At 39.8% G+C, this 55,198-nt stretch carries 68 protein-coding genes and 1 riboswitch (2 of these 69 only partly in view); of the genes, 41 read left to right on the forward strand and 27 right to left on the reverse strand.

Features of this window, described 5'->3' with window-relative positions; genetic code table 11:
* Nucleotides 1–802, forward strand: the 3' portion of a protein-coding gene (locus ACWATA_RS05305; RefSeq protein ID WP_473049615.1) for a patatin-like phospholipase family protein. Its footprint begins 131 nt before the window's first position; 802 of the gene's 933 nt are visible here — the last part of the coding sequence; the start codon falls outside the window, past its left edge; its stop codon occupies nt 800–802.
* Nucleotides 803–813: 11 nt separating this feature from the next.
* Here ACWATA_RS05305 and ACWATA_RS05310 read toward each other — a convergent pair whose 3' ends face one another.
* The gene (locus ACWATA_RS05310; protein WP_028414979.1) at nt 814–1,179 is read right to left on the reverse strand and encodes a DUF3221 domain-containing protein; all 366 of its coding nucleotides are present in this window, start codon (nt 1,177–1,179) and stop codon (nt 814–816) included.
* A gap of 173 nt (nt 1,180–1,352) precedes the next feature.
* On the opposite strand from ACWATA_RS05310, the gene ACWATA_RS05315 reads away from it, so the two are divergent.
* The 3 genes from ACWATA_RS05315 to ACWATA_RS05325 all read left to right on the forward strand — a co-directional run bounded on the left by ACWATA_RS05315 (nt 1,353) and on the right by ACWATA_RS05325 (nt 2,991).
* Nucleotides 1,353–1,961, forward strand: a complete 609-nt coding sequence (locus tag ACWATA_RS05315; RefSeq protein ID WP_473049616.1) for a hypothetical protein — start codon at nt 1,353–1,355, stop codon at nt 1,959–1,961.
* Nucleotides 1,962–2,097: 136 nt separating this feature from the next.
* Nucleotides 2,098–2,358, forward strand: coding sequence for a hypothetical protein (locus tag ACWATA_RS05320; protein ID WP_016765166.1), 261 nt, complete (start codon nt 2,098–2,100; stop codon nt 2,356–2,358).
* A 297-nt stretch (nt 2,359–2,655) separates the two neighbouring features.
* On the forward strand, nt 2,656–2,991 hold the full coding sequence (locus ACWATA_RS05325) for a hypothetical protein (protein WP_432231743.1): 336 nt from the start codon (nt 2,656–2,658) through the stop codon (nt 2,989–2,991).
* A gap of 43 nt (nt 2,992–3,034) precedes the next feature.
* Here the strand turns inward: ACWATA_RS05325 and ACWATA_RS05330 are convergent, their stop codons facing one another.
* Nucleotides 3,035–3,508, reverse strand: a complete 474-nt coding sequence (locus ACWATA_RS05330) for a YtxH domain-containing protein (protein WP_013058548.1) — start codon at nt 3,506–3,508, stop codon at nt 3,035–3,037.
* 327 nt (nt 3,509–3,835) lie between these two features.
* Between ACWATA_RS05330 and ACWATA_RS05335 the strand changes: the two genes are divergently transcribed.
* Entirely contained in the window at nt 3,836–5,314 is a 1,479-nt protein-coding gene (locus ACWATA_RS05335; RefSeq protein ID WP_221832148.1) for a glycoside hydrolase family 32 protein, read from the forward strand.
* Between the two features lie 346 nt (nt 5,315–5,660).
* Here ACWATA_RS05335 and ACWATA_RS05340 read toward each other — a convergent pair whose 3' ends face one another.
* From ACWATA_RS05340 to ACWATA_RS05350, 3 genes are all read right to left on the reverse strand, one after another.
* Nucleotides 5,661–5,942, reverse strand: coding sequence for a hypothetical protein (locus ACWATA_RS05340; protein ID WP_028414975.1), 282 nt, complete (start codon nt 5,940–5,942; stop codon nt 5,661–5,663).
* A gap of 199 nt (nt 5,943–6,141) precedes the next feature.
* Nucleotides 6,142–7,386: an MFS transporter gene (locus tag ACWATA_RS05345; protein ID WP_240962117.1), complete on the reverse strand. Its 1,245-nt coding sequence runs from the start codon at nt 7,384–7,386 to the stop codon at nt 6,142–6,144.
* Entirely contained in the window at nt 7,383–8,120 is a 738-nt protein-coding gene (locus tag ACWATA_RS05350) for a MerR family transcriptional regulator (protein WP_049166009.1), read from the reverse strand. The genes ACWATA_RS05345 and ACWATA_RS05350 overlap by 4 nt, the downstream gene beginning before the upstream one ends.
* 83 nt (nt 8,121–8,203) lie before the next feature.
* Here ACWATA_RS05350 and ACWATA_RS05355 point away from each other — a divergent pair, with 83 nt between their 5' ends.
* Together ACWATA_RS05355 and ACWATA_RS05360 are read left to right on the forward strand one after the other, a co-directional pair.
* Nucleotides 8,204–8,884 carry a CPBP family intramembrane glutamic endopeptidase gene (locus tag ACWATA_RS05355; RefSeq protein ID WP_048019974.1) on the forward strand — a complete coding sequence of 227 codons (681 nt, stop codon included), beginning with the start codon at nt 8,204–8,206 and terminating at the stop codon, nt 8,882–8,884.
* Nucleotides 8,885–9,110: 226 nt separating this feature from the next.
* Nucleotides 9,111–10,073, forward strand: a complete 963-nt coding sequence (locus tag ACWATA_RS05360; protein WP_049166008.1) for an aldo/keto reductase — start codon at nt 9,111–9,113, stop codon at nt 10,071–10,073.
* A gap of 36 nt (nt 10,074–10,109) precedes the next feature.
* On the opposite strand, the gene ACWATA_RS05365 is transcribed toward ACWATA_RS05360, so the two are convergent.
* Entirely contained in the window at nt 10,110–10,496 is a 387-nt protein-coding gene (locus ACWATA_RS05365) for a MerR family transcriptional regulator (RefSeq protein ID WP_033579956.1), read from the reverse strand.
* Between the two features lie 186 nt (nt 10,497–10,682).
* Here ACWATA_RS05365 and ACWATA_RS05370 point away from each other — a divergent pair, with 186 nt between their 5' ends.
* Both ACWATA_RS05370 and ACWATA_RS05375 read left to right on the forward strand, forming a co-directional pair.
* Nucleotides 10,683–10,853 carry a hypothetical protein gene (locus ACWATA_RS05370; RefSeq protein WP_165573631.1) on the forward strand — a complete coding sequence of 57 codons (171 nt, stop codon included), beginning with the start codon at nt 10,683–10,685 and terminating at the stop codon, nt 10,851–10,853.
* A 62-nt stretch (nt 10,854–10,915) separates the two neighbouring features.
* On the forward strand, nt 10,916–11,074 hold the full coding sequence (locus tag ACWATA_RS05375; protein WP_162200723.1) for a hypothetical protein: 159 nt from the start codon (nt 10,916–10,918) through the stop codon (nt 11,072–11,074).
* Nucleotides 11,075–11,092: 18 nt separating this feature from the next.
* Here ACWATA_RS05375 and ACWATA_RS05380 read toward each other — a convergent pair whose 3' ends face one another.
* Nucleotides 11,093–11,287, reverse strand: coding sequence for a hypothetical protein (locus tag ACWATA_RS05380; protein WP_048407606.1), 195 nt, complete (start codon nt 11,285–11,287; stop codon nt 11,093–11,095).
* 226 nt (nt 11,288–11,513) lie between these two features.
* Here ACWATA_RS05380 and ACWATA_RS05385 point away from each other — a divergent pair, with 226 nt between their 5' ends.
* From ACWATA_RS05385 to ACWATA_RS05400, 4 genes are all read left to right on the forward strand, one after another.
* Nucleotides 11,514–12,038 carry a hypothetical protein gene (locus ACWATA_RS05385; protein WP_473049617.1) on the forward strand — a complete coding sequence of 175 codons (525 nt, stop codon included), beginning with the start codon at nt 11,514–11,516 and terminating at the stop codon, nt 12,036–12,038.
* Nucleotides 12,039–12,099: 61 nt separating this feature from the next.
* Complete coding sequence (locus ACWATA_RS05390) at nt 12,100–12,618, forward strand: GNAT family N-acetyltransferase (protein ID WP_473049618.1); 519 nt, start codon at nt 12,100–12,102, stop codon at nt 12,616–12,618.
* 2 nt (nt 12,619–12,620) lie between these two features.
* On the forward strand, nt 12,621–13,103 hold the full coding sequence (locus ACWATA_RS05395) for a DinB family protein (protein WP_049166005.1): 483 nt from the start codon (nt 12,621–12,623) through the stop codon (nt 13,101–13,103).
* On the forward strand, nt 13,087–13,254 hold the full coding sequence (locus ACWATA_RS05400) for a hypothetical protein (protein WP_165636166.1): 168 nt from the start codon (nt 13,087–13,089) through the stop codon (nt 13,252–13,254). The genes ACWATA_RS05395 and ACWATA_RS05400 overlap by 17 nt, the downstream gene beginning before the upstream one ends.
* Before the next feature lie 11 nt (nt 13,255–13,265).
* Here the strand turns inward: ACWATA_RS05400 and ACWATA_RS05405 are convergent, their stop codons facing one another.
* Nucleotides 13,266–13,907, reverse strand: coding sequence for a pyridoxamine 5'-phosphate oxidase family protein (locus ACWATA_RS05405; RefSeq protein WP_432235669.1), 642 nt, complete (start codon nt 13,905–13,907; stop codon nt 13,266–13,268).
* Nucleotides 13,908–14,030: 123 nt separating this feature from the next.
* Nucleotides 14,031–14,276, reverse strand: a complete 246-nt coding sequence (locus ACWATA_RS05410; RefSeq protein WP_014458723.1) for a hypothetical protein — start codon at nt 14,274–14,276, stop codon at nt 14,031–14,033.
* A gap of 286 nt (nt 14,277–14,562) precedes the next feature.
* Between ACWATA_RS05410 and ACWATA_RS05415 the strand changes: the two genes are divergently transcribed.
* Nucleotides 14,563–15,573 (forward strand): aldo/keto reductase, encoded by a 1,011-nt coding sequence (locus ACWATA_RS05415; RefSeq protein ID WP_028414966.1) that lies wholly within the window; start codon nt 14,563–14,565, stop codon nt 15,571–15,573.
* Nucleotides 15,574–16,053: 480 nt separating this feature from the next.
* A riboswitch (purine riboswitch) is annotated at nt 16,054–16,157 on the forward strand.
* A 156-nt stretch (nt 16,158–16,313) separates the two neighbouring features.
* Nucleotides 16,314–17,192, forward strand: a complete 879-nt coding sequence (locus tag ACWATA_RS05420) for a 5'-methylthioadenosine/S-adenosylhomocysteine nucleosidase (RefSeq protein ID WP_049166003.1) — start codon at nt 16,314–16,316, stop codon at nt 17,190–17,192.
* Nucleotides 17,193–17,331: 139 nt separating this feature from the next.
* Here the strand turns inward: ACWATA_RS05420 and ACWATA_RS05425 are convergent, their stop codons facing one another.
* The 5 genes from ACWATA_RS05425 to ACWATA_RS05445 form a co-directional block, all read right to left on the reverse strand.
* The gene (locus ACWATA_RS05425) at nt 17,332–18,066 is read right to left on the reverse strand and encodes a class I SAM-dependent DNA methyltransferase (RefSeq protein ID WP_165636168.1); all 735 of its coding nucleotides are present in this window, start codon (nt 18,064–18,066) and stop codon (nt 17,332–17,334) included.
* A 249-nt stretch (nt 18,067–18,315) separates the two neighbouring features.
* Entirely contained in the window at nt 18,316–19,041 is a 726-nt protein-coding gene (locus ACWATA_RS05430) for an AbrB/MazE/SpoVT family DNA-binding domain-containing protein (RefSeq protein ID WP_165636169.1), read from the reverse strand.
* 475 nt (nt 19,042–19,516) lie between these two features.
* Entirely contained in the window at nt 19,517–19,672 is a 156-nt protein-coding gene (locus ACWATA_RS05435; RefSeq protein ID WP_014458731.1) for a hypothetical protein, read from the reverse strand.
* A gap of 142 nt (nt 19,673–19,814) precedes the next feature.
* Nucleotides 19,815–20,015, reverse strand: a complete 201-nt coding sequence (locus ACWATA_RS05440) for a hypothetical protein (protein WP_014458732.1) — start codon at nt 20,013–20,015, stop codon at nt 19,815–19,817.
* A 22-nt stretch (nt 20,016–20,037) separates the two neighbouring features.
* Nucleotides 20,038–20,559, reverse strand: coding sequence for a ferritin (locus ACWATA_RS05445; protein ID WP_014458733.1), 522 nt, complete (start codon nt 20,557–20,559; stop codon nt 20,038–20,040).
* Between the two features lie 293 nt (nt 20,560–20,852).
* Between ACWATA_RS05445 and pgaC the strand changes: the two genes are divergently transcribed.
* The 4 genes from pgaC to ACWATA_RS05465 all read left to right on the forward strand — a co-directional run bounded on the left by pgaC (nt 20,853) and on the right by ACWATA_RS05465 (nt 25,487).
* A complete protein-coding gene (pgaC, locus tag ACWATA_RS05450; RefSeq protein WP_033579968.1) occupies nt 20,853–22,109 on the forward strand; it encodes a poly-beta-1,6-N-acetyl-D-glucosamine synthase in 1,257 nt (418 codons plus the stop codon).
* Entirely contained in the window at nt 22,067–22,528 is a 462-nt protein-coding gene (gene pgaD, locus ACWATA_RS05455) for a poly-beta-1,6-N-acetyl-D-glucosamine biosynthesis protein PgaD (RefSeq protein ID WP_047750023.1), read from the forward strand. The genes pgaC and pgaD overlap by 43 nt, the downstream gene beginning before the upstream one ends.
* Nucleotides 22,525–23,391 (forward strand): intercellular adhesin biosynthesis polysaccharide N-deacetylase, encoded by an 867-nt coding sequence (gene icaB / locus ACWATA_RS05460; RefSeq protein WP_028414957.1) that lies wholly within the window; start codon nt 22,525–22,527, stop codon nt 23,389–23,391. Before pgaD ends, icaB begins: the two co-directional genes overlap by 4 nt.
* 380 nt (nt 23,392–23,771) lie before the next feature.
* Nucleotides 23,772–25,487, forward strand: coding sequence for a sensor domain-containing protein (locus ACWATA_RS05465; protein ID WP_473049619.1), 1,716 nt, complete (start codon nt 23,772–23,774; stop codon nt 25,485–25,487).
* Between the two features lie 256 nt (nt 25,488–25,743).
* On the opposite strand, the gene spoIIP is transcribed toward ACWATA_RS05465, so the two are convergent.
* Entirely contained in the window at nt 25,744–26,928 is a 1,185-nt protein-coding gene (gene spoIIP, locus ACWATA_RS05470; RefSeq protein WP_034271278.1) for a stage II sporulation protein P, read from the reverse strand.
* A 190-nt stretch (nt 26,929–27,118) separates the two neighbouring features.
* On the opposite strand from spoIIP, the gene ACWATA_RS05475 reads away from it, so the two are divergent.
* Entirely contained in the window at nt 27,119–27,265 is a 147-nt protein-coding gene (locus tag ACWATA_RS05475; RefSeq protein WP_176343531.1) for a hypothetical protein, read from the forward strand.
* 10 nt (nt 27,266–27,275) lie between these two features.
* Here the strand turns inward: ACWATA_RS05475 and ACWATA_RS05480 are convergent, their stop codons facing one another.
* A complete protein-coding gene (locus ACWATA_RS05480) occupies nt 27,276–27,455 on the reverse strand; it encodes a hypothetical protein (RefSeq protein ID WP_274862845.1) in 180 nt (59 codons plus the stop codon).
* 123 nt (nt 27,456–27,578) lie between these two features.
* Nucleotides 27,579–27,965 (reverse strand): VOC family protein, encoded by a 387-nt coding sequence (locus tag ACWATA_RS05485; RefSeq protein ID WP_274862844.1) that lies wholly within the window; start codon nt 27,963–27,965, stop codon nt 27,579–27,581.
* 172 nt (nt 27,966–28,137) lie between these two features.
* Here ACWATA_RS05485 and ACWATA_RS05490 point away from each other — a divergent pair, with 172 nt between their 5' ends.
* A complete protein-coding gene (locus ACWATA_RS05490) occupies nt 28,138–28,665 on the forward strand; it encodes a YcxB family protein (RefSeq protein WP_473049620.1) in 528 nt (175 codons plus the stop codon).
* Nucleotides 28,666–28,727: 62 nt separating this feature from the next.
* On the opposite strand, the gene ACWATA_RS05495 is transcribed toward ACWATA_RS05490, so the two are convergent.
* The 3 genes from ACWATA_RS05495 to pruA form a co-directional block, all read right to left on the reverse strand.
* Nucleotides 28,728–29,531: a YwqG family protein gene (locus ACWATA_RS05495; protein ID WP_049165992.1), complete on the reverse strand. Its 804-nt coding sequence runs from the start codon at nt 29,529–29,531 to the stop codon at nt 28,728–28,730.
* Nucleotides 29,532–29,704: 173 nt separating this feature from the next.
* A complete protein-coding gene (locus tag ACWATA_RS05500; RefSeq protein ID WP_033579975.1) occupies nt 29,705–30,619 on the reverse strand; it encodes a proline dehydrogenase family protein in 915 nt (304 codons plus the stop codon).
* A gap of 72 nt (nt 30,620–30,691) precedes the next feature.
* Nucleotides 30,692–32,260: an L-glutamate gamma-semialdehyde dehydrogenase gene (pruA, locus tag ACWATA_RS05505; protein WP_028414951.1), complete on the reverse strand. Its 1,569-nt coding sequence runs from the start codon at nt 32,258–32,260 to the stop codon at nt 30,692–30,694.
* Nucleotides 32,261–32,788: 528 nt separating this feature from the next.
* On the opposite strand from pruA, the gene ACWATA_RS05510 reads away from it, so the two are divergent.
* The 3 genes from ACWATA_RS05510 (at nt 32,789) to ACWATA_RS05520 (ending at nt 35,916) form a co-directional block, all read left to right on the forward strand.
* Nucleotides 32,789–34,183: an amino acid permease gene (locus ACWATA_RS05510; RefSeq protein ID WP_028414950.1), complete on the forward strand. Its 1,395-nt coding sequence runs from the start codon at nt 32,789–32,791 to the stop codon at nt 34,181–34,183.
* A 41-nt stretch (nt 34,184–34,224) separates the two neighbouring features.
* Entirely contained in the window at nt 34,225–35,613 is a 1,389-nt protein-coding gene (locus ACWATA_RS05515) for an amino acid permease (RefSeq protein WP_473049621.1), read from the forward strand.
* A 189-nt stretch (nt 35,614–35,802) separates the two neighbouring features.
* Nucleotides 35,803–35,916 (forward strand): YjcZ family sporulation protein, encoded by a 114-nt coding sequence (locus ACWATA_RS05520; protein WP_080754474.1) that lies wholly within the window; start codon nt 35,803–35,805, stop codon nt 35,914–35,916.
* A gap of 41 nt (nt 35,917–35,957) precedes the next feature.
* On the opposite strand, the gene ACWATA_RS05525 is transcribed toward ACWATA_RS05520, so the two are convergent.
* Entirely contained in the window at nt 35,958–36,632 is a 675-nt protein-coding gene (locus tag ACWATA_RS05525; RefSeq protein WP_165636177.1) for a hypothetical protein, read from the reverse strand.
* Nucleotides 36,633–36,729: 97 nt separating this feature from the next.
* On the opposite strand from ACWATA_RS05525, the gene ACWATA_RS05530 reads away from it, so the two are divergent.
* From ACWATA_RS05530 to ACWATA_RS05550, 5 genes are all read left to right on the forward strand, one after another.
* Complete coding sequence (locus ACWATA_RS05530; protein ID WP_034271290.1) at nt 36,730–37,290, forward strand: histidine phosphatase family protein; 561 nt, start codon at nt 36,730–36,732, stop codon at nt 37,288–37,290.
* Nucleotides 37,291–37,617: 327 nt separating this feature from the next.
* Entirely contained in the window at nt 37,618–37,818 is a 201-nt protein-coding gene (locus tag ACWATA_RS05535) for a cold-shock protein (protein WP_013058502.1), read from the forward strand.
* 77 nt (nt 37,819–37,895) lie between these two features.
* Nucleotides 37,896–38,051: a DUF3934 family protein gene (locus ACWATA_RS05540; protein ID WP_162837669.1), complete on the forward strand. Its 156-nt coding sequence runs from the start codon at nt 37,896–37,898 to the stop codon at nt 38,049–38,051.
* Between the two features lie 385 nt (nt 38,052–38,436).
* A complete protein-coding gene (gene sigH, locus ACWATA_RS05545; RefSeq protein WP_049165990.1) occupies nt 38,437–39,087 on the forward strand; it encodes an RNA polymerase sporulation sigma factor SigH in 651 nt (216 codons plus the stop codon).
* 149 nt (nt 39,088–39,236) lie between these two features.
* Nucleotides 39,237–39,614, forward strand: a complete 378-nt coding sequence (locus ACWATA_RS05550) for a hypothetical protein (protein ID WP_033579980.1) — start codon at nt 39,237–39,239, stop codon at nt 39,612–39,614.
* 14 nt (nt 39,615–39,628) lie between these two features.
* Here the strand turns inward: ACWATA_RS05550 and ACWATA_RS05555 are convergent, their stop codons facing one another.
* Entirely contained in the window at nt 39,629–40,057 is a 429-nt protein-coding gene (locus ACWATA_RS05555; RefSeq protein ID WP_028414946.1) for a hypothetical protein, read from the reverse strand.
* Between the two features lie 253 nt (nt 40,058–40,310).
* On the opposite strand from ACWATA_RS05555, the gene ACWATA_RS05560 reads away from it, so the two are divergent.
* The 3 genes from ACWATA_RS05560 (at nt 40,311) to ACWATA_RS05570 (ending at nt 43,361) form a co-directional block, all read left to right on the forward strand.
* Nucleotides 40,311–40,763, forward strand: coding sequence for a MarR family winged helix-turn-helix transcriptional regulator (locus ACWATA_RS05560; protein ID WP_013058498.1), 453 nt, complete (start codon nt 40,311–40,313; stop codon nt 40,761–40,763).
* On the forward strand, nt 40,732–41,931 hold the full coding sequence (locus ACWATA_RS05565; protein ID WP_376184321.1) for an MFS transporter: 1,200 nt from the start codon (nt 40,732–40,734) through the stop codon (nt 41,929–41,931). Before ACWATA_RS05560 ends, ACWATA_RS05565 begins: the two co-directional genes overlap by 32 nt.
* Nucleotides 41,932–42,110: 179 nt before the next feature.
* Nucleotides 42,111–43,361: a C40 family peptidase gene (locus ACWATA_RS05570; protein ID WP_473049623.1), complete on the forward strand. Its 1,251-nt coding sequence runs from the start codon at nt 42,111–42,113 to the stop codon at nt 43,359–43,361.
* A 39-nt stretch (nt 43,362–43,400) separates the two neighbouring features.
* On the opposite strand, the gene ACWATA_RS05575 is transcribed toward ACWATA_RS05570, so the two are convergent.
* Nucleotides 43,401–43,940 (reverse strand): DUF2199 domain-containing protein, encoded by a 540-nt coding sequence (locus tag ACWATA_RS05575; RefSeq protein ID WP_049165988.1) that lies wholly within the window; start codon nt 43,938–43,940, stop codon nt 43,401–43,403.
* 152 nt (nt 43,941–44,092) lie between these two features.
* On the opposite strand from ACWATA_RS05575, the gene ACWATA_RS05580 reads away from it, so the two are divergent.
* From ACWATA_RS05580 to ACWATA_RS05600, 5 genes are all read left to right on the forward strand, one after another.
* A complete protein-coding gene (locus tag ACWATA_RS05580) occupies nt 44,093–44,758 on the forward strand; it encodes a sigma-70 family RNA polymerase sigma factor (RefSeq protein WP_049165987.1) in 666 nt (221 codons plus the stop codon).
* A gap of 29 nt (nt 44,759–44,787) precedes the next feature.
* Nucleotides 44,788–45,369, forward strand: a complete 582-nt coding sequence (gene clpP, locus ACWATA_RS05585) for an ATP-dependent Clp endopeptidase proteolytic subunit ClpP (protein WP_473049625.1) — start codon at nt 44,788–44,790, stop codon at nt 45,367–45,369.
* Between the two features lie 145 nt (nt 45,370–45,514).
* Nucleotides 45,515–46,159: a Bax inhibitor-1/YccA family protein gene (locus ACWATA_RS05590; protein WP_028409806.1), complete on the forward strand. Its 645-nt coding sequence runs from the start codon at nt 45,515–45,517 to the stop codon at nt 46,157–46,159.
* Nucleotides 46,160–46,298: 139 nt separating this feature from the next.
* A complete protein-coding gene (locus ACWATA_RS05595) occupies nt 46,299–46,433 on the forward strand; it encodes a hypothetical protein (RefSeq protein ID WP_255256922.1) in 135 nt (44 codons plus the stop codon).
* A gap of 251 nt (nt 46,434–46,684) precedes the next feature.
* Nucleotides 46,685–47,362, forward strand: coding sequence for a hypothetical protein (locus ACWATA_RS05600; protein WP_473049626.1), 678 nt, complete (start codon nt 46,685–46,687; stop codon nt 47,360–47,362).
* 104 nt (nt 47,363–47,466) lie between these two features.
* On the opposite strand, the gene ACWATA_RS05605 is transcribed toward ACWATA_RS05600, so the two are convergent.
* The 3 genes from ACWATA_RS05605 to ACWATA_RS05615 all read right to left on the reverse strand — a co-directional run bounded on the left by ACWATA_RS05605 (nt 47,467) and on the right by ACWATA_RS05615 (nt 50,169).
* Nucleotides 47,467–47,628, reverse strand: coding sequence for a hypothetical protein (locus tag ACWATA_RS05605; RefSeq protein ID WP_165636182.1), 162 nt, complete (start codon nt 47,626–47,628; stop codon nt 47,467–47,469).
* 67 nt (nt 47,629–47,695) lie between these two features.
* Nucleotides 47,696–49,012 (reverse strand): CitMHS family transporter, encoded by a 1,317-nt coding sequence (locus ACWATA_RS05610; RefSeq protein ID WP_028414937.1) that lies wholly within the window; start codon nt 49,010–49,012, stop codon nt 47,696–47,698.
* Between the two features lie 296 nt (nt 49,013–49,308).
* Entirely contained in the window at nt 49,309–50,169 is an 861-nt protein-coding gene (locus ACWATA_RS05615) for a LysR family transcriptional regulator (RefSeq protein WP_033579989.1), read from the reverse strand.
* 184 nt (nt 50,170–50,353) lie between these two features.
* On the opposite strand from ACWATA_RS05615, the gene ACWATA_RS05620 reads away from it, so the two are divergent.
* The 3 genes from ACWATA_RS05620 to ACWATA_RS05630 all read left to right on the forward strand — a co-directional run bounded on the left by ACWATA_RS05620 (nt 50,354) and on the right by ACWATA_RS05630 (nt 53,081).
* On the forward strand, nt 50,354–51,481 hold the full coding sequence (locus ACWATA_RS05620) for a 2-methylaconitate cis-trans isomerase PrpF family protein (protein WP_376184697.1): 1,128 nt from the start codon (nt 50,354–50,356) through the stop codon (nt 51,479–51,481).
* A gap of 95 nt (nt 51,482–51,576) precedes the next feature.
* Entirely contained in the window at nt 51,577–52,242 is a 666-nt protein-coding gene (locus ACWATA_RS05625) for a cyclase family protein (RefSeq protein ID WP_376184313.1), read from the forward strand.
* Entirely contained in the window at nt 52,239–53,081 is an 843-nt protein-coding gene (locus ACWATA_RS05630) for a GNAT family N-acetyltransferase (protein ID WP_473049627.1), read from the forward strand. The genes ACWATA_RS05625 and ACWATA_RS05630 overlap by 4 nt, the downstream gene beginning before the upstream one ends.
* A 27-nt stretch (nt 53,082–53,108) precedes the next feature.
* On the opposite strand, the gene ACWATA_RS05635 is transcribed toward ACWATA_RS05630, so the two are convergent.
* Entirely contained in the window at nt 53,109–53,693 is a 585-nt protein-coding gene (locus ACWATA_RS05635) for a YjgB family protein (protein WP_049165979.1), read from the reverse strand.
* Nucleotides 53,694–54,025: 332 nt separating this feature from the next.
* Between ACWATA_RS05635 and ACWATA_RS05640 the strand changes: the two genes are divergently transcribed.
* Nucleotides 54,026–55,198, forward strand: partial view of a putative polysaccharide biosynthesis protein gene (locus tag ACWATA_RS05640; RefSeq protein ID WP_473049628.1) — the 5' portion only. It continues 438 nt past the right edge of the window; only the first 1,173 of its 1,611 coding nucleotides appear in the window; the start codon lies at nt 54,026–54,028; its stop codon lies beyond the right edge, outside the window.

The raw sequence follows: 55,198 nt of genomic DNA on the forward strand, positions 1-55,198 counted from the left end.
GGCACTTTTGGCGAGCGGCTATAAAAGCGGGGAAATTCGCAAGGCGCTTCAAAACATGGACTATGCCAAGTTTCGCGGAAAAACGATCATTAACCGAATTCCTCTCATTGGCAACTTGATTGAACTGATGGTTCATTTAGGTTTTTATAAAAATGATTATTTGGAAAAATGGGTGTACGGTCTGCTGCGTGAAAAAGGAATCGAAACGTTTGCAGATTTGCCTGCAGATAAGCTGAAAATTATTGCCTCAGATATTTCGAACGGACAGATGCTTGTGCTCCCTGACGATTTGCCCCGATACGGAATGCAGCCAAGCGATATGAAGATTTCACAAGCCGTGATGATGAGTGCGTCCATTCCTTTTTTCTTTCGTCCCGTCATTTGGAAATCCAAAGGGTTCAAGAGGTCATACATTGTCGATGGAGCGCTTTTAAGCAATTTTCCGATTTGGCTGTTTGATACGGAGCATCCGCGTTTCCCGACGTTTGGTTTTCGATTTGTAAAAGAAGAAATTGATACAGCTGCTATTATTCCAACACCTGTCCATTTATTTAAAAGCATGTTTACAACGATGCTGCAAGCTCACGATTTGCGGTATTTGAACGCGGAGACAAAAGAACGAACCGTACAAATTCCAACGGGTGTGATTACGGCAACGGATTTTGCCTTAAAGGAAGAGGAAATCGAGTTTTTATATGAATCTGGTTATATATCAGCCAAGCGCTTTTTAGAAAAGTGGGATTTTGAACAGCATAAAATGAATCGGACCGAACGTCCGCTGACGCGAAGGAAGCTCCTGTAACAGGAGCTTTTCTACGGCTGTTTTAAAATGTTGACTTCCACAGCCTCGCCTTTTGCGGGAACAGAATACTGAACGCTTTTGTCTTTTTTGAGCCATGCTTTAACGAGCTGTCCTTTTTTGTATGTTTGATCATCCGCAACTTTTACATAGATAGGCTGTACATCGCTTGAACCAAGTATTTCTTTTGTTGTATAGTCAAGCGCAGTATCTCGCGGAATGACGTTTGCAATAAGAATTTCATTCTGTTTCACTTGTAAAATGCGCCCTTGAACTAAATAGCCGGCTGGCTTTTTTGACTGCTCGGCGTTATCCGAACAGCCGCTTAAACAAATAAAAAAGAGAAGAAAAAGTGCAGCTGATTGAACGGTAAACTTCATAAAATCTCCTTTCCATTTTAACATGACTACCATTATAGCGCGTTTGACCATTTCTTTTCCAGTTTTCGGAGAAAGCAAGAGGTAATCATTGACGTTATTTCAGCGCGCGTGATATGTTTTAACTCATAAACGCTATATTACTAGAAGCTATGCTTAGTACGGGAGGTCCTTGTATGGATGTTACCTTTTTAACCAATGTTATTCGACATATATTAGAACGAGATAATTTTGTCATAGACTTTGAAGAATCAGACGAACAGAATATTCATTTTTGGCATCGAGACGAGCCGTTTCGCCTTTTTATTTCAGAACAAACGGAGGATTATTTAGTATGGACCGTGTTTGAAAATGAAAAAGAACAGTGGAGCGGCAAGACATTTCTTCAAGAAGTGACGAATACGTGTAAAGACTGCAGTGAGCCAATCGCACACTGGATTTATAAAGATGGAGGCAAAGCAGGTTATTGCGATCGTTGTCTTCAAACGTTTGGAAATGCGTATTTTACCAATGCTGATGATATCAAGCAAAATTTTCATTTAATTGACGGTTCTATTTGTTTTATTACCGATGAAACCGGAAGCGACTGGTGGATTGCATATGAAGGATTCAAACGAGTAATTGCAAGATTAGAAGAAAATCCCGATCAGAAAGTCGAAATGTACAAGCCTGAATATCCCGTCTTTAAATGGGAAATACATTTTCTAGAGGAAAACAATTCTGCTAGCTTTAAGTTCAAAGATGACTTTGCATCTGGAATTGTACCGAAGGGAAGAATACTCTAACATCCTTGTTATAAGGGTGTTTTTTCTTATAATGGGAAGTTTTTTTGAAAAAAATAATTAATTTAGGTTAAAAAGAAGGAATTAAAGGGTAAAGAGTAGAAGATATATCACTATAGGAAGAATGGGGGAAATAATTATGACAACTACAACAAATTTAACACTGGGGTACAAAATGTACACGATTGATTTTAGCCGTCCAACGCAGTCTAACGAGGCACTGCTTGATTTCTTTAAAGATGTGCAGCACAGACAGGGAAATAATGCAGAAAGCTTTTCTAAAACATTAATGGAAATTGAAGAAATCAAAACAAAATATGTAGATCATGAAATTGTCCTGCTGGCTAAATCGCTTGAACAGCAAATAAGCCGCTCAAATGCAGAAAAACTTGAGGTCTGATAATCACCAGAAATGGTCGATTTATCAGACCTTTTTTATTTTTTATTTTTATCGATGTAGCTCTGTCTCCGTGGCTAAAGAGCAGCCAAGGAGACAGAGCTAGACCTAAGCGGAAGTTGTCCTCCCTTGCGGCCTGCCAACTTCCGCATAGGTGGACCTTTTTGGGGGAATTCAAGGGGGCAGGGAATCTGGTAGCGTAGGTTTTTGGTCGACGATAAAATGCTGTACATTTCTCAGGACGTTTGATTTCATCAAAAGTTGTAGATGAATAGACTATTAAGTCGTTGGAGGCGTTATATGGTTGGAATTTGCAGCTGGAAGTGTGCAGTGAGTGGAATAAGTATTGCGAGTGTCTACAGTAAGCAGCCGTCGTGGCAGCGGGAGTGTTATTTGGTGACACCTGGTAAAGTTTATTATGAGTCGTGCTATCAAGGGTACGGAGAATTTGCGGGAATGGATATTTTTTGTTTGATGAGAGAACGCGGAGCGGAGCAAGAAGACAGTGAAGGGATAGCGGTTTTGAAGCCTAAGATTGTGCTGGCGAAGTATTACAGCGGACAGCGTTATGAAGAACTGCCGGAATCAGAGCCGTGTCCGTATGGAGGCTATTTTTTTGAAGGGTGGGAAGGATAGCGAATATACATAAAAGCTGTAGAGATATCTCTACAGCTCGTTATTAACGTCTTGTTTCATCGACAGATTGTTCTAAGTCACTTACTTCTTGCGTAATTGTATTTAATTCTTCTTGCACCGCTTCAGCTTCAAGAACAGGATCTTGAACGATTTCTGTCGTTTCAAGCTCTTCTGCTGCAGCCGTTTCTGCAAGCGGCTGTTCTTTAGCAGTGCGTAGAGATTTCACTTTGTTGACAACTTGCGAAGATTGTTCGGAGACTTTTTGTGAAAGACGAGCCGTGCGCTGTTTGAGATCTTGGCCTTTTGCATATACCGTTTCTTTCACTTGACCTGTTTTAGCAAGTGCTTGATTCGCTCCGTCTTGAATAGAAGCACGCAGCTCTTTTCCTGACTTTGGCGCTACTAGTAAAGCTGTTGTTACACCCACTACGCTGCCTACTAAAGTGCCGACTAATAACTCTTTGCTTCCACCTTTTGTTTCTTTACCCACTGTTTCTTTTACGTTTTCTTTTGTCATGACATTTCCTCCTTTTATAATATGTAATATGAAGGGTTTACCATTTTGTTGAATACTTCCTGCAAAACGCAAATGATTCGCTAAAAAAATCTGCAAGTGCCGTCGGACGCTCGTACAGGCTGGTGAAATTTGATTGTATATAGTATTCAACCACCTGACAGAAAAACCTTCTTTTCTGCTATAAAAACAGAAAAAAACTTATCTATAAAATCCGACACAAGAAAACGACAACATTCGTTCTTTGGTAGCATTTTCACTTGAAATTTTATATCATAGAGTGCAAGGAGAATACGTTCTCTTTTTTTAGATGCTGGAGGGATTGAAGAAATGGCTGAATCGAAGTACAGAACGATTTTAGAAGCAAAATCTGGAGAGTTAGAAGCATTAAAAGACAAAGCAATCAAAGACAGCTGGCAGCCGATTTATCATATTCATCCACAGTACGGGCTGATGAATGATCCAAACGGATTGATTCAATTAAACGGTGAATATCACGTGTTTTATCAGTGGTATCCGTACGGTGCGATGCATGGAATGAAGCACTGGGCTCATGTGAAATCTACGGATTTAGTAACGTGGGAACGCCTTCCGGTTGCCCTAACACCAACGGAAGAATATGAATCGCACGGCGCATACTCAGGCGGCGCTATCAAAAAAGATGGTCAAGGGCTGCTGTTTTATACGGGGAATGTAAAATACGAAGACGGCTCACGCTCAGCTAATCAATGTATCGCGATGCTAAAAAGGGATGGAAGTGTAGAAAAATACATGCACAATCCAGCGGTACGAGGCGTTCCTGATGGGTATACAGGACATGTGCGCGATCCGAAAGTATGGAAAGAAAATGATACATATTATATGCTGCTGGGCGCTCAGCGTGAAAACGAAACGGGCGCATTAATTGTGTATGAATCAAGCGATGCGCTTCAGTGGTCATTTAAAGGCGAAGTTCAAACATCGCTTCCTGACTTTGGATATATGTGGGAGTGCCCGGATTACTTTAAACTGGACGGAAAAGATGTGTTTGTCTTTTCACCGCAGGGAATCAAAGCGGAGGGCCACGATTTTCATAATATTTATAATGTGATTTACGCGGTGGGAACCTTTGATGTGGAAAGTTTAACGTTTGAAATGGAGTATTACCGTGAAATTGATAAAGGATTTGACTTTTATGCACCGCAAACGTTTCAAGATGAAAGCGGACGTCGCTTGCTATTTGCATGGATTGGAAACCCGGACGTTGACTATCCATCAGACGAATACGGATGGGCCCATGCATTAACGCTTCCTCGTGAGCTTTCCCTTGAAGGTAATGAACTTGTTCAAAAGCCTGTAGAAGAGTTAAATAAGCTTCGAGATCAAGCGGTTCATTTTAGAGGCACGCTAAAAAATGAAGAAGTGATTATTGATGAAGCAACAAACAATGCCTATGAAATCAATATGACGTTCCGCGAGATAGGGGCCAAACAGTTTGGTTTAGAGCTGTTTAATAGTAAAGAAGAAGAGCTTCGCCTTGTGTTTGATACAGAAAAGCAAGAAGTGAGACTCGACCGCTCTTCATTCCACCATCAATATGCAACGGAATACGGTGTCGTTCGCTCTGAAAAATGGACGGCGTCAAATGAAGTAGATGTTCGCGTATTTGTCGACAAAAGCATTGTCGAAATTTATATAAACGGCGGTAAAATTGTCTTCACTTCCCGCGTATTCCCGAAAAAAGATTCTAAATCAGCTGTAAATGTATTTGCAGAGGGATCTGTGGACTACCGTATTGATTATTACGGTATGTCGCGCGGCATTTCGTAAATGAGAAAAGAAGCTGTGACAAAAGTACTTTAGCGCAAGTGAAAAACGAACCACTAATTAACATGTTTGATTAGTGGTTCGTTTTTTTTACGATGGTGAATATAGTTTTATCTGTTTCGTTCCTTCTAGCAGTTGATTGGAGGGCAAGGCGAAGACTCCTGCGGGACAAGCAGAAGAGGTGAGACCCCGCAGGATCCAAGCGACGAGGAGGCTCAGCAGCCGCCCGCGGAAAGCGAAGCCTTGCACGGAAATCAACTGCGGTGTAACAAGCGGTTCAGCTCATGCATCTCATTTATTCGTCTTTAGGTTAGCTTCATTTCGTTATGTTTTAACCTTTTTTTGAGCTCTATAAAAATAAAATACAAATACAAGAAGCAACTAAATGAGGAACAGCTGCAATAATAAAACGTTTCATCCATTCTGTATCCTCTCGCTGCCGGACCGGGGTAAAGTAAGGTCCTCTCGTTTCAAATCGAAATGTATCCAGTAAGGTTACGAGTGCAATTGCCGTAAGTAATATGCCAAGAGGGCCTGAAATATAGTAAATATACTGCCAGTTGCCTGCTGTAATAGAAATGATAATCACAATAATTAAAGATATAATGCCAGATATTAATCCCGTTTTCAAACTAAAAATCTCCTTACATCCAGTTTTTGCTTATCTATTTTACCATAACCGAATGAAGGTTTGTATATACGGCTCCGGACTGATATTTACTTTTTGGCTGTTCTTCTATGTAAGTATCTTCTCGTATAAAAAGAGTTTCCTAGCAAAAGCAGTGTCCCTAAAATCCAGCCAGCTGCAGGGGAATAAGGAAAGATATTTTTTATGCGTCAATCTGAACGTTTCTTTCCGGTTTATCACGCAGCGGCATCACCATACTCACAAATCCAACGACTACTACGATGATTGCCGCCGTTAAAAAAGTCGTCTGAGCACCTGCAAGCTTTACGACCATGCCTCCAAGAACAGGAGCAGTAAGTAAAACGGCGCTCGTTAAGGTGTTAATGAATCCGTACACTTTCCCTAGATGCTCTTTGTCACTGTACTTTTGAACGATATAGTTAAACAGCAGCAAATTAAGTCCAACTCCGGCGCCACCGATAGGTGCAGCAATCAAAATAAAATAGCGCGACATAACGGCTGGGTTAAAGCAGCTAATAAAAAATAAAGAACCTCCAAATAGAAGCAGTCCAAGTGATAAAAGTCTAAATGGATGGTGAACCTGTTTTTTTCGATTAAGATACACTCCTGTTGCTAGCGCTCCCAGCCCGATTCCAGAAAGCAGCCAGCCGAGCATTTCCGGGTTATGAGGGAGCACATCTCGAAGAAAGATGCTAATTTGAGCATCAACAAGCATGACGACAAAGTATGAAACGTGAAACAAAACAACGACACGTAAAAGAATCGGGTGCTGAAAAACGAGTTTCCAGCCGTTTGAGTACGTTTCTTTCGGTTGATGGGAAGAACGAGCAGCTTGCCCTTGAATATTTTTACCTGCTTTTTTAAGTGAAAACAGCACGCCGATAGAAATCATACAAGCTGCGGCGTTAACTAAAATACATGCTTTAGGTGTTGTAAACGTCAGCGCGGCGGCTCCGAGAAACGGTCCCACAACTTTGGCAATTTGAAACATAATGTTTTGTAAAGTAGAGGCCTGCAGCAGCTGGTCTTCTTTGACCACTTCTCGAACGTAAGCGAGCTGTGCGGGCACTTTCATAACAGAACTCATAGAGCGCAGCGTCAGCACCCCTAGTGCCAAAAGCGGTTCATTTGTGAAAAATAACAGACATGTAAACAGAAGACGGACTAGTTCAGACAGAAACATCAGCTGTACTTTATTGTAGCGGTCTGCTAAATTTCCAGCTGCTTGACTTAGCAGGATGCTAGGCAAAGCGTACGCGACAGGAATAAGCGTAATCCAGAGGGAATTTGCGTGCCACACGTATGCAAAAAGCGTCATCACCGCAAACATATCAAATAAATCTCCGAAGCTTGCCGCAGTACTTGAAATAAATAATTTTTTATAAGAAGAATTAGCAAACAGCTTTTCTTTTTTCAATACTTTCATTCCTTTATGTGTTGTTCGTAAAAAATAATCGCATCTTCAATAAATTGAAGGACTTCGCTGTCAATAGGATAGAGATTAAGTGAACTGGATGCCTCAGGAGATTTGCGAATATCCCAAAAGGCTTTCTCTAAATCGGTATGGGGGCCAAATAGCTCACTTGATAAAAGCAGTATATCCGCCGCAATCAGCTGGCCATCTTCAGACTGTGGTGAACGCTGATGCTTTAAACACAGCTGAATTCGTTTAATGATGCTGATCCATTTATCAGCACTCTCATTCTCCAGTTTAGGCATATCACGCTGCAGAATCTCACTTTCTTCTATTGAAAGCAGGTCAGTCCAGCTGCTTTGTGTAGTAGGCTGATTGTGAACTAAAGGAAGGAGCTGCTTCCAGTTTAGTTCACCTTCTATTTTTATACTGTTGCGAAGAGTGTGGGTGTGTTCTAAAGCTCGCTGAATTTCTGAAGCTTTTTGCTGAAGTTTTTGCTGATGAATCGCTAAAAGTTCATCAATACTTACTTGATGAAGAATAAGTTCAATATCTCGCAAAGGAACGGCTAAGTTTTTTAACAGGGTAATTTTCTCTAGTGTGACTAAGTCCGTTTCTGAGTAGGAGCGTTTTCCATTTTCAGCTTTTGACGATGGATGAAGCAATCCGATTTGATCGTAGTAACGAAGCGTACGCACCGTGAGTCCTAATTTTTTAGCGGCTTGCCCCGTAGAAAAATAAATCATGTTTAATCCCTCCAAAAAAATGCTTGCAGGTAACGTTACGTCACCTTTTACACTGAATATAGGTAAAAGGGAGGCGAAGTAAATTGAAACAACAAAATCAAGGATTATGGACAATAAAATCATTTGTAATTATGCTAGTCGTTACGTTTATTGGTGTTCCTGTTTTCATTGAAGGAGCATTGCAGCACGTTTTCCAGTCGCTATTTAAAAGTGAGCTCTATGCTGGAACAGCTACTGGATTTGTTATGGCAACTGTGTTTTTATCAGCTCTGTATTGGCTGATGGTGCAGGATGGTGATAGAAAAATTGGTTTTCAATCGTTTTCAAAACGTCACTGGCCGCTCATTCTTTTTTGGCTTTTTGTGCTGATCTTAGGAAGTGTGGCAATTGTTGTACTCATGGAATGGTTTGGTATGACCTATGAAAATAAAAAAACAGCCAGTTTACAGCATGACCTGTCGCTGTTTTCATTTATACTTGCTTTTGTTTCAGCCGCTGTGATCTCACCTTTTTATGAAGAGATTATTTACCGAGGTTTTTTTTATACGTGGCTGAAACGTAAAGGAGGGATTATATTTGGATTAGTGGGAAGTTCGTTTATCTTTATGCTAGTGCATATTCCAACGTACAATACCTTGCCCGTTAACTTTTTATCAGGTCTCGTGTTTGCGTGGGTGTACGAAAAAACAAAGTCGCTGCTTCCGAGTATGATCATTCACGCTTGTTTTAATGGAATCGCCGTGATTTTAACAGCGGCAGCTTAATGTAGTTTCGATAACGAGTAAGCTATGATTTATCTTACCATATTATGTATAATGAAGAAGCGAATTACAAAAAATAAGCAGAAAATGAACCAAAAAACTGCTAGAAGCACTGCCTGTTCCTAACAGTTTTTTGTATATGCACGCACGCTCAAGGCTTGTCTTAAAGTGCACATTAAGGTGTATGATAATAGTGACTATAAACAGAAATAAAAAGGAGAGGGTATCGATGCAATATCGAAAGCTTGGAACAACAGGTCTGGAAGTATCAAATTTATGTCTAGGTACCATGGCGTTTGGACGATGGATTGACGAAAAAGCGTCGGCAGCTATTTTACATAGCGCCATTGAAAACGGAATTAACTTCATTGACACAGCCAACTATTACGGAAAAGGGCAGGATGAAGAGTTTAGATATGGCACAGGGGAATCTGAAGAAATTATTGGACGCGCGTTAAAAGGAAAACGAGATGATGTTGTGCTTGCAACAAAAGTCGGCATTGCCGTAGGAAAAGGCAAAAATGATAAAGGTCTTTCACGCACACATATTATGAGAGAAGTTGATAATCAGCTGCGACGACTGCAGACGGACTACATCGATCTTTATCAAGTTCATCTTTTTGATCACCATACACCTATGGAAGAAACGCTTCGCACGCTAGATGATTTAGTTCGTCAAGGCAAAGTTCGTTATATTGGCTGCTCCAATTATGCCGCGTGGCAAATCGCAAAGTCTCATCATATTAGTGACAACATGAATCTTGAAAAATTTATTTCCGTTCAGCCTCAGTACAATCTTCTCTCTCGTGAAATTGAACAAGAGCTGCTGCCGTTTAGTCAATCCGAAGGTGTAGGCGTTATGGTATACAGTCCGTTAGCGCGCGGCATGCTTTCAGGCAAATATAAAACACCAAATGACGTGCCGCCAGAAAGCCGTGCTGCACATGGTGAAAAGCTGCTGCGAAACTACTTTACTGACCGAAACTTTCAGCTGGTGGAGCAGTATCGCAAGTTAGCAGAACAACATGAAGTAAGCTTGTCTCAGTTTGCTCTTTCATGGGTGCTAAATCAGCCCGCTGTGACATCAAGCATTATCGGAGCTAGTAAATTGCACCACGTAACAGATGCAGTTGAAATCAGCGATTGGACATGGTCAGAAGAACTGCTAAACACCGTAAATTCACTGTATTAATAAAAAGTCCGCAGGTGCACCTGCGGACTTTTGTGTTTATATTTTAATTTCTTTTTGCTCTAACCTTGCTTCTAGTGAGTCGTACAAAGCTAACTTGTAGTTAATTTGCTCGAGGTATTTAAAAGTTTTGGCCATTTCTTCTTCTACCGCTTCTTTGTGCTGAAGCATCATGTTTTTTCGTTCTTTAATCGTGCTTTCCCCTTGTTTATAGAGCTCTACATAGCGCTTTATTTCTGCAAGCGGCATGCCAGTTGAGCGCAGAGCTAAGATAAAACGGATCCACTCAATATTCGTATCGTTATAGAGGCGCTTTCCATTTTCATCACGTTCTACAAAAGGAAGGATTCCTTCTTTTTCATAATAGCGCAAAGTCGGTGCGGAAAGCCCGGTTTTTTCATTCATTTCTTTCATGCTATAAGACAAGATTGTTCACTCCCACTTATGAATCGTAAAGCTTACTTTAAGGTATATGATAATCGATAGTTGAACGTTTTATCAAATTCTTTTTCGGTTATTTTTTAAAAAATGGAACTTTTATACATTTTGTCCGTAATAACAAGTAGACAATAAGAAACTTACTGTAAAAGGTTAAGTAAAGGGGATAGAGTAATGAAAAAAATAAAATGGATTAGTTTTATACTGCTGCTGATTTCAAGCGGAGTGTTTTTTATCAATCATCAGTACGCCATTTTACTAGCGGCTTGGACCGCTTACGGAATGGCTTTATCAGTCCTGGTTTATTTCTTTTCATACGGCATGAGTGATTCAAATCAAGAATAAAAACCGTATGCGCGTTTCTTATTGTCTTCAAAATAAAAGCAGAAAATGAAAGGATGGAGGAAATGGGAGAACTTTTTTGGATGATTTTTTTCGGAGCGTGTATTTGGGTTCCACTAATTTGGAATAAAATTGCGATTGGCAAGCGCATCGCTTACGAAGAAAAGAAAGCAGGACGTGATTTAACAGGGGAAATCAATCCGTTTACTGGAGGAAGAATGTAAATAGAGATTAAGACATCTCTAAATTACTCCCATTGAAAGACGAACAAATAGGATAAATGAGCTCATATGAATTGTTTGTGACACCGCTGTTAATTTCCGTGCAAGGCTTCGCTTTCCGCGGGCGGCCGGTGAGCCTCCTCGTCGCTTACGCTTCTGCGGGGTCTCACCTGTTCCGCTTTTCCCGCAGGAGTCTTCGCCTTGCCCTCCAATCAACAGCTAGAAGCAGCTACCTACATAAAACTTACATTCAGCCTATCCATAAAAAATCCGAACGAATTTAATTCTCTACCAAGAATCTCAATGCATCGTTCAAATTTCCCTACCACTAATAAAATACGTTTGTCTCAGCCTCTTCATTAGTAAAGAAAACAATAGTTTAATTTTGTTATTAATAGTATAATTAACCATATTTACTTTAAATAGAAAGGTTGATGAAAAAGTGTCAACATTCTTTTTGGTCGGCATGATACTTGTGCTGGCGATGATTATTTTTTCGCGTACGCTGTGGGTTCCCAGCGGAGTGGTAGAACGTCTCAGCAAGAAAAAGTGGTTTCAAAACCACTGGCTGAGCGGAGGCTATTTGTTTGGCATTAATGCTTTATATTTTGGCACTACGATATTTTTACTCTATCTTCTTATGTTTACAGATATCCCTTATTTACATCTTGTTCTTATGTTTTTAGCGACGATTGTAAGTATTCTCACGTGGAGCGCTTTTAGTACAGCGTGGACAGGGTCATTTAAAAACCGTCTTAAAATGGCTTTAACAGGAAGCAGCTTTTACTTGATCGTAGCATTGATCATGTTAATTCAGTGGCTAGGCGTTAAACCTCTGTATCCCAATGAAGATACGTTTATGCGAGCTTTAGTATGGATGCTTGGCTTTTTCGTTTCAGCCGTTGCTTTTAGTATATGTTTTATCTTCACTGCGTTTCTTGGAAAACGTTCACCGCGTGTGTCATGATATCATCCGCTTTTTAACGTTTTTTTCTAGTTAACTACTATTTACGAAAGCAGGGGTAAACGTGATTCGAGAAATTTCATCTTCTGATGCAGCCGCTTTTTTAACGTTAAATAAAAAGCTTGATAAAGAAACCGCCTATATGCTGTATGAGGAAAATGAGCGTGCGACCACGCTTGAACAGCAGAAAAAAATGATTACAACTTTTTTAAAGATGCCGAACTCAACCATTTTAGTGGCGGAACAAGAAGGACAGCTCGTTGGTCATTTATCTGTGATTGGCGGAAGCGTTAACCGAAAAAAACACAGTGCATACTTAGCTGTTGGCGTGCTTCATTCTTATGGAAACCGAGGTATCGGCACTTCGTTGTTTAAAGAAATGGAGAAATGGGCAGCGCAGAGCGGCATTAAACGAGTAGAGCTAACGGTGATGACCCACAATGAACCGGCCATTTCGCTGTATAAAAAGATGGGTTTTGAAATAGAAGGGAAAAAAGTATGTTCACTCGTTGTAGATGAAAAATCAGTCGATGAATATTATATGGGGAAGGTTTTTGAAAAAACGTGCTTAAAGGAGAAATGAACATGGAAACGACGATTGTTAAGTTAAACGAATGGGTGGTAAAGCTTCCTAAAAAGCTTGAAGTACTCTCTGAAGCAGAGGCGTCAAACCGTCCTGCTCCTAAGAAATGGTCACCAAAAGAAATTGTGGGGCACTTATGTGACTCAGCCATTCACAATTTACAGCGCTTTATCAACGTGCAGCATGAAAAAAATCCTTGTGTACTGACGCCTTACAAACAAGATGAATGGGTAGAACTGCAGCACTATCAAGATACGTCCATGAAAGAAGTAGTTGCCCTATGGCGCAGCTTAAATAAGCAAATTGCTTCCGTTCTTTTGCATATACCAATAGAAAAGCATATGTATCAATTCGAACTAGGAGATGGAAAGTTCGTTTCGCTCCAGTGGTTGGCTAAAGATTATATCGCTCATTTGGAGCATCATATCAAGCAAATCGACGCTCAAATGCCGCTAGGAGGCAAAGAGGATGAAAAAAGAACATAAAAAAGAAGAATCTCAGGTGAAAGTAGATTTTAGAGCAGGCCGCGCCTATGGTGATCATGAATACATAGGATCTTCGAAAAAAGGCGTGCTTCTTGCTTTGTTACCCGTTCTGATCATTGCTGGAGGTATATTTTTTTTGATGGTAAAATGATAAAAGCCGCATTATAGCGGCTTTTTTTCATAAAGGTGCTGGGTTTTGCTTCCTTCGGGATTGTTGAGGCTTTCTAGGGTGGAAAAGCCTGCGTGTTCTGCGACTATTTTAGCTGCAGAAGGAAGCGTTTCGACTCTTTCCCAAGATTCTGGATTCCACAGCTTTGATCGCTTGAATGCTTTGCTACAGTGGAGAAAGCATTCTTGTACTTCGACGCCGATAGCGAGCAGCGGAGCTGTATTGTGAACCGCCATTGTTTCAAGCAGCGCTTTTTCTTTTACAATGCAAGCTTTGCCGTTAATCCGCAGCGTTTCTTCTATGCCTGGAATCAAAAAAAGCAGTCCGATTTGAGGATTAGATAAAATATTTTCCAATGAATCTACTTTTTGATTGCCGCGCCTCTCTGGAATCAACAGCCTTTTCTCATCGACGACTTGTACAAAACCAGGGTGATCACCCCGCGGAGAGCTGTCGCAAATTCCTTTATAATCAGCTGTAGCAATGATAACAAAAGGGGAATGTTTAATAAATTCCCGGCAGTGTCGATCTAAATAAGGAATTATTTTTTGATGCGCCAATTTGTTAGGCGTGCCGACTATACGGCGAAGCTCTTCTTTCGTTTTTACTTGTTCTTTAAAGTGACCGTTTTTCATTCCTCTTTTCACTCCTACTGTATGCGTATACTGAAAATACCATTTTTATATATGAAATACTATATTTTTATATTAAAAAACAGAAAAATCAGTATATTTAAATGAAGTAGAAGTGTTATAACGCTAGCTTCGGTCTTTTTTTAAATTTTTGATTGCGTTATCAAATATGTCATTAACCGTTCTCATATGTTCGCTGACAAGATGATTCGAGTCTTTTTCTCGCTGGCGCATGTCTTTTAACAAATCATCCATATCATCTAGCAAACTTTGAAAATACTCATCTTTTTGTTCTTCTTTCATTGTGGAATCGTCCATTTCATCAAGCTTATCGAGCTTATCTTCAATTTTTTTGAAGTATTCATCTCTCAAGAGTCTCACCTCATTTATAAAGTAGCTTTCTGCTTATTGTATGCAAAATGTTTGTTTGCATGAGTAAGAAGTAGAAAGGGTATAAAGAAAAAAGAGTCTAAAAAGCTCATTTGCATCTTAGTAGGTTACTTTTTAGTTCCCATATTACTTTAAAGTGCGTACTTTTTTTTCGTGTTTCCATGCTTCATAATAAATTTTGTCAGGGAATAATAAGACATTTAATAAATTGATTATACGAATCAAATTCTAAAATAGAGGTATAAAAATTTCAGGAGGTTTTATTCATATGAGAGAGATACTGCAAGGAAAACTAGGTTTTGGAACAGCACCACTAGGCAATATGTATCGCAATATTCCAGAAGAAGAGGCCATCGCAACGGTTGATGCTGCTTGGGAAAGCGGCATCCGCTACTTTGACGCAGCCCCTCTTTACGGAGCTGGCTTAGCAGAAATGCGCCTTGGTGAAGCACTATCAAAAAGAAACCGCGATGAGTATGTGCTAAGTACAAAGGTAGGTCGCGTCATTTCAGATGAATTGGAAGATACATCTTCACGTGATATGGGAGAAAAAGGCGGGCTTTTTGAATTCGGCCGTAAAAATAAAATTATTAATGACTATAGCGCTGATGCAACTCTTCGTTCAATTGAGCAAAGCTTAAACCGTTTAAAAACAGATCGCTTAGACTTTGTGTATATTCATGATGTTGCGCAAGATTTTTATGGAGATGAGTGGGTAGGACAATTTGAATCTGCTCGAACGGGCGCATTTCGTGTGCTTACACGTTTGCGCGAAGAAGGAGTTATAAAAGGATGGGGACTTGGAGTAAACCGAGTGGAACCAATCGAAATTATGCTGGAATTGGAAGAAGCAAAGCCCGATGTATCGCTGCTAGCTGGCCGATACACGCTGTTAGATCATGAACGTGCGCTGCAGCGAGTGATGCCCGAAGCTGTAAAGCATAATATGGACATCGTTGTCGGCGGACCATACAGCTCAGGCGTTCTTGCTGGAGGTACACACTTTGAATATCAAAAAGCGTCTTCAGACATTATGGCAAAAGTAGAAAAAATCAAAGCCATTGCAGATCGTCATCAGATCAGCATTAAGGCTGCTGCTGTACAGTTCTCGCTTGCTAATCCAGCGGTTGCTGCCGTTATTCCTGGCGCCAGTCGTCCAGAGCGTATTGCAGAAGACAAAGCGGCATTAAACACGGTAATTCCGGCAGCCTTCTGGGAAGAAATGCGTGAACAGCAGCTTGTAGCGTCTCATGCACCGCTGCCAATAAACGTTAAATGAAGGTAGAACGGTAAATAGTAAGTAGAAAAAGAGGCTGAGGCAAAAGTATTTTAGACGAAGTGAAAAACGAACCATTGATCAAAATTTTTGATTAGTGGTTCGTTTTTTTTGTTAGGTGAACGTAGGTTTCATCTGTTTAAATCCTTCTAGCAGTTTATTGAAGGGCAAGACGAAGACTCCTGCGGGGAAAGCGGAACAGGTGAGACCCCGCAGGAACGCAAGTGACGAGGAGGCTCAGCGGCCTCCCGCGGAAAGCGAAGTCTTGCATGGAAATTAACTATCACAAGCGGTTCAGCTCATGTATGCCATTTGTGCGTCTTTAAATTGGATTCATCTTGTTATGTCTCAGCCTCTTTTTTTGTTTTGAGATAGGGATTTGTCATATATTTAGTAAGAATTGGTTAAATACGAACAATTTAAATGAATAATATTAAAATATTCGCTTTTTATATTGAATAACCATTTTGTATTTGATACATTTAGAAAGTGAAAAATATTGCTCGTATATGCTTGGAAATATGGTCTAAGTGTCTCTACCTGGTTCCCATTCAAAGAACTGGACTACGAGTTAAAGTATAAAAATGTTCGGTTTACCCAGACAGAAGCTGTATTCCGTACTTAATTTCTTATACTTTGACTCTAAAAAACCTAGACCATGAAACATGCTCTAGGTTTTTTTCTTTTGTCCAATCATCGAGTGTATGAAACAGCAAAACGAAATGGAGTGAAAGTAACGATCTATGAAAAACAAGATGTTAAAAACAGGTGCTTTATTTACTATTGGTATGGTTTTACTGCTATCTATACTTGCCGGGTGTAATTCAGCTTCAAAAAAAGAAGCCGGAGATAAACAGAAGCAGCAGCCTATTATTGTGCAAGGGCCGATGCCGATAGAAGCGCAGAAATTCGCTAAAAAATTAGAAAATGTAAAAGAAGAAAAGTCAGGGAATTTTGTTTTTTACAAAGGAACTGTCGACAATTATCCGGTCATTGTGGTTAAAACGGGAAAAGGAATGGAAAACACGGCAGCTGCTACAGCGATAGCTATAGAAAAATACCATCCTAAAGCAATTATCAACCAAGGAACATCGGGCGGGCATGATGAAAACCTGAACGTGTTTGATATTGTATTAGGAAAGCGAACAACGAATATAGGCTCTTTAAAAACAGAAGATAAAAAAGAAGGCGAAGGAATGGATCCTACTGCTTGGAAGCCGATGGATTTAATGGCTTCTGAAGGAAGCGCTGGAGAAGATCCTGATGCTGAAAAAGCTCGCTATTATGAAGGAGATAAGAAGTTACTTGCGGCTGCAAATGCAGTAAAAGATACATATAAAAAAGGTAAAGTGGTTGAAGGAACGATAGGATCAGCAGACACGTGGAATAACGAAGTGGATCGAATTAAGTGGTTCCATACTAAGTATGGGACGTCTGTAGAAGAAATGGAAGGCGCAGCGGCAGCGCAAATTGCAGGAAGCTATGACGTTCCATTCTTAGGTATCAGAGTGTTATCTAACAACAAAGTAAACAATGGAAAATATAATCCAAATACAGCAGCCGCTTGCCAAGACTACGTTTATGAAGTAATTAAACATTATATCAGCACAAACGCTAAGTAAATCTTTCTTTAAAAAAGCACCAGACCCTTTGTTTCCTTAACAAAGGGTCTGGTGCTTTTTTGGTCAAATAATTGAAAACGACTACGTATGGATTCTACCTATAGAAAGACTAGTTAAGATCTTTTTTAGTATTTTTAGTTTATCTATTCTTCACGCCGCTCATCAGTAAAAACAAAGGAATACGCATTCGACGCTCGTAAGTTTCAGCGCTGTCGAAATGTTCTTTTTGAGGACATGCTTCTTTTAAATTTGTAATGGTGAATCCACTTTGCTGCATCAAAGAAAAGTACTCTTCAAGCGTGCGATGATACTTTTGAACGTATCCACCCATCCAGTGCTGCTGACGGAATCCCATGAAGAAATAGTTGTCCACGGTCCAGTTTGTGCGGAGAGCGGAAGGCTGAAGAGTAGACGTAATAACTGGATGTTCAACGGAAAAAATAAACCTTCCTTCAGGTTTGAGTGCTTGATTTACTTTAGTGAAAATGGAAGCTAAGTCTTCTATATAGTGAAGAGACAGTCTTGCGGTAACTAAATCATATTTGTCACGGGGCGGAGTATAGTGCTCCATCGGTTCATGGATCACTTCTGCATTTGGATAGTTTGAAAGCTGTTGCTGAGCTGCATTTATCATATTGATCGAGCCGTCTACTCCGGTATAAGAGAAACAGCCTTGTGCAAGAAGCTCCGCACCAAATTCAGCGTTTCCACACCCTAAGTCTAAAATGTTTGCATCTGTAACATCACCTAGAAGCTGTAGAATAGCTGGTTTTTCAATCGTATCATTCGCATTTTCTTTTTGCTGCCGGCGTTTTGTATAGGCCAAAAACGTCTCGTCATTATCGTAAAATTCAGCTCCTGTTGAGATCTTCAACTAAATCAGCCTCCTCTATGCAAAGTATCTTATTATAATCATATATTCAAATTATTTACAATGATTTTGATGGATATGGAAATAGCGTTTTATTTTGGAGAAGTGCTATCATGTGGAGTAACAAACTTGTACACGTCTATGGAAGATAAGTCTAAAAGCTAAGAGTTGAGTATAGAAAGGGTCAGTCTATGCATAACTCTTAGCTTTTGCTTTGAAGTCGTAAGGAACCATTTGTTTTTGGCGTCGGTCTTATTTCGGTAACTTTTCAACAATTGCTGCGTCTATTTGCTGAGATAATGCGCTGCTAATCTCTTTTTCATGCTCTACTTTTTCTAAAATGAGCTGCTTATTACCTGTCTTGATTTTTAACATCGTACCTGAGTGGATGGAGAAATCATCTCGCAGCTTTTTAGGAATGGTAAGTCGAAAACGTTCATCAATTTTTCTAGATTGAGCCGTAAATATTAAAGTCGTTTTTTCACCGAAATTCATTTCGTATTTTTGAATCACAATGTTATTTTCTTTGTTAATAAAAAATTGAACCTCCATGTTTGCATCCAATTCGACTGACGTTAAAAGTTCAGAAGTGAGCTGAATCTGCCGTCCGGTTAATGTTGCATAATAAGGAGGAGGCGCCCCAGGTTTTTTTGAAAGCGCTATCGTTTTTTCGTCTCTTTTTTTCATAACAATTTGCTGTTCTACTACGTATAGTTCTACATAATCAAATGGCTTAAGTTCATAGTCATCTCGCAGGGATCTTGGAATGACTATTCTACCCATATGGTCAATTGTTCGAATGAAGATATGAGAAGGAACGGGGACATTTTCATCATGATGATCAATAATAATCCAATCATCACAGCTCCGTAAAAGAACTTTGTCGTTCGTCTCGAGTTTCGTTATTTGCATAAACAAAGAAGGAAGGGATACTCTTCCCATTTCATCAATTATACACTCTTCTTTTTTTGTACGCATCTTGCTACTTAATCCTTTCTAAAAACAGTTTAGATGGGGTATGTTACTTAAATTACACAGCATTTATTTCTTTGTCAAATGAAGCAAATGAGTATTTATTCATCCTACAGATTGCGAAATACAGGAAGTTTAACCGGGTTCAGTAGATGTACATGTGTCTCGTGTAAAGAATAATAATCTGAAGAAAACAGCTAATCTATTAATTAAAAAAAACATAGAAATAGAAGTGTTTTTCTTTCTTTTGGTTTTATTGTAGGAAAAAAAACCTTAAAAAGAGGTAGTATCTTTTTTAAAAAGAGTAGATAGAGGTTTTTAAACAAAAAAATACAGCGGAATTCAGTCTGAATAATGAATAGATTTATGCATATTAAGCCAAGAAAAAAATTTCACGCAATGCTTTTTTTACGCCTTTTGGGCTCAAGTCATAGTTAAAGGATAAAGAAAAAAGCTCAATGTAATGAGCTTTGAGCTAATTTTATCGTTTTTCAACCAGCAGTAAGATGAAGGTAGCAAGCGGTCCTAAAGCAAGAGATAATAAGAACCAGTTCAGACCGGTTCGATTTTTACCTTGCGCTAATCCGGCATTAATTAGAGCCAGCGTTCCCCATCCTACAACGTATTGATTATCCATATGACACCCCGCTAATATTATTTCTTTATATGATTAACAAATTTTATATTAGCATAAATATCCATATTTTTGATTGGAATTCCTGAATTAGGTGGAAAAGCGGTGAATTTCTTCATGAAACAAAATTCCTGTTTTCCTCCACTCAGTGAAGGTAGTAGTGAATAAGAGAAGGGTGCACGTAGTACACGTGAACGTACTGAGGACGATGATAGTGAAGCTGATGCATATATTGATTCATAAGCCTTTGAATGGCGTCGTACACATTGGGCGGATAGCCGTAATAGCCGTGATGAATCCCAACTCGAAGCAAGGAAACGGGAGGCGTGTTATTGTTTTTGTACATTGTTCGGTGCTCTTCTGCGCGTTTAACCTTGCGCAGCTGCTCCGCCCGCCGCCGGCGCAGCTTTTCGCTGTCCTAGTTCTTGATCGAGTATAAAAATAGCTGCAGGGTTATTTTGAGCAATTTTTAAGCGGTCTACAATTGTCTGAGCCTGAGCTTCTTCATCGACTTGTTCTCTCAAAAAGTCCTGCACGATGACTAGGGTTTGAGGATCGTTCGCTTGGCTGATAAATTGAAACGCTTGACGATAAGAATTTGTGACGAACTTTTCATGCTCCAATACTTTTTGAAACGTTTCTAACGGTGTCCCAAACTCACTTGGCTGAGCAGGTAAAGAACTTAATTCAACCGTTCCGCCGCGGTCAACTAAGTAGTCAATAAGTTTTAGCATATGAGTGCGTTCTTCTTCAGACTGCAGGCGTAGCCAGCTGCCCATTCCTTTATAGTTTAATCGATTCATATAGTTAGACATAGCTAGGTACAAAGTTGAAGAGACGTGTTCAAGTTGAATTAAGTTATTGAGCAGTTTTTGAATTTGTTCGTTCATATTTGTTATTCCTCCTTAGGGAAAGAATTTCTTTCATATACTAGCTGCAACCCTCACGTTTTTTATGGTGAAAGAAATCTACAGTGATACTATATGTCACTTCTTTAAGTAGGTAACTTGCCCATCCTTTATTGGTGCTTCTTACTTACATAAAGGGGTTGTATAATATAGGAATAAACGTAGTTTAAAAGACCCTTTTTTTAGATGGTTAAAATTACTATGTTCTATTTAACCAATTTAATGATAAAATTGTCACTCTGTGCAATTTTAATTGGTATGAAGGAGTCAGAAAAATGAATATGCAACACGTATTAATACCTGGATTTGAAAAGCTCGCGAGCTTTGTTTTCTGGTATCCATTTATTATGTCTTTATTTTGGATTGCGGGCACGCTTATTTACATACGCTATCGCGACCGAGATCCTAAAGTTGATTTTTCAACAGTTGATTGGCCGTTAGTGAGCTTTTTAGTGCCTTGCTATAATGAAGAAGAAACGATTGAAGAAACGCTTAAGCACCTTTTGGCGTTAGATTATCCGTCTAAAGAAATCATCCTTATTAACGATGGAAGCACCGATGGAACAGCTGATATTTTAAAGGAAATCAGCAGGAATCACCCTGAAGTTCGTGTGATTCAGCTTTATGAAAATAAAGGAAAAGCCAACGCGTTGCATTTAGGTGCGCACGCATCTAAAGCTGAGTTTTTAATCTGCTTAGATTCAGACGCTATTTTAGATCAAGACGCTCCGTATTATCTAATCCATCATTTTCTTCATAAAGGGGAACGGCTGGGAGCCGTTACCGGAAATCCGCGCATTCGAAACCGTAATACGCTGCTGAGTCGCATTCAGCTAGTTGAGTATTCTTCTATTATCGGTTCTATTAAACGAACACAGCGAATTTTAGGAAAAGTAATGACGGTCTCAGGCGTAGTAGTGGCTTTTCGAAAGAAAGCACTTGTGGACGTCGGGCTGTGGGATCGTGACATGATTACGGAAGATATCGCCGTAAGCTGGAAGCTGCAGCAGCGCTTTTGGGATATCCGCTATGAACCGCGGGCATTGTGCTGGATGCTTGTGCCCGAAACCTTAAAGGGAATTTGGAAGCAGCGAGTACGTTGGGCTCAAGGTGGGCAAGAGGTAATGCTTCGCCACTGGAAAGTGTTATTAAAATGGAAGCAGCGCAGAATTTGGATTGTATACCTAGAGCAGTGGATCAGTACTCTTTGGTCATTCGCATGGCTGTTTGTGACGATCATGCTGCTTGTTACCGCGAGCAGTCCTCAAGACATACTGTTTTGGTTTACGTTTACGTCATTTTCCCTTGTATTTATGAGCTTAATTCAGCTGTTTATTGCGCTGAAAATTGATTCGAAATACGACAACGTGAAGCGGTATTACGTTTGGGCTGCATGGTACCCAGCGCTTTACTGGATTGTCAATACGATTGTGGTAGTGGGCGCGTTTCCTCGTGCTATCAGATCTAGAGTGAAAGGAGGCTATGCCACATGGAGCAGTCCAGACCGCGGCTTAACGAAGAGCAAATCATGATTCAAGCTAAGCAGCCTCTTGCTCGATTCGTGATAAGCATCATTGTTTCATCTGTTTTTTGGCTGTATTGTGCCATTGTTCTTTGGTTTTTCCTTTCAGCTGTTATCGGCGTAAATGACCGTTACAGCGGGGTATTAAAAATTGCGTTCAAAACGACGAACGGCGAAATTCGAACGTTTTTAGTAATTGGACTCGCTATTTTTTGCTTCTTTTTCCTGGCTCTGTTTTTATGGAGATTCTACAACAAAAAGAGATTTGGAAGCTTAAACCGACGAAAAGAGCCGGCGTATACGAGTATTAAAGATTTAGAGCGTCTTGAGCTTTTATCGAAGGATCAAATTCAAGAGCTTCAGCGTGCACAGTACATCGAGTTTGATGTTAATCCGTTAAAACATACTGAGGAGAGGAAGCACGCATGAAGAAATATGTATTCTTTCTTTTAATTGCGGCAGCGGTAGTTGGCTTTATTTTCTTTAAAGTAGTGAACTGGGAAGATAAGGCGAAAGCAACAACGACCGTGGAGCCAGCGCTTGAGACGAACGGATGCTTAGGCTTAAATTATCATCGCGTGCGCAAGCATAATTGGTTTAATCGAATTGTCAGCTCAGTTACAAAGTCTGACGAACTGACAGAGTACAGCGTCTACAGCAATGATTTTGAACAACAGTTAAAAAAGCTGAAGGAACTTGACGCTACGTTTGTTACGCCAAAAGATATTGAAACGTATCAGCAAAAAGGCACGTTTCCAAAACGCTGCGTATGGATTTCATTTGACGATATTGACCGTACCGTGTATCAAAACGCTTTTCCAATTTTGAAAAAGGAAAACATTCCGTTTACGCTATATGTAATCGCAGGACAAGTGGGAGCAGAGGACTTTCAAAATTTAAATATGGCTTCATGGAGTCAGCTAAAAGAAATGAAAGACAGCGGCCTTGCGACAATCGGTTCGCATACATATGATATGCACCGTTTAGAAGAAGACAAGCCTTTATTTCTGACGCCTGCTAAATACAGCGCGTTTGCTCGTGATTTACGAAAAAGCAAAGAAACGATTAAGAACCATTTAGGAATAGACCCCGTTTACTTTGCCTATCCATACGGCAATACGAATGATGACGTAGCTAAGATTGTGAAAGATGCTGGTTTTCACCAAGCAGCTATTTTAGCCCCTCATGTTATTACAAAAGACAACGATCCGTATTATCTTAACCGGATTGTTGTGTACAACAAAACCTTTCAATATCTTATTCTTCCGTGGCTGACGCGTACGAGCTCATGAGAAGAAAGTGAAAAAAGCCTCTGTCTAAAGCAGAGGCTTTTTTCTGTTTACCATCAAAAGGTATGTCAATTACGTGAAGAAAGTACACTTTCATTTCTATAAAAATCATTTTAATGTTACCATAGAAAAGTTGTGATAACAGATATGGATAAACGAAACTATCTATCAATCCTTTTACAAACTGCGTGTAAGAAGTTTGTAAAGGTGTAAAGAGGAAAAGCGGCAATTGTACGCTTACTATTTTACGAATGTAAGGCAATCGGACAAACTAATTCACTGTCCATTGCTAATTAAATTGTATTCATTATTCACGATTCCTCTCTATCATTTCGTCATGGGTTTTGTTTTATCGTTAAAATTTTGATAAAGGTGTATAGGATATGGAAAACAGGCATTTTGAATATAAATTTAAAGAAGCGCTGAAAAAACTAAATGATATTGAACTTGCGTTAAATGAATCATCGATTGTAGCGATTACAGATAGTCGCGGATTCATCAATCACGTGAACGATAAATTCTGTGAAATTTCTAAATATGAAAGACATGAGCTTCTCGGTCAAGATCATCGTATTATTAATTCGAAACATCACTCAAAACGGTTTTTTAAAGAGTTATGGAGTACAATCAACTCAGGTAAGGTCTGGCACGGAGAAATAAAAAACAAGGCAAAAGACGGTTCGTATTACTGGGTGGATACAACCATTGTTCCATTTTTAGATGAACGAGGAAAACCGTATCAGTACGTATCAATTCGCAATGATATTACAAAGCGAAAAGCATATGAAGAAAAAATTAAGCAAATGGCTTATTATGATCCGTTAACTAATTTACCTAACCGCTACTGGTTAAACAAACAGCTAAAAAAACTGTTTTTAGATGAAGAATCTCCAGAACTGCTGGCTATTTTATTTTTAGATTTAGACCGCTTCAAATCAATAAATGATACGCTTGGCCATCATCACGGCGATGTGCTGCTGAGGCGCGTAGCAGAAAGATTAAAAAAATGTATTCCGTCCTCTGATTTTATCTCGCGGCACGGGGGCGATGAGTTTATTTTAGTGCTTCATACACTAAAAACTGTTGAGGAAATTGAAGAAATGACCGAGCAGATTGTAAAAGAAATGTCGCTTCCTTTTTATATAGACGGAGATAAAGTGCTAACCTCTACAAGCGTTGGCATCAGCCTATTTTCAAAGGAATGTCAGCAGCATATTATTCCAAAAGACGCAGATGAACTAATTGACAGGTTAATTAAGCAAGCAGATATTGCGATGTATGTAGCAAAACGAAATGGGCGAAACACATATGAAATGAGTTCTTCTTCATCAAATGAAAAAATCATTAAAACGATTAGAATGGAGAATGAGTTAAAGTATGCGTTAGAAAGAAATGAGTTTCAGCTCGTTTATCAGCCGTTAATCGATTTGAAAACGTCTGATGTCATAGGGGCAGAAGCGCTTATCCGCTGGAATAGCGCAAAATTTGGTACTGTCTATCCAAATGAATTTTTGCCCATTTTAGAAGAAGTTGGTTTGATTGTACCGGTTGGCAAATGGGTATTAGAAGAAGCATGTCAGCAAATGAAAGCATGGACGGAGATAAATTTAAAAGCGAGTAAAATAGGGGTGAACGTGTCACCTATTCAGCTGAAGTCCTCACGATTTGTAACGGACATGGAACAAATTTTGAAGAAAACGGGCCTTGAGCCGCACTTTCTAGAACTTGAAATCACCGAAAGCGTTATTCAAAACAGTCAAGAATCGAAAAAAGTGCTAAACCGCCTGCGGAGTCTAGGGATAAAAGTGGCGATGGATGATTTCGGAACGTGCTACTCTTCTCTCAGCTATCTTAAACACTTGCCAATCAATACGTTAAAAATTGATAAATCATTTATTGACGACTTAGATGAAGTTGGAAAAGTGCTGGTGGAAACGATTATTCAAATGGGGAAAAAACTTAATTTTGCCCTAACCGCAGAAGGAATCGAAAACGAAGAACAGCTGCAGTTTGTGACGGAACAAGGCTGTCATATCGGTCAAGGCTATCTATTTGATAAGCCGCTTTCTCCTGAGGAAATGAGCCGTTTGTTGAAATGAAGGAAAATCCTATGTACGGAAAGAAGCTCTTTAATAGAGCTTTTTTTATGGTTTTTAATCGTATGTAAGGAGTGAGAAAGTCGTGAAAGAGTACGTTGGAATCTGCACGATATGTCAAAAGAACGTGTACTGTCTAGAGGGATTTTTGAACGGTGTGGTTGTTGAAGGGAAGCTTGTCTGCTTTGCGTGTGAAGAAAAGGAGAAGCGTGACTCTCATAAAAACAAAAACTAGCTACCTGGGGTAGCTAGTTTTTGTTTACTGCGCATTCACTTTTTCAGCTTGCCAGTAATACTCGCTGAACACATCTGAAAAGGCTTTGACGGTATTTGTGAGTTCTTCCATATTGTTATCGACGCCGCCTACTTCAATTAAAATGGAGCGGTCGGATAAGTCTTGATTATACAGGCCGTTATTGCCGCTTGTTTTCTTTTTACTTAACACTCCGCGGCTAAGGCCTGGATATTTTTCCTCTAGCTTTTCATGAATCGCTTTGGCCATTTTTACATTTTCATCAAATTTCGGGTTGGCTTCACCTAATACAATCATTATTTTAGCGTACGATTTGCCGTTGATAGTAGCCGTTGTTTTTTCTTGACGTAGTGAATCACGATGAATATCAATTAAATAATCGACGTCTTGGTTTTGCTGAAGAGCTGTTTCCACCACGCTTCGAGACATCGCATAGGCTCGTCCTGTACCCCAGCCTTTTTCATTCAGCTTTTGCGTCATGTTGGTTGTATCTACTTCCGATCCGATTCCGTCTGCTTTTAATTCCATTCCTAGCATTTGACCAACGAGCGTGATGTTGGTTTTGTTATCTACTGCTTTATTTTCGTTCGCTTCACCTGGCATACCAAGTAAAGGGAAATAAGATTCCCAGCTGTGCGTGTGGTAGATGTACACAACTTTTCTGTCTCCCGTACTTTGCTTAGCCTGTGTTTGAGACTGTTTTTTGCTTTCTTCGTACGTTTTGCTTTCAGCAGGATCCAAATCACGCTCTCCAGAAATGCTTTCGAGAGGAGGAGCCGATTCATGAGGAATCGTGGTATAATCCGTTCCTTCACCGGCTAACAGAATATGAGAATCAAAAATAGAAAAGCCGGGCAGTTCTGATCCAAATAGACTTCTTGTATCCGCCACGCGAATATTCGTCGCAAGCTGCAGGGCGACAGAAGAAAGAGGAGGCGGGGAGAAGTCTTCTTCAAAGGCATGAGAGAAATGATGGTTTTCCGTATGCATGAAGTAGAACAAGCTTTGAGCTTTATAATTTGATAGCGCTTGATAGACAACGTTCGAGCGCAGCGTATGCTGAAGAGTTGAATACGTGACGGTAAAAATAGCGGCAGATGTTAACAGAACAAATAGTATAGCGATAATTAATGATTTATAAGAAAGAATCCAAAAAAGCTTTTTAGGCTTTTCAGTGAACTTTTTTTTCATAGAGTAAACCTCCTCTAATAAAATTTTGAAATCAGCGAATAAGAACTCTAAGAGGAGAATGTTATGTATCTACTATTTACTCTATTAAAAAGAAAAAGAAATATGATAGAAACCATGATATTTAAAACAATATAAAAAAGGTTATAGTAGGGCATACTATAAAAAAACGGTGCATATTGGAGCTGGTTAGATGAACGATTCATGGGTTTATCATCATTTTATTAATACACTGTTATTTCCTTTAACGATGTTTGGCGTGGCATTTTGTGTACTGGGGCTGTTGCTGTACATGCTGTGGAAAGAAAAGCAAAAAGAAGGGCGAAAACAACGAGATTGAGGCATTTAATCTAAAGACGAACAAATGAGGTAAAGGAGCTAGTATGGAACGCTTTTGACACCGCGGTTGATTTCCGTGCAAGACTTCGCTTTCCGCGGACGGCAGGTGAGCCTCCTCGTCGCGCACGCTCCTGCGGGGGCTCACCTGTTCCGCTTTCCCCGCAGGAGTCTTCGTCTTGCCCTCCAGTCAACCGCTAGAAGCCGCTACATACACGAAACCTACGTTCACCATACCAATAAAAAAATCCGAACGAATAATCGTTCGGATCTTCCTTCAACTAAAATACGTTTGTCACAGTCTTTTTGTCCGAATTTCAGCTGGGAAAAGGAAGGTTTTTTCTTTCTAAGAACTCCATACGGTTCCCAAATGGATCATCCACGTAAATTCTTTCAGTACCGGGAATGTTTTTGTCTTCTATAAAAGAAATACCGAAGCTACTCAGATGATTTTTGAACGCAGGGAGGTTTTTAACATAAAAGCCTGGATGCGCTTTTTTGGCAGGTGAAAAGGTAGGTTCAACACCAATATGCAGCTGATAAGAACCAAATTCAAACCACACGCCGCCGCGTTTTTTAAGACTTTCCGGCTTTTCAATTTCTGTTAAGCCAAGAATGGTTCCAAAAAAGTGTCGTGCTTTGCTTTCTGAATGCGGTGGTGCAGCTAGCTGAATATGATCAATATGCGTTAGTGTAAAAGTCATAAACATTCCCCCTTAACTAGTAGAGTACTAGTTAAGTTTACGTGATGTATCACTGTAAATAAATGATAAAAAGTTGATGTGTTTCATAAGAAAAACTTATTATTTTATATACATATAACACCAAATGAGGTATATTTTATTTTGTTGTTATTTAGAAGAATTGGAGATTAATATGGAATATCACTATACGTTAACAAAAGATGATTATGTGGCTTTTAATATGCATCATGCTCAACATTCGGAAAGAGTACAAAAAGTGCTGAAAGTTCAGCGATGGATGTCGCTTATTTTTCTTCTTATTCCTTTGCTTGTTTCGTGGGTTGAAGGAGAGTTTTTACTTGGCATGTTCGTAGCATTTGCGCTGCTTGCGGTTCTTTGGTTTTTATTTTATCCGAAGTATTTTTACGGAAGTATTAAAAAGAACATTATAAAGGTAATAAATGAAGGAGATAACAGCAGTCTGACAGGTGAGCATACTATGATGGTTACGGAAGATGGCTTGGTAGAGAAAAGCTTAAAAGGAGAAGTGAAGACTCCTTGGTCAAGCATCACTCAAATTAGAGAAACCGATGAACATATCTTTATTCTTGTTAGTGCAATGAGCGGATACGTTATTCCTACAAGCGCATTTGCAGATGTAAAAGCGCTACAGCAGTTTAAAGAAACGCTGAATGCTGCAAGGGTTGGAAAAACAGGCTGAGTAGTAAATAATAATAATGTAAAAAAACGCCCTCCTAGATACTTTTCTAAGAGGGTGTTTTTTTAACAGCAGTCCCAGTTGTACAAAACATCTTTAAAGTTACGGTTGCGAAGGTCTTCTTCTTTAATGAAGAAATTGGCCACTCCCGCATCACCAAACATAATATCCGCTTCGTCGTCCATGGCGAATTGAAGAAGCAGAACGTTATATGCGCGCAGCGCTTCATCGTAGTCTCGAGGATCGCTTTGAGTGAAAAAAGCGTATCCGCCCATTTTATGATACTCGCCCGTAAGCTCATCCCAGTAGATCTCTTCCATTTCTTCATCATCAAATAAATCTGATTCCATATCATTATATCGATAGTCAGTAGGAGACACGGGTTCGCTTTTTATTTCAAACTGTAGGCCTACTTCTTGAGGAATAGGGAACATATCTCGGTCAACGTCTTCTAGATACGTAAAATCGGTTATTAACTTGTTTTCGTCGGTTGTTATGTCTTCATAAAAAACGACGCGAAAGTCTTTTTGAGACGTGGGTTGGTCAAAATCCAGACCATACACATCACCGGTGTTTTTGTTATCAGCTCCGCAAATGAAAAATTGAAGCATGCCTTGAGAAGGCATATTTTCATAGGGAGGCACGTCAGAAAAATTGATTTGTGCCATCATTAACATAGGTTTGCCCTCGGAGTCGAGAGGATGATTTGCTTCTAGAGGCAGGTAAGGGTTGCCGCCGAACTTGCTGTCATATAATTTGGGACTATTCCTGACCGTATGGATGTGGATATAAGGTTTACATGTTTTTTCGATTTCTTTTCGGTAAGGTTCTAGCTTGAGAGGCAGTGCTAATTTTGATAGAGGATTCATATGTACTCTCCTTTTTGTTTGTAATAAAAAGAACGTTTGTTCGTACTTGTATTTTATCGTAATACATACGAAAAGGGAAGAGAAATCGTATAAAAAACCCCTTTGCAGAAGCATCCGCAAAGGGCACAAAGAAATGATAGCGTTTTCATTACGAACCTTACTAAACGAACTGCTTATTTAGAAAAGAATCCTTTTAAAGCAAATGCGACGTTTTGCGGTCTTTCCGCTAAGCGGCGCATAAAGTAGCCAAACCAGTCGTTGCCAAAGGGAACGTATACGCGCATTGTATAGCCTTCTTTTGCAAGGCTAAGCTGCATATCTGTTCGGAATCCGTACAGCATTTGAAATTCAAACTGCGTGCGCGGGATGTTATTTTTGTGAGCGAACTCTTTTACTTTTGCAATAATATTGTGGTCGTGAGATGCAATAGCCGTGTATGTTCCACTGAGCAAATGCTCTTCGATAATTCGCATATAGTTCTCATCAATTTGGGCTTTGTCTTGAAACGCCACGGTTGGTGATTCTTGATACGCGCCTTTTACCAATCGAAGAGGAATGCCTTTTAGCTCTTTTACATCTTGTTCAGCGCGGAATAGGTAAGCTTGAATAACCGTTCCAACATTATCAAACGTCTCGCGAAGCTCTCGTAAAATATCTAGCGTCATTTGACAGTGAGCATAGTCTTCCATGTCGATTCGAACAAAGTTATCGTATTTTTTCGCCGTTTCAAGAATGCGGCGCATGTTCTCAACGCAAAAGCTGCGGTCAATATCCAAACCAAGCTGCGTCATTTTGACAGATAAGTTGCACGTTACACCGGCTTGGCCCATAGCTTCTAGTGTTCTGATGTTATATTGAGTTGCTTCGATAGCTTCTTCTCTGCTTGAAACAAATTCCCCTAAATGATCAAGCGTACAAACAAGCCCTTTTTCATTCAATTCCCGTACTTTTTTGATCGCATGTTCAATTGTGTCGCCAGCTACCACTTGAGCTGCACCAAAGCGAAGACCCCATTTTTTCGCCGCTTTGTTTAGCGCTTTATTTTGGGAAGCGTGAAGAAACACATTTTTAGATACCTCTGCTAACATAAATATCTCCCCCTATAGAAAAAATCCCTTGTTGTTTTAAGATAGAGCAGCCTAGGGCTGCTCTACTGAGTATTAAAGCGTTGTGCTTGTTGTTTTTGCTTGCAGGTGCAGAATCAAGTAATCAGGACCGCCAGCTTTTGAATCTGTTCCTGACATATTAAATCCGCCAAACGGCTGGTACCCAACGATGGCACCTGTACAACCGCGGTTGAAATAAAGGTTTCCAACGTGGAACTCTTCTTTCGCACGCTCAATGTGTTCAGGCGTATTTGAAAGAAGGGCACCTGTTAAACCGTAGTCAGTGTTGTTCGCAATTTCCATCATATGATCGAAGTCGCGCGCTTTGCAGAATGCTACGACTGGGCCGAAGATTTCTTCTTGCATTAAACGTGCTTTTTCATCTACATCTGCAATAATCGTAGGCTGGATGAAGTAGCCTTTTGAATCATCTGCTTCTCCGCCCGTCATTAAACGGCCTTCTTCTTTACCGATTTCAATGTACTTTGTAATTTTGTTGAAAGAAGCTTGATCAATAACAGGTCCCATATACGTGTTTACATCTTCAGGGCTGCCCATTGTTAATGTTTTTGTCAGCGCAACTGCTTTTTCAAGAACGATATCGTATACGTCTTGATGAACAACTGCACGAGAGCCCGCTGAACACTTTTGTCCAGAGAAGCCAAACGCTGAATACACAATAGAAGAAGCAGCTAAATCTAAATCAGCATCTTTATCTACAACAACCGTGTCTTTTCCGCCCATTTCAGCAATAACGCGTTTTAGCCAGATTTGACCAGGCTGTACTTTTGCTGCGCGTTCATAGATGCGGCATCCTACTTCACGAGAACCTGTAAATGAAACGAATCGTGTTTTTGGATGATCTACTAAATAGTCGCCAATTTCGCTTCCGCTTCCCGGCACGTAGTTCAGTACACCGTCTGGAAGGCCAGCTTCTTTCATTACTTCTACAAATTTTGCTGCGATAACCGGCGTGTTGTTAGCAGGTTTTAATAGAACCGTATTTCCTGCTACGATTGCTGCTGCTGCTGTTCCAGCCATGATCGCTAGCGGGAAGTTAAACGGTGAAATAATAACGCCGACACCAAGCGGAATGTAGTTAAATTTATTTTCTTCACCTTCGCGGCTCTCAACAGGCGCGCCGTCTTTTAGCTGCACCATTTGGCGAGCGTAATATTCAAGGAAGTCAATTGCTTCTGCTGTATCAGCATCTGCTTCATTCCACGGCTTTCCTGCTTCTTTTACAAGGTAAGCTGAAAATTCATGTTTGCGGCGGCGAATGATATCCGCTGCGCGGAAAAGAATGTCAGCGCGAGCTTCCGGCGCTTCTTTTTTCCATGTATTAAATGTAGAAAGTGCTGCTTGCATTGCTTTTTCAGCCAGGTCTTGATCTGCTTTTGACACACGTCCGATAACTTCTGCTTTATTTGCTGGGTTAATGGACTGAATTTGATCTTCTGTTGTAATGAATTCTCCGCCAATTACAAGAGGATAGTCCTTTCCAAGCTCTGATTGTACAAGTTCTAATGCAGATTCAAACGCATCTTTGTTTTCAGCAACCGTAAAGTCCGTGAAAGGCTCGTGTTTGTATTGTTTGATTTCGTTAATATTCATTGTGTTCATTTTCATTACCCCTTTTTTAGAAAATTTACAACATAATTAATATTCCAACACCCTATACCTGTATTATAATCACCTTATTCTCGTTTTGTACATAGTTTTTTAACAAAAATGTTCAAAAATTTTTAAAATAAACACTTTTGTTTAAAAAGCCAATAAAACGATGTTTTTTATAGTGATTTTGAACAAAAAGAAAAGAAAGGGATATGAGTAAGTAGATGAAAAGATATTTTGAAGTGAAGAATTACGATAAAAGAAAGAGTTTATCGATAGTAAGGTAAAATACTTTTTCGATCAAAAAACAATAGACAAAGTTGTTCAAAATAAATTATCATATAATTCGAAAAGTAATTTTGTCGAATGAAGCTGACTTTTGCGTTAAGTGAAAGTTTCATTTGCATGCACAGATAGAAGGAGGGTAGGAAAACGGCAGTTATTTGTCCACGATGTTGTAAGGGCTTACATATTTAACGCGCGATGCGAAGAACGTGTAATTCTTTAAATGACGGTTTCTATGAGGAGGATTTTAATATGAGTCATCAACCGCCTGAGTTAAAAAAAGAATTAAAAATTCGACACATAACCATGATTTCTTTAGGAGGAATCATTGGTGCCGGTTTGTTCATTGGAAGCGGATCGCTTATTAACGCAGCAGGTCCTGGTTCCATCTTTTCGTACGCGTTTGCCGGTTTGCTGGTGATCTTAGTTATGCGAATGCTGGGGGAAATGTCTACGGCTAATCCTTCAAGCGGTTCGTTCGCGACCTATGCCAGAGAAGCGCTTGGACCGTGGGCTGGCTACACAATCGGCTGGCTGTACTGGTTTTTCTGGGTAATTGTTATTGCTGTTGAAGCGATTGCTGGTTCAACGATTATTCAATACTGGTTTCCATCTCTACCGTCTTGGGGTGTGAGTCTGCTCCTGACATTTTTATTAACGTTAACGAACTTATACTCTGTTAAATCATTTGGTGAATTTGAATACTGGTTTTCGCTTATTAAAGTAGTTAGTTTAGTGCTGTTTTTACTTTTAGGAGGAGCGATCATCCTCGGTTTAATACCGGGAGTAGAGTCTCCGGGAGCGTCGAACCTTCTTCATAGAGGCGGATTTCTTCCAAATGGAATCAGCTCCGTCTTTTTAGGAGTGGCGATTGTCATGTTTTCCTTTATGGGAACAGAAATTGTCGCAACAGCGGCTGGAGAATCGGCTCAGCCTGAGCGAGCGATCACCATCGCAACAAATACCGTTATTTATCGTATTTTAATTTTTTATCTTGGGTCTATTTTAATCTTAGTAACGATCCTTCCTTGGGATTCTTCAAGCTTGATGAAAAGTCCGTTTGTTTCGATATTAGAGCTGGTAAACGTTCCGGCAGCTGCTCAAATCATGAACTTTATCGTACTGACTGCCGTTCTTTCTTGCTTAAATTCAGGTCTATATACGAGTTCTCGTATGCTGTACTCAATGGCGCAAAAAGGAGACGCGCCGCGTATGTTTTTGAAAGTGAATAAAAAAGGCATTCCGTTTAATGCCATTGTAGGATGTACCGTGATTTCTTACATCAGCGTTGGGTTTAACTATCTTTCACCTGATAAAATCTTTTTATTTTTAGTAAATGCATCTGGAGGCGTAGCGCTTCTTGTGTACCTTGTTATTGCTTTTTCACAGCTTCGCATGAGAAAGAAATACGAAAAAGAAAAGCCAGAAGCTTTAAAAATCAGAATGTGGCTGTTTCCTTATTTAACGTATGGAACAATTGCGGCGATCACAAGCATCTTTATTGCGATGGCATTTATTGATTCGCTTCGCACTCAGTTTTATCTCACGCTGCTGATTGCTGTATTTGTGGTATGTTCGTACTTCTTTATGAAAAAGAAAAAAGATGATCATTCCCTATCAGGACAGGGAAATAAAAGAATCTCTTAAATAGAAGAGAAAATCATCACGAGGGGCTAGGGGGAAGTAAATTGGCAAACAAAGAGTTAAAAAGAGGGCTTGAATCTCGTCATATTCAAATGATTGCTCTTGGAGGAACGATCGGGGTAGGGTTATTTATGGGTTCAGCAAGCACCATTGAATGGACGGGGCCATCCGTCCTGCTTGCGTATGCTATTTGCGGCGTTTTTATTTTCTTTATTATGCGTGCAATGGGTGAAATGCTTTACTTAGAGCCAAGTACGGGTTCATTTGCGACATTTGGTCATAAATATATTCACCCGTTAGCTGGTTACATTACGGCTTGGAGCAACTGGTTTCAGTGGGTGATTGTCGGCATGGCAGAAATTATTGCCGTCGGAGCTTATATGCAGTACTGGTTCCCGCATTTGCCGGCGTGGGTTCCGGGAATTGTCGCCATGATCATTCTCGGTGCGGCAAATTTAATCTCAGTGAAATCTTTTGGAGAGTTTGAATTTTGGTTTGCAATGATTAAAATCGTGACGATTGTGCTCATGATTATTGCCGGTCTTGGCCTTGTTTTCTTCGGTCTTGGAAACGGGGGAGAAGCGCTTGGACTATCGAATTTGTGGGCAAACGGAGGTTTCTTTACAGGCGGATGGTCCGGCTTTTTCTTTGCGCTGTCGCTTGTGATTGCTGCCTATCAAGGAGTAGAGCTTATTGGAATTACAGCAGGAGAAGCCAAAGATCCTAAAAAAACGTTAACAAGCGCGATTCAAAGCTTGATTTGGCGTATATTAATCTTTTATATCGGTGCCATCTTTATCATTGTAACGGTATATCCGTGGAACGAGCTGGACTCACTCGGCAGTCCGTTTGTTTCTACATTTGCGAAAGTAGGGATTACGGCAGCTGCGGGAATCATTAACTTTGTGGTCATTACAGCGGCAATGTCTGGATGTAACAGCGGAATTTTCAGCGCAGGACGCATGCTTTATACGTTAGGCGTAAACGGACAGGCTCCAGCGTTTTTTACAAAGGTTTCTCGAAACGGTGTACCTATTTATAGTACCGTTGCGGTAATGATTGGGTTAGCTGCGGGCGTTGTCTTAAATTATATTGCTCCGCCAAATGTTTTTGTGTACGTGTACAGCGCGAGCGTGCTTCCAGGTATGATTCCATGGTTTGTCATTCTTATTAGTCAAATTCGTTTTCGAAAAGTAAAAGGAGCGGCGATGGATCAGCATCCATTTAAAATGCCTTTTGCTCCTGTGACGAACTACGTAACCATCGCGTTTTTACTTATGGTGCTTGTAGGTATGTGGTTTAATGATGAAACGCGCATATCGCTGATTGTCGGGATTATCTTTTTAGCTATTGTCGTGCTGAGCTACTATGTACTAGGTATCGGAAAGCGCACGGAAGTACGGTCTTCTGAAAGACGTAAGCTAGTGAAATAAATGATTTTGTAAGAGAGGCTGAAAAGCATTTTCTTTTTTTACTAATGAGGTGCATGGCAAGAAGGAAAAAGAAAAAAGAAAAAACCAGAGTCAAATCGGCGTGTTCAGGCATAAGATAATCCAACTCAAGCGAAATGCAAGCGGCGTTTTTCTTGAGGAAAGAGTAACTAAAGAAAAGGAAGTGTTCGTATGTCTGGAAACGCTGGATGTGGATATGGATCTGGTTTTGCTTTATTAGTTGTATTATTTATTTTATTAGTAATCATCGGCTGCAGCTGCTACGGCGGAGGCCTTGGCTGGTAATTCACTCATTTAAAAAGCCCTATAAGGGCTTTTTTCAATGCTTATAAATAACGCTTTTTCCCGTTTTGATAAATGTTTACGTGAAAGCCGTTTACTTCATCCATAAAGATTTTAGAAGGAAAGTCGGCTGTTTTGACAGATGAAGTGATTTCGACAGTTTGATACGCCTTTGGTTCCAACGTAACAGTATGAAGCCTAGGCTTATTCATCATAAGTAAAAAAGGGGTATCTTCTTTAAAATAGAAGCGTTCATCCAGTGCTACTTCAAACGTAACGGGTTTTGAACTGTGATTTTCAAATGAAAGGTCACAGGTACCCGTTAATACGGTTTCTTTTTTATTTCTCTCAAATGTACAAATGCTGTTTTCCACATCGTAAGAAATGGCATACATACCTGGTAATACGGTCTTTTGCATCGCTTCAACTATATGACCAGGACCCGATATGACAATAAACGCAGCTAAAATCGTTAATTTTAAACGGTGACGATTTAAACTTTTGTAAAGTGCAAAAAGACCAAGTAAAAGTATAATTCCCCACGCATTGCTGGCATATTGAATTCCTGTCATTGTTTCTTCATCTCCATAGAGGGGAAGACCTAAAAAAGAAAAGACAGAATGACTGAGCGGTGTTGAATTAGGGAAAGGGATGTTTAAAATAAAAACAATCAGTAAAAAAATGAGTCCCTTTGTAAAAAGTGATCGTTCACGAATCATGTTGTTCCTCCTTAGCTATAAATCACGTATCATTATATACTATTATTATCTTTTTTTGTAATTAATGGTTATTTTTCTATGTGTGGAGGGAAGATGAATGAAAACTTTGTTATTAGTTAGGCATTGTGAAGCAGAAGGGCAAGAAGCAAAAGCATCATTGACGGAACAAGGCATACAGCAGGCCCAGCAGTTAATAGGTTATTTGAACAAGCTGAGTTATCCCATTGATAAAATTATTTCAAGTCCGTACAAACGAGCCGTTCAAACAATTGAACCTTATGCAAAAGATACTGGTCTCCCTCTTCATATAGATACAAGGCTAGAAGAAAGGCGTTTAAGCGGACAGCCTCTGTTCAACTGGATAGAAGTATTGAAAAGAACTTTTGATGACATAGACTTTAAGGTAGACGGAGGAGAATCGACGAAAGAAGCCACGGTACGTTCTTTAGAGCTGTTTAAAGAAGTAATGAATGAAAAACAGAAAACGACTCTGTTTGTTACGCATGGCAATTTGATGACGTTAATTCTTAGATATTTTGATCCGAAGTTTGGGTTTAGCGAATGGTCGCGTCTAACAAATCCAGATATATATCAAATCGATCTCGAAAAGAAGAGCGTTTCCATTACAAGGCTTTGGAATGAGCAGAAAACAAATTGATGAAATAAAAGATTTTTTGTGCATTTGTGCAGACGATAAGTTTAGCTCAATATAAAAACCTTCTGCCGCATCACAATTCAGAAATGTTGGTAACCTCAAAGCTGCCCCGTAGGCTTTTAGCAGATACATAATTAGGATAAAGCCTGTCTTAGAACAGAGACTTGCTATTTCTAAATTGATATGTTACACTAAGTTTAATTATTTTTGTTCGGTATGAAATTGAAAGAAGAGAAATATTCTTCAAAAGAAATTTTTATCTGGAAATAGTACGATTGAGCAAGGGTAGTAATATATGCGTGGAGTAATTCCACCACTGGAGGAAATAGTATGACTGAAGGTACAGTAAAATGGTTTAATGCAGAAAAAGGTTTCGGTTTCATCGAAATTGAAGGCGGAGAAGATGTATTCGTACATTTCAGCGCAATTCAAGGCGACGGATTCAAATCTTTAGACGAAGGTCAAAAAGTGACTTTCGACATCGAGCAAGGTCAACGCGGTGCACAAGCTGCTAACGTTGTAAAAGCATAATTTTATGCAATCCAAAAAAGACTCCGACTTTGGACGGGGTCTTTTTTTATTGTAGCAAACACGCAGGTAACGGAGGAATACGTATGAGTAAAGCAAAAGGTAAAGGTGGCACGGGGCGAGGCACCGGCAAAAAAGGGTGGAACCGCTGGCAGGCGAGTGCAAAAAAGAAGAAAAATGCAAAGCCTTATAAAAGCAAGGGAACAAAAAATGCTGATAAGCCGGAAGGCAACTAATCCTATATGCGCAGTATCATCTGCAACTTCGACTTACTCTGCTTGAGTAAGTTTATTTCATATGGAATTATTTTTTTATTGCTTTTTTGACAGATTGCTGTCACTATATGAAATAATAAAGTGATTTGTGTGAATTTTCTATAAAAATTGATTTTTTTTGCAAACACTTTCATATTTCGACAACCTTTTTGATTTTTATCGGTTATACTTCTTTATAATAGATTATAGAAAGATGCAGGGGAGCATAAAGTGAGAGAGGAAAGCGACAGTTTACTCTGTACGCTTTTTACGTTTCTGGACCGTATTGCAGTAGCGTCGTAGTAAGTAGATCATGCATCAGTTTAGAACACATCAAAACTCAACTAAGTGTAACGGGGGGATATGAGTGAGCGCAGGCATCGTAATTGAAAAAGTTCAAAATTATGCTATGTTAGAAGATCATGTTTTGGTTGAAATGGTTCACAGCGGAGACGAAAAATCATTGGAGTATTTAATCAATAAGTATCAAAATCTTGTAAGGGGAAAAGCAAGAAAATACTTTTTGATTGGTGCTGAAAAAGAAGACATCGTCCAAGAAGGAATGATTGGACTGTACAAAGCAATTCGCGACTTTAACGAAGACAAGCTAACATCTTTTAAAGGGTTTGCGGAGTTATGTATCACAAGACAAATTATTACGGCGATTAAAACGGCTACTCGTCAAAAGCACGGTCCGTTAAATTCGTACATTTCATTGGACAAGCCTCTGTATGATGAAGAATCAAACTATACGCTGATGGATATGATTCCTGGCGATCAAATTGCTAATCCGGAAGCGGTGCTGATTCATCAAGAAAAAGTGGAAGACCGCGAGTTAAAAATTGCGGAAACACTTAGTGAATTGGAAAGAAAAGCATTGACGCTGTATATGGACGGCCATTCATACGCTGAAATTTCGAAAGAATTAAACACGCACGTCAAGTCAATTGACAACGCGCTGCAGCGTATCAAAAGAAAGTTAGGTCGAGACGTAGAAAGCAGACAAGCTATTTCATAATAGGTAAAGAGGACCTTATTGGATAATAAGGTTCTTTTTTTATTGAATAGGTGTCTATTCTGCACTGAAATATTTAGCAAATTTAGGTTTTTACCATAATTTCCTTTATGTGTTAAACTAATAGCACGTTAATTTCGAAGGAGGATTTTATGTTTTTCTTTCTAGACAAGCATCATGACAAGCTAACGTGGATGATTGTAGGAATCGGACTTATTCTTTTTTTCGTAAGGCGAGATATGCTTACATTTGTATTGACCCTCTACATATGCTTACAGGGAATTCAACATCGCAGGCTTATTAAAAAGAAAATAAAAGCTACCTCTTGGGGTAAGCGTATTTTATACGTACTGTGTTTTTTACTATTAATTGTTGTATTGGCTTATTCTACGACTCATATGCTTGCTTGGGCACATACGCATCATGTGTTCATTGTTTTTCAATTCATTATGATTTACCTGCTGATTCTTTTAGGTAGGTTTTTACTGTCTCACGTCATTCCAAAAGTGATGAATAAGCTACATGAATAGAAAAGAGCCGGGCCTCAAAGGGGTTTCGGCTCTTTTTCACGATCTTTTAAAATGTCTTGAATAATTTCAATATGAACAGAAGCCCACGATTGTTCACGGAAATGAAGAAACACGCTTGGAATGAGAATAAAAACATACAGCACGACAAAAATAATCCAAAGCCAGCTGCCGTCTTTAAATAAAAATTGCTGCAGCCGCTGCGAAAATAAAAAAAAGAGCCAAGGCAAGGCAGAAACAAGGATAGGGATGACGCCGGAGCCGTTTTTTTCTTTGGTCATTCGGTAATACACTTTTCGTAAAATAGCGCTGTCGAGCGTAAGGTAAAGCTGCCGAATTTCTTCCATTTCCGCTAATTCATCAATATCTTCTGCGTTTTGGTTTTGATGAGCCGCTTTTTTCAGTTTAAGGTAGACTTTATGAGCATCGCCGCGCAGTGAAAACATATACCAGCCTCCCGCATATTGTTTCGTCTTCTTTAACAGAGTTTGCAGGTGCATGTAAATCTATACAAAAAGTTTCGTGATACGAAAGAATAAGAAAACAGAAGTGTAAGCGTAAATCATTAGTAGAAAATGAGAGAAAACAGCTGATTTTTACTCTTTTTGGCCGCCTTTACACATCAACTAGCAGCACATATACTAATAAAAGAGCAATTAGTTACCTAGGTAAATAAAATGAAAAGGTGAGGTGGGAAAAGTGAATAACTTGGTGTTTCATGAACTTCATCAAAAGTCGAGATTGTCTATTAAAGAAGTAAATGAAGTGTTAAAAGCGTACGGGCTATACAGCTCACAGTATTCAATTTTATTTTGTTTAAAGCGATTCGGTTCGATGACGCAAACAGAGATTTGGCAGTATTTAAATGTCGAAGCGCCAACGGTTACTCGCACGTTAACAAGACTTGAAAAAAGCGGATGGATTGTGCGAAAAGCAGGCAGTGATAAACGAGAGCGCATCGTTTATTTATCTCCTCAAGCGAAGAAAAAGCTTCCAGAAATTCAGCAAGAAATTGAACGTTTGGAAGAAAATTTGCTGATTGCTTTATCCGACAGCGAACAAGATCAGCTTATTTCGTTATTAAAGAAAATTTGTAAATCTACAGAAAAGGGTGAAATGAATGACGAACCAGCAGGAGCCAATCTGGACTAAAAGCTTTATCAGCATTGCGATTACCAACTTTTTTATTTTTGTCGTGTTTTATGCATTGCTGACGCTGCTGCCGATTTATGTATTAGACGCCTTGGACGGCACGAGTACGCAGGCAGGGCTTGTTGTTACCATCTTTTTATTATCTGCGATTATTGTTAGACCGTTTTCAGGGAAAGTCATTGAAAACATTGGAAAGAAAAAAACGCTTGTATTTAGTACCCTCATTTTTGCGCTTTCTTCCTTCTTATATATGTTTATCCACCATTTTAACGTGCTTTTATTACTGCGCTTCTTTCAAGGAATTTCATTCAGCTTAGCGACAACCGTCACCGGAGCGATTGCAGCGGATTTAGTTCCCGCTAAACGACGAGGAGAAGGGCTTGGCTACTTCGGAATGTCAATGAACTTAGCTGTAGTTGCAGGGCCGTTTTTAGCATTAACGCTTCATCAATACATGGCATACAACATTATTTTCCTTGTATTTGGCGTGATTATGCTCGTTGGCTGGCTGTGTGGAATGATGGTCAAAAATCTTCAAGAAAACGTTGCTTCGCCAGTGAAGAAATCATTTTCACTGAGCGACTTGTTTGAAAAGAAATCCATGCCGATTTCATCTGTAGGTATTCTCGTTTCTTTTTCGTATGCAAGTATTATTTCGTTTATTTCTGTGTACGCACAGTCGCTTGGATTAATTAAAACAGCAAGCTTTTTCTTTGTCGTATTCGCAGCTGCGATGCTGATTTCACGACCGTTTACAGGAAGATTATTTGATAAATCTGGCCCAAACATTGTGATTATTCCATCGTGTATTGTCTTTGCGATTGGTCTATTTAGCTTAAGCTTTACGCATTCTTCTTGGATGCTGCTGTTTTCAGGTGCGTTAGTAGGACTAGGGTATGGAACGCTGCTTCCTAGCTTCCAAACGCTGGCGATTCAAGCGGCGCCTGCTCACCGAAGCGCATATGCAACTGCTACATTCTTTACGTTTTATGATAGCGGGATTGCAGTTGGTTCGTTTGTATTAGGAATTGCAGCAGGCGCTTTAGGCTATTCGAAACTGTACTTTGCGCTAGGAATTTTTGTTCTGTTAATTACGCTTTACTATAAGTGGATTGCAAATTTACGTCAAAAACAAAAAGCAGCAAATATCCAGGTGGGCATGAAATAAAAAAGCTCGGCGTAATATGCGCCGAGTTTTTTTATGGATTTTTTACAGGACTTTGGAAGGGAAGCATATTTAAGTCAAAAGGTACTAGCCAATTCCCATCCATCTGCACCATACTTTAACAGGGGAACCATTTACATATAAAACTTCTTGGATGAAATAAAAAACAAAGGAGAACAAACATGAAAGTAATGAAACCTCTTATGGTCACAGCGTTAGGGCTTAGTCTTGCCACTTTTTATGAAGGCGCTTTTCCTGCAGAAAAAGTTGTGCAAGTACAGGCTGCTACAGATGAAAACGTGATTGCTGATAAAGCAAAAACGTATGAAGGAGCCGATTATACATCTGGAGGAGAGACGCTAAGCGAAGGGTTTGACAGCTCTGGCTTCGTTCAATATGTGTTTAAGCAAGCGCTGGATACAACGCTGCCTCGTTCCGTGAAAGAACAGTCAGAGCTTGGGACAGACGTTGATAAAAACGAGCTGCAAGCGGGTGATGTATTGTTTTTTGACACTAATGAAAACGGTGAAGTGAACGTAGCCGCTATTTATATCGGAGACGATGAGATGATTTATGCATCTTCTTCAGACGGAAAAGTCGTGGTGAAAAACATTTCAAGCAGTGCCTATTGGTCATCACATTTCGCCAAAGCAAAGCGCATTACAGGAGCACCGGAAATTGCAAAAGATAATGAAGTCATTGCAGAAGCATTAATACATCTCGGCACGCCATATGTATTTGGAGGCGAGTCTCCAACAGACGGTTTTGACTGTTCCGCATTTGTTGCCTATGTATTTCAACATGCATCGGACGTCTACCTTCCGCGATCAACCGATCAGCAGTGGCAAGTTGGAGAAGAAGTTGCACGGGCAGATTTAAAGCCAGGAGACGTTATCTTTTTTAAAGACACGTATCGTGAAGGGATTTCACACGTAGGCATTTACGCAGGCGGCAATCAGTTTATTCACGCCAAGCGCAGCGAAAATGTGACGGTTGATTACCTAACAAGCAGCTACTGGACGTCTAAGTACGCCGGAGCAAGGCGCTACGATGGCTTATCGCTGTCAAAAGACAATCCATTTGTGACGGAATCTCTTAAATATGTAGGAGAAGTACCTTACGCACAAGGTGGGACAAGTCCTTCTACAGGCTTTGATACAGCTGGTTTTATTCAATACATTTATAAAGAAGCAGCTGGAAAAGACATTCCGCGCTATGCAAGTCAGCAGTGGGAAGCAGGAGAAACCATTTCACAATCTGACTTGAAGCCGGGAGATCTCGTCTTTTTTGAAGGAAGTTCACTTATTCCATCTATCTATATTGGAAATGACTATGTCGTTCACGTATCCACATCTGAGGGCGTGAAAATTACAAACTATAAAGTAGACAGCTACTGGGCGCCTAAATACTACGGAGCAAAGCGCATGCCATAAAAGTGAAAAACTAAGACAGTCTGGGGCTGTCTTGGTTTTTTAATAGGTAGCCAATTGTTTTTGTATATCTTTGATTCGCTCTAGCGTTATCCCTTCCCGCTGCTCGATGGCTAAAGGATGATCGGTTGGTTCTAATTCAATGAGAGGTCTCGTTCCAACAGGTCTTGTATGCACATTTGTTTTTAAATTTAACGTTTCAGGATAGCCTGGAATTGAAACTGAAAACCAGCCGAAATAAGGCGGTTCATGTTCTCTTTCGTCACTTTCCCATAAATTTATCATTCGATGAAAATTTTCTTCGCTTAAAGAAACCCAAATGTTCCAAATGAAAGGGTCTTCTTCATTAAGAACGGGAATTTCAACGCAGCCTCTGACGAAAAAATGTTCTTGATTCATGATACAAATCTCTGAATATAGTTCAAAGTCGTTTTGTTTTTCATCTTCTGACGCCTCATAATAGTAAAAAGGAGCTTCACTTGTATAGCTCATAGGCGAAGCGGGCAGAGGGTGTTCACAGGTTAAGTCTTTATAGTGAAGTTTGTTCGTTTTCTTTTTGCCGTATAATCGTCTTCTTCGCATATCATTTTAGACTCCTTAGATAAAAGTATCTTCATTATAATACAAAAAAATGGCTGCTTAAGCGTATAATGTATAAAAAAGTTTGATTCCCCGTATCTTTTGAACTTCCTTTAATCGTTTAGTAAATAGAGAGTGCAAAAGGAGTGAAAACCATGTCACATTCAAAAAAAATTGAAAAACAAACAGAAAGCTTTGATGAGGCTTGCTGGAACGAGCATTACCCAAAACTGCAGCAGTACTGCCGCTTTTTAGCACAAAATGTGTGGGACGGAGACGATATTGCCCAAGAAACGTTTTTAAAAGCTCAGCGATATAAAGGCGAAGAGCACAATTTGTCTTCTGCGCTGTTAAATAAAATTGCGTACCACCACTGGATTGACCTGCTGCGAAAACGAAAGCGTGAAGGAATAGTCGAAGAAAAAGCTTTGGAACAACAAGCCGACAAGCATGCGTTTGATAGTAAGGGACACTCGGTCGAACTGCTGCTTAGTCAATTTACGCCGAAGCAAGCGGTTATCTTTTTCCTAAAAGAAGGCTTTCGCTATCAGCTGAAAGAGATCGCTTCGATTTTACAAACGTCAGAAACAGCGGTGAAAAGCAATTTACATCGTGCTAAGCAGCGGTTAGAAAAAGACAGTGAGCCGTTTTCTACAGATTCTTTTTGGAATGAACAAGAACGCAAAAAGCTGTCAGAGCTGTTTTATAAAACGTTAGAATCGCAGGATCCAGCTCTTTTGATTCAAGCTTTACCTTCCTTAAAAAGCATCATCCAAAAACCGACGTATACTCCGACATGCACTCTCTACATGGCTGCATAGCCATATTACGTGTGATAGGGAGGATATATATGAGTACCATTCCATATGTAATTGAACAAAGCAACCGCGGTGAACGTTCGTATGATATTTATTCAAGGCTGTTAAAAGACCGAATTATTTTAATTGGTGATGAAATCAATGATCATATTGCTAACAGCGTGGTCGCGCAGCTCTTATTTCTTGCGGCAGATGATCCTAAAAAAGATATTTCACTGTATATTAACAGCCCCGGAGGTTCGACTTCAGCAGGGTTTGCGATTTATGATACGATGCAGTACATTGAGCCGGACGTTCAAACAATTTGCATGGGCATGGCCGCTTCTTTTGGCGCACTGCTTCTACTAGCAGGAGCAAAAGGAAAGCGCTATGCGCTTCCGAACAGTGAAGTTATGATTCATCAGCCTCTAGGAGGAGCTAGAGGGCAGGCGACTGAAATTGAAATTAGCGCCCGGCGGATTTTAAAATTGAAGCAGCATATTAATGAAATCATATCAACACGAACGGGGCATCCGGTTGAAAAAGTGGCAAACGATACGGAACGAGATTATTTTATGAGCGCTGAAGAAGCAATGACTTACGGAATTATTGATGGCATTCTGTTGCCGAAATAAAGAGGTGACAAGCAAGCATAGACGGCAGCGTCTATGCTTGCTTGTCTATAGAAATAAGAAAAAAGACCTTAGTATTATCTTTATTTTTCTTGAAAAGGTAGGTATTATATAAAATATAACAGATTTTAGAAAGAAGGTTTTACACATGCAAGAAGTGATTGGAGTAGAGCAGCGGTCTCTGTTTCAAAAAGTATTAGTCACATTTATTTTTTCGTTATTTATTTCAACAGTTGGCTTATATGTAGGTCAATATGTGCCGCCGGCTTATTTCCTTCCATTAGCGATTGCTGAACTTGTGATGCTGGTTGCCGCATTTATGTTACGAAAGAAAAAAAGCGTAGGATATGGCTTTACATATGCTTTTTCATTTATATCAGGCATCACGCTGTTTCCGATTGTCAGCTACTATGCATCAGTAGCGGGGGCGCAAGTCGTTCTTTATGCGTTTGGAAGCACGTTCGTTATTTTTACGGTGATGGGTGTAATTGGCGCAAAAACAAAAAAAGATCTAGGGTTTTTAGGCAGCTTTTTATTAGTGGCGCTGTTAGCATTAGTGTGCATCAGTATTTTCTCGCTGTTTAGTCCCTTAACAACGCCTGGACTCATGGCATTCTCAGTGATTGGTACCATCGTTTTCTCACTTTACGTACTATATGATTTTAACAAAATGAAGCATGGTGAAATTACAGAAGAGCTTGTTCCACTGCTGGCACTATCTCTTTATTTAGACTTTATTAATCTATTCATCAACTTGCTTCGCTTTTTTGGTATTTTAGGCAGCGATGATTAATAAGAAATAGGCTGGGACAAAAGTGTTCTAACTGAAGGGCGATCCGAACGGTGAAGATTCTTGATGGAGAATCTTCACCGTTCGGATTTTTTATTGGTAGGATGAGCGTAGGTGTCATCCATTTAGATGCTTCTAGCTGTTGATTGGAGGGCAAGGTGGAGACTCCTGCGGGAGAAGCGGAATAGGTGAGACCCCGCAGGAGCGGAAGCGACGAGGAGGCTCAGCGGCCGCCCGCGGAAAGCGAAGCCTTGCACGGAAATCAACAGCGGTATAATAAGCAGTCCACCTCATGCATCCAATCTGTTGATCTTTAGATGGGATTGATGTAGTTATATCACAATCTCTTTTTTTGTTTTAGTTATTCTCCGCCATCCCCATCTCCATCCTCGCTAACGTCATCCTCTGTTTTTTCATAGTTTGGTCCGGTAGCGTAAAGAAGTTCGTTTAGTGGTGCGAGCCTTTGAAAAAATGGTAGTATAGAGCAGGTACATAGAGAACGCAAATTTTTTGGAAGGATGCATGCTAGTGGTGAATTTTAACGAGTTTTTTACCATTTCTTCGTATGAAGTAATGGAGCATTCGAGTCGAAAAGAAAACGGAAAGAATATAGATGAATATGAAGTGATGTTGTATAACGAAAACGTTAGTCAAACAGAAAATGTGATGATTAAATTTAAAAAGGTGAGCGATGAAATAGCAGTGGAAAAGGTACAAACTCTCTCTTACTTTGATCAACAGCGTCCTAAACACCCCTGTAAGATTTGCGGCAGTGAAGTGATGGTAAAAGAGAACAGCACTGAAGAACTGGATGTTTACGCGCATAATTGTTCATTTAACGATGAAGAAATAGAGGATTGTTTAAGAGAACTAGTACAAAATGAACTTTTGCAGGATGGGTTTACTCAAGAGGAATTTGAACGGAACTATGGAGTTAACTACCGTGATGACAGTAATAAAGAATATGGCTTTTACGACGCGCAGCAACGAAATACTTTTTATACCATCTTTAATGATAGTGTTTATCACACCTCATACGCAGGACCACAAGAGCTCCGCTGCAAGTTTTGCGGGATGGACGAAGAGCTGCTTGTTGTAGACGGAGCCTTTTATCAAAAGTGCGCAGTGCTAACTCCACATACCAATCGAATTATTCATATGATTGAAGCAAGAAAACAAAACGAACCAGACGTAACAAAACGTTGATGAGAGAAAAGGGCCGGAGCTTGAGAAGAACATAAAAAAGAAGCTTCCTTTTGAGCGAAAGGAAGCTTATCAAATTTGTACCTATAGGGTTGAGTGGTGCATAATTAAATAGCTATCGGAATGACCGATGAATCATTAAAGTAAGCAACTTCTGAAAGAATACTGCAGCCTTTCAGCTTTTTGAGCTGAGAAAGCGCTTCTTCTTTACTATCAAACTCGTACATTTTTATTTCATCTTTTCTGACATAACACGTAATCACATACATTTTAGAAGTACCTCCACCTATCATGTAGAATTTATTAATAAAAAGCTATAGCAGCTTTTATTCCCTATTAAAATAGCGTAAGTGCGCCTGTGACAATAGCAAGGACAATGAGAACAAGAGACGTTAAAACGGCCCATTTAAATGCAAAGCGCTGATGTTCACCAAGATCAACACCTACCATACCTACAAGTAAGAAAGTAGAGGCAACGAGTGGACTTAATAGATGAACAGGTTGTCCGAGTACTGAAGCTCGCGCAATTTCCATTGGATCAATTCCGTAAGAAGCAGCTGTTTCAGCGAAGATTGGTAAAACACCAAAGTAATAGGCGTCGTTACTCATCACAAATGTAAACGGCATGCTTGTCAAAGCAACGATTGTTGGTAAAAACGAACCGAGTGAATCAGGAACTAAATGAATTAACAGGCTTGCCATTTCGTCCACCATTTTAGTGCCGGATAGTATTCCTGTAAAAATACCGGCTGCAAAAACAAGAGCTGCAACGGTTAACGCGTTGCCTGCATGAGCCATTAGACGTTCTTTTTGATCCTCAAGTTTTGGATAGTTAATCATAAGAGCAAGCGCAAAACCAATCATAAATAAAACAGAAACGGACCAAATGCCAGAAACTAATACGACCATAAGTGCAATGGTTAAAGCTAAGTTAATCCAGATTTTTTTAGGCTGCGTAATATCTTCTTGAGAAGTTAAAGACGCGTCTTCAGCAAAAGCAAGCGAGCTTTTTAATTCAAACTGCTCGATGTCAATAGCACCAAGTCGTCTGCGCTCTTTTTTTCCAAGAATATAGCCTGTAAAAATCACCCACAAAGCTCCGCCAATTAACGTTGGAAGAAGTGGAATAAAGAACTCTGATGCATCGAGGTTAAGAGCAACAATCGCGCGAGTAGCCGGGCCTCCCCAAGGTGTCATGCTGCTCATAATACTAAGAGAAAGCATCGCAACCGTCGTTAACACTAACGGGCTCATATTCAGACGTTTATACAGTGGAAGAAGAGCAGAAACCGTAATCATATAAGTAGTTGTACCGTCTCCGTCTAGTGCAACTAAAAGCGATAGAAGAGCGGTTCCAATCACGATTTTGAGCGGATCGCCTTTTACGATTTTTAACAGCTGCTTAATTAATGGATCAAACAGGCCGGCATCAATCATAACGCCGAAGTATAAAATGGCAAACAGCAGCATCGCAGCTGACGGAGCTACTTGTTTTAACCCTTCTAGCATCATGTCTCCGACGCCTTTGCCAAACCCTCCAATCACCGCAAAAAGAAGCGGAATGACCATTAAAGCTACGATAGGAGACATCCTTTTTGACATAATGAGATACGTAAAGACAATAATCATTGTAAAACCTAGTAGTGCTAGCATTCAAACAACCTCCTTTATTTTCCCTCTTTTCTTTGAAAGCGTTTACTTTTAGAGTAAAAAAACGTGACTAACATCTCTCATCCCCATGTATGAGCCGTAGTTTGATTATTAAGAATTTTTAAAGCCGCTCTTTACTCCCGCTGATGTTTCTTGTTTTCATGTTAGTACATTTTGAAAAATAAAGGAAATATAGGTTTTTTTAGAAAGTTCATAAAAATTTTTTATAATGGTAGTCTAGAAAAAAGCTTGGTCTAAAAGAAAGTTTCTTCCAAGACGCAAACTTTTTAGCTTTTGCTTTATTTTTCACTTAGCTTTAAAAAGTCAATAAATGCTTTCACGACCGCTAGATTCAAATAAGAAGGATCATACATGAGCCACGTGTTTCGAAGCAAAGGTGATTCATCTCGGTATGAAAGTCCGTATGTATATAAGTTGTCGCTGGAGTGAAGGCAAATTTCAGGCAAAATTGCAAAGCCTAAATCATTTTTAACCATTTCTTTAGCTGTTTCTTGCCGGTCAACTTCCATTGCCACAAACGGAGGCTCTGAAAACTTGTCATGCCACCAGTCTTGAATGAGATCTTTTAGCGACGTATCGGTTTTATAGTTAATATAAGGCAGGTTCGGCAAGTCATCGATCGCAATCTCTTTTTTTGAAATTAAGCAAAGCCGCTCTTTTGTCAGCAGTGATTTTTCTCCGTTCCACGGGTAATTGCCTCGCAAAATACCAACGTGCACACGCGAAGAGTCTAATAGATTCATAACTTGCGTACTCCAGCCTGTATTCACACTGAACTGTACGTTTGGATAGTGAAGAGAAAACTGCTTTAAAATCTTTGGAAGCTTATGCTGTGCAAAGTTACTCGATACCCCTAGGCGAAGCGTTCCCGTAACGGTTTCGCTCATATTACGCATGCTGTCTTTTGTTTCTTGCAGCTGTTTCCACATGTTTTCTGCATAGCGAACAAGATGCTCACCTTCAGATGTAAACTCAATTCCTTTTTTCGTTTTGAAAAAAAGCGTCACGCCAAATTCTTCTTCAAGATTTTTAAGCCGGTAGCTTAAAGAAGGCTGCGATACGTAGAGCCTTTCAGCCGTTCGCGTAATGTTCTTTTCTTCGTGAAGCGTTTTAATTAATATCCAATCTTTTTGATCCATCCCAATTCCCCCTTGTATTTAGATTATAAAAAAATTTTTAAAAAGACAATAAATTTTATGTATTTTACTTATGACCACCTCTATTATACGATAAATGGCAAATGAACCGGTTCTAAATAGTAAAAAAATAAAATGGTTTGATGAACGCCTCGGCGTTTGTTAGTAGGGGAGAAAGGTGATTAAGATGACGCGTATTCCTGTAACGGTTATGAGAGGTGGAACGAGTAAAGGGGTTTTTATCAATCATGAAGAAATGCCTGTGAATAAATCGGATTGGGAACCGTTTTTGCTAGATATAATGGGAAGTCCGGATCAACGTCAAATTGACGGGTTAGGCGGAGCCAATTCGCTGACAAGTAAAATTGCGATTATTAAAAAATCAGATTTAGAAGAAGCTGACGTAGATTACACGTTTGCGCAGGTCAGCATCAGCGAATCTCTCGTTGATTTTAAAGGAAACTGCGGCAATATCTCCTCAGCAGTGGGGCCTTACGCAATTGAACAAGGACTTGTACAAGCTGTGGAACCGGTGACCAAAGTGCGGATTTATAATACGAATACTAAAAAAGTAATCGTAGCGGAAGTAGAAGTAGAAAACGGGAAAGTGAAAACAGAAGGGGAATGTATGATTCCTGGAGTGCCAGGTACGGGTTCACCTATTTATCTTTCGTTTGAAAACGGAGAAGGAGCCGTTACCGGAAAACTGCTTCCGACCGGGAACGCCATTGATCTTCTGCAAACATCCATCGGAACAGTAAAAGCATCAATTGTTGATGTAGGAAATCCGCTTGTATTTGTTAAAGCAGCGGATATTGGCCTAACAGGAACAGAACTTCCACATGAATACACGGACAAACAGCTGAAGCTATTTGAAGAAATTCGCTCCATTGCAGCGGAAAAAGCGGGGCTCGCACCTCAAGACAAAGCAACTAAACTATCACCAGCGGTTCCAAAAATGACGATTATTGCTCCTCCGATGGACCACCGCGACGGGACTGGCAGAGAAAAAGCTGCTTCTCAAATGGACGTATTAATTCGCATGATGTCGATGCAAAAACCGCATCAAACGCTTGCGATTACAGGAGCAATTTGTACAACGGCGGCTATCTATACAAAAGGCACGCTTCTGTCAGAAATGGTTCAACTAAAAGGCGATACGGTTCGACTTGCTCATCCAATGGGAATTATGGAAACCAGTGTAGATCTAAAAGAAGGACAGGTTAATGGAATCAAAGTAGTGCGTACGGCCCGTCTTATTTTTGAAGGATTTGTTTATACAAAGCACGCGTACGATGTATGTTTATCAAGTTAATAACGTTCTCTAAAAAAAACTCTTTCTAGGAAACTAGGAAGAGCTTTTTTATGTTAGACTATTTTTACTGAATATTGAAAAAAGTAGGTGGTAGTATGAAAAAAAGAACGTATATTGATTTAAGCCACGTCATTGAAGACGGAGTTATCACGCATAAAGGCTTGCCGGCACCGATTATTTGCGACTATTTAAGCCGAGAAGAGTCTAAAAAGCTGTATGAACCAGGGACTGAATTTCAAATTGGTAAAATTGAAATGGTCACGAATACCGGTACGTATATTGACGTGCCGTTTCACAGATATAAAAACGGAGCGGATTTAGCTCAAACGGCTATTGATAAAACAGCCGGACTGGAAGGAATAGTAGTTTCAATCGACCCGACTTTAACGGCTATTGATGAATCTCATTTTCACCATATAGACGTAAAAGGCAAAGCGGTATTAATTCACACGGGATGGGATCGCTACTGGAATAAAGACGATTATCTAGAAAACCATCCATACTTAACAGAAAGCGCGGCGGCTTATTTAGTATCTCAACAGCCTGCTCTTGTCGGAATTGATTCGATGAATATTGACGACACAAAAGGAAAAGCAAGACCAGCTCATACGCTGCTTTTAGGAGCGGGCATTGTGATTGCTGAACACTTATGTCGCTTAGATCAACTAACGGGGTCCTTTTTATTTTACGCCGTGCCTCCTAAAATAAAAGGAGTCGGAACGTTTCCGGTAAGAGCATTTGCGGAGGTAGAAAGAACATGATCCAATTACATAGATACAGGGAAGTCCAGGAATTTAAAAACCAAGTCGAGCCGTTTTTAGCGAAAAATGAAGTTCTTCATAACTTAGCGCTTGGCATTTTACACAGCTTACATGAAAACAGCAAACCGAATTTTATGGGCATTATTTTAAAAGACAGCCGTGCTGCGCTTGTGTTGCTGCAAACCCATCCTCAGCAAATCATCCTGTCTCAAATACAGAAGCTAACGGATGATGAGCTGAACGAAGTAGCGGAGCTGTTACAAGAAACCGCCGTACCGGGCTTAGTTGGAGAAAGGCAAACGGTTTTATATCTTTCTCAAAAACTAGCAGCGCTAAAAAATCAAGAAGCTTCGTTGAAAATGGATCAGCGCATTTATCGGTTAGACAAAGTAAAAAAAGCTGCGGACGCGGAAGGAGTGCTGATAAAAGCAAAGTTGGAGCATCTTCCGCTCGTGGCGGAATGGATTTGGGAGTTTATGGGCGTCATTGGAGAGCCTGTATCAAAAGAGCAAGCTGTCAAAACAGGCGAAGCTTTTATTAAAGCAGAACGGCTATTTTTATGGGAAGTGAACGGGAAGTATGTGTCAATTGCTAATGCTACGCGTCCGACAGCCCACAACGTTACGATTAACTTTGTGTATACGCCGCGGGAAGAACGTAAAAAAGGCTATGCATCAAGCTGTGTGTCCACGCTTTCTCAGCTTATGCTAGACAGCGGTTTTCAAACAACAAGTCTATACACGGACACGACAAACCCTACGTCTAACAAGATTTACATGGAGATTGGGTATGAACACGTAGCTGATTCCGCATTAGTTTTATTTCATGAAAAAAAGTAGCAGGCTGCCTGCTACTTTTTCTATTTCTTAAGGTTTTGCAACTAAGTTTACGTGATTCAACGTTTTGCTATCATCAAAAATAAATTCAAGATCATAGGCGCCGGCATGATACGTGTATCTCGTTTGAGTCGTACCATCACCTTTTACTTTGCTTGTAAAGTTTGGCTGACCTAATTCTTTCTTTAAGTTAGCTTGCGTGATGGACCCTAAATTTGTTTGACGCTCTACATTTGTACCAAAATAGCGAATTTCGTTAATGACGTTATTTTGGTCATAACCAAATGCATATCCAGGATGGCCCATTTCCGCATGATAGTAGTCAAAGTTATTTGATGAACCTTCAGGCGGAGGACCGAACTGATCTCGAACATCTTGACGCAGGCTTTTGCCAATTTTTAAGTCTGCTGTTAATCGCGGCACTTCACCTTTCACCGCGGCGTTATAAATTTCGTTAATGTTTTTTACAGCTGTTTGACTTTGACTGCTTGTTTCTTGAGATGTAGCTGCGTGTGCTGGGGTATCAAGCTGAGCCACAGGAGCAAATCCAAACGCAGCAATTCCTGTAATCGTCGCAGCAGCAGCCGCTTTTGATAGTCGTTGTTTCATTTTCATGATTTTTTCCTCCTATATATAACGATTTAGCAATCTCAGTCTACCTAAAAGAGAAGGTAGGCCAGAATGGTCAAGGAGTCTTAGTTGAGTTGGTAACTGATATATATAATGTAACACGCCTTTCAGAATATAAACGTCAGGTAAGGTGAAAAGCAAAAAACGATTCATTCCTCATAGGTGAAAAGATTGGTTTTTATTCCTTTATTATGTAAAAAAACGTAATATAGGGAGGATTCTAAGTCTTTATAAAAAACTAGATAATAACTGTAAGTATGATACAATAAATCAAGTATTTGTTAAAAATATAATATTTATTGCTGGAGTTTTGATGTATGGAAAAAAATTTGATGAGAGGTACGCTTTTGTTAACAGCGTCTTCTTTGCTAACAAAGATTTTGGGTTTTATTTATATTATTCCGTTTACAGCGCTAGTCGGAACGTCAGGTTACGCGCTTTATAAGTATGCATACGGTCCATATACCTTGATGCTAAGCTTATCGACAATGGGTCTTCCGCTTGCTGTTTCGAAGTATGTATCGAAATATAACGGTCTTGGAAACTACAGGGCAGGGCAAGATCTATTAAAAGCAGGCCTTCTATTAATGACGATAACAGGCATAATAGGATTTTTAGTCCTCTATACCATGGCGCCTTCGCTCGCTGAGCTAGTGATTAACGGAAAAGATTCCTCAGGAAATAGTCAAAAAGACGTGGTATACGTGATTCGAATGGTGAGCTTTGCTTTAATTATTATCCCGCCTATGAGTCTATTACGAGGCTACTTTCAAGGTAACCAGTCCATGGGACCATCCGCGCTAAGTACAATTATTGAACAAATAGTGCGTGTGCTGTTTATTTTAGCAGGAGCATACGCTGTTATTCATCTCTTTCATAGCACGATGACAAAAGCTGTTGGAATTGGTACGTTTGGAGCGTTTATTGGAGGCGTAGGGGGAATAGGGATTCTCGGTGCGACGTATCTAAAGCGCAAGCGGCTGATTATGAAGGAAGTGAACAGCGGAAAGAATAATAAATCTGTTCCGTTCTCTTTAATGTTCAAAGAGCTTGTGACGTACGCTGTTCCGTTTGTATTAGTTGGTTTAGCTATTCCAATCTATCAAAATATTGATACGTTTACGATTAACATGCTTTTTCAATCAATAGGGTATGGACAAGCTAAAGCCGAAACAATCAACTCTGTCATTGGGTTAGCGCAAATTTTAGTAATGGTGCCGGTATCGCTAGCGACTGCCTTCAGCATGTCGCTGATTCCAGGTATTACATCTTCTTTTGTGCAAGGAAATTTACGAGAAGTAAAAGGAAAGATTACAAAAACGCTGCAGCTGCTGTTGTTTTTTACTCTTCCTTCTGCGGTGGGGCTTTGTTTATTGGGTAAGCCGGTATATATGATGATCTTTGGAGCGAAAAACAGTCCTGAAATCGGTGGAGTTGTTTTACAATGGTATGCGCCTGCTGCCATTTTATTTGCTCTTTTTACCGTAACA

The sequence above is a fragment of the Priestia sp. USM5 genome (genome assembly GCF_058323215.1).

Coding starts and splice junctions, on each gene's coding strand:
- ACWATA_RS05310 (WP_028414979.1), bottom strand. CDS start 1,179: ATGAAGTTTACCGTTCAATCAGCTGCACTTTTTCTTCTCTTTTTTATT.
- ACWATA_RS05315 (WP_473049616.1), top strand. CDS start 1,353: ATGGATGTTACCTTTTTAACCAATGTTATTCGACATATATTAGAACGA.
- ACWATA_RS05320 (WP_016765166.1), top strand. CDS start 2,098: ATGACAACTACAACAAATTTAACACTGGGGTACAAAATGTACACGATT.
- ACWATA_RS05325 (WP_432231743.1), top strand. CDS start 2,656: ATGGTTGGAATTTGCAGCTGGAAGTGTGCAGTGAGTGGAATAAGTATT.
- ACWATA_RS05330 (WP_013058548.1), bottom strand. CDS start 3,508: ATGACAAAAGAAAACGTAAAAGAAACAGTGGGTAAAGAAACAAAAGGT.
- ACWATA_RS05335 (WP_221832148.1), top strand. CDS start 3,836: ATGGCTGAATCGAAGTACAGAACGATTTTAGAAGCAAAATCTGGAGAG.
- ACWATA_RS05345 (WP_240962117.1), bottom strand. CDS start 7,386: ATGAAAGTATTGAAAAAAGAAAAGCTGTTTGCTAATTCTTCTTATAAA.
- ACWATA_RS05350 (WP_049166009.1), bottom strand. CDS start 8,120: ATGATTTATTTTTCTACGGGGCAAGCCGCTAAAAAATTAGGACTCACG.
- ACWATA_RS05360 (WP_049166008.1), top strand. CDS start 9,111: ATGCAATATCGAAAGCTTGGAACAACAGGTCTGGAAGTATCAAATTTA.
- ACWATA_RS05370 (WP_165573631.1), top strand. CDS start 10,683: ATGAAAAAAATAAAATGGATTAGTTTTATACTGCTGCTGATTTCAAGC.
- ACWATA_RS05375 (WP_162200723.1), top strand. CDS start 10,916: ATGGGAGAACTTTTTTGGATGATTTTTTTCGGAGCGTGTATTTGGGTT.
- ACWATA_RS05395 (WP_049166005.1), top strand. CDS start 12,621: ATGGAAACGACGATTGTTAAGTTAAACGAATGGGTGGTAAAGCTTCCT.
- ACWATA_RS05400 (WP_165636166.1), top strand. CDS start 13,087: ATGAAAAAAGAACATAAAAAAGAAGAATCTCAGGTGAAAGTAGATTTT.
- ACWATA_RS05405 (WP_432235669.1), bottom strand. CDS start 13,907: ATGAAAAACGGTCACTTTAAAGAACAAGTAAAAACGAAAGAAGAGCTT.
- ACWATA_RS05415 (WP_028414966.1), top strand. CDS start 14,563: ATGAGAGAGATACTGCAAGGAAAACTAGGTTTTGGAACAGCACCACTA.
- ACWATA_RS05420 (WP_049166003.1), top strand. CDS start 16,314: ATGAAAAACAAGATGTTAAAAACAGGTGCTTTATTTACTATTGGTATG.
- ACWATA_RS05430 (WP_165636169.1), bottom strand. CDS start 19,041: ATGCGTACAAAAAAAGAAGAGTGTATAATTGATGAAATGGGAAGAGTA.
- ACWATA_RS05435 (WP_014458731.1), bottom strand. CDS start 19,672: ATGGATAATCAATACGTTGTAGGATGGGGAACGCTGGCTCTAATTAAT.
- ACWATA_RS05440 (WP_014458732.1), bottom strand. CDS start 20,015: ATGTACAAAAACAATAACACGCCTCCCGTTTCCTTGCTTCGAGTTGGG.
- ACWATA_RS05445 (WP_014458733.1), bottom strand. CDS start 20,559: ATGAACGAACAAATTCAAAAACTGCTCAATAACTTAATTCAACTTGAA.
- pgaC (WP_033579968.1), top strand. CDS start 20,853: ATGAATATGCAACACGTATTAATACCTGGATTTGAAAAGCTCGCGAGC.
- pgaD (WP_047750023.1), top strand. CDS start 22,067: ATGGAGCAGTCCAGACCGCGGCTTAACGAAGAGCAAATCATGATTCAA.
- icaB (WP_028414957.1), top strand. CDS start 22,525: ATGAAGAAATATGTATTCTTTCTTTTAATTGCGGCAGCGGTAGTTGGC.
- ACWATA_RS05465 (WP_473049619.1), top strand. CDS start 23,772: ATGGAAAACAGGCATTTTGAATATAAATTTAAAGAAGCGCTGAAAAAA.
- spoIIP (WP_034271278.1), bottom strand. CDS start 26,928: ATGAAAAAAAAGTTCACTGAAAAGCCTAAAAAGCTTTTTTGGATTCTT.
- ACWATA_RS05475 (WP_176343531.1), top strand. CDS start 27,119: ATGAACGATTCATGGGTTTATCATCATTTTATTAATACACTGTTATTT.
- ACWATA_RS05485 (WP_274862844.1), bottom strand. CDS start 27,965: ATGACTTTTACACTAACGCATATTGATCATATTCAGCTAGCTGCACCA.
- ACWATA_RS05490 (WP_473049620.1), top strand. CDS start 28,138: ATGGAATATCACTATACGTTAACAAAAGATGATTATGTGGCTTTTAAT.
- ACWATA_RS05495 (WP_049165992.1), bottom strand. CDS start 29,531: ATGAATCCTCTATCAAAATTAGCACTGCCTCTCAAGCTAGAACCTTAC.
- ACWATA_RS05500 (WP_033579975.1), bottom strand. CDS start 30,619: ATGTTAGCAGAGGTATCTAAAAATGTGTTTCTTCACGCTTCCCAAAAT.
- pruA (WP_028414951.1), bottom strand. CDS start 32,260: ATGAACACAATGAATATTAACGAAATCAAACAATACAAACACGAGCCT.
- ACWATA_RS05510 (WP_028414950.1), top strand. CDS start 32,789: ATGAGTCATCAACCGCCTGAGTTAAAAAAAGAATTAAAAATTCGACAC.
- ACWATA_RS05520 (WP_080754474.1), top strand. CDS start 35,803: ATGTCTGGAAACGCTGGATGTGGATATGGATCTGGTTTTGCTTTATTA.
- ACWATA_RS05525 (WP_165636177.1), bottom strand. CDS start 36,632: ATGATTCGTGAACGATCACTTTTTACAAAGGGACTCATTTTTTTACTG.
- ACWATA_RS05530 (WP_034271290.1), top strand. CDS start 36,730: ATGAAAACTTTGTTATTAGTTAGGCATTGTGAAGCAGAAGGGCAAGAA.
- ACWATA_RS05535 (WP_013058502.1), top strand. CDS start 37,618: ATGACTGAAGGTACAGTAAAATGGTTTAATGCAGAAAAAGGTTTCGGT.
- ACWATA_RS05550 (WP_033579980.1), top strand. CDS start 39,237: ATGTTTTTCTTTCTAGACAAGCATCATGACAAGCTAACGTGGATGATT.
- ACWATA_RS05555 (WP_028414946.1), bottom strand. CDS start 40,057: ATGTTTTCACTGCGCGGCGATGCTCATAAAGTCTACCTTAAACTGAAA.
- ACWATA_RS05565 (WP_376184321.1), top strand. CDS start 40,732: ATGACGAACCAGCAGGAGCCAATCTGGACTAAAAGCTTTATCAGCATT.
- ACWATA_RS05570 (WP_473049623.1), top strand. CDS start 42,111: ATGAAAGTAATGAAACCTCTTATGGTCACAGCGTTAGGGCTTAGTCTT.
- ACWATA_RS05575 (WP_049165988.1), bottom strand. CDS start 43,940: ATGCGAAGAAGACGATTATACGGCAAAAAGAAAACGAACAAACTTCAC.
- ACWATA_RS05580 (WP_049165987.1), top strand. CDS start 44,093: ATGTCACATTCAAAAAAAATTGAAAAACAAACAGAAAGCTTTGATGAG.
- clpP (WP_473049625.1), top strand. CDS start 44,788: ATGAGTACCATTCCATATGTAATTGAACAAAGCAACCGCGGTGAACGT.
- ACWATA_RS05590 (WP_028409806.1), top strand. CDS start 45,515: ATGCAAGAAGTGATTGGAGTAGAGCAGCGGTCTCTGTTTCAAAAAGTA.
- ACWATA_RS05605 (WP_165636182.1), bottom strand. CDS start 47,628: ATGTATGTGATTACGTGTTATGTCAGAAAAGATGAAATAAAAATGTAC.
- ACWATA_RS05610 (WP_028414937.1), bottom strand. CDS start 49,012: ATGCTAGCACTACTAGGTTTTACAATGATTATTGTCTTTACGTATCTC.
- ACWATA_RS05615 (WP_033579989.1), bottom strand. CDS start 50,169: ATGGATCAAAAAGATTGGATATTAATTAAAACGCTTCACGAAGAAAAG.
- ACWATA_RS05620 (WP_376184697.1), top strand. CDS start 50,354: ATGACGCGTATTCCTGTAACGGTTATGAGAGGTGGAACGAGTAAAGGG.
- ACWATA_RS05625 (WP_376184313.1), top strand. CDS start 51,577: ATGAAAAAAAGAACGTATATTGATTTAAGCCACGTCATTGAAGACGGA.
- ACWATA_RS05630 (WP_473049627.1), top strand. CDS start 52,239: ATGATCCAATTACATAGATACAGGGAAGTCCAGGAATTTAAAAACCAA.
- ACWATA_RS05635 (WP_049165979.1), bottom strand. CDS start 53,693: ATGAAAATGAAACAACGACTATCAAAAGCGGCTGCTGCTGCGACGATT.